We start from the raw sequence: 57,671 nt of genomic DNA, 5'->3' as shown, positions 1-57,671 counted from the left end.
ACTTATACTTGGTCAGGACCTGCCGCATTCAGTTCAAATTCTCAAAACCCTACTATCGCAAGTGCAGCCGTAACCAATGGCGGAACATATAGTGTTTCTGTATCTGATGCAAATGGTTGTATTAACACAACTACCACTAACGTTGTTGTCAATCCAACACCAAATCCCATTGTTGGAAGTAACAGTCCGGTTTGTTTAAGCACGGCTATTAATTTAACAGCGACCGGCGGTACAGGTTATTCTTGGAGCGGACCAAACGGATTTACCTCCGCATTACAAAATCCTACTATTGCAAGCGCTACAGCTTTGAACGCTGGTGTTTACACGGTAACTGTAACATCTCTTGGATGTACTAATACGGGAACTGTTAATGTAACGGTTCTCAGCCCTACTACAAGTGCTACTAATACCGGACCTTATTGTGCAGGAACAACGATTCAATTAAATACACCTGCGGGTGCATCTTATAACTGGACCGGGCAGGGTGGATTTACTTCAACATTACAAAACCCAACCATTCCTGTTTCAACAACAGCTATGGCCGGGGCATACAATGTAACTGTAACAGTTGGTACATGTACTGCATCTGCCACAACCAATGTTGTTGTTAATGCATTACCTGTACCTGCTCCAACTAATACCGGTGCATATTGTGTTGGTGGAACCATTCAACTAAACGTTGGTGCATTTAATACTTATACTTGGAGTGGTCCGGGTGGATTTACTTCTAACTCTCAGAACCCAACAATCGCAAATATTTTAGTAACGAACGCCGGATCTTATTCTGTTGCTGTTACTGATGCAAACGGATGCTCGAATATTGCAGCAACCAATGTTGTTGTTAATCCGCTTCCAACGCCTGTAGTAAATAACCCTACAACTTGTGAGAATACAGTTATTGGATTAACCGCAACCGGTGGTACTGCTTATGCGTGGAGTGGTCCGGGTGGATTTACATCTACCATGCAAAACCCTAACATTCCATCTGCTTTAACTTCAATGAATGGTAATTATACCGTTACTGTTACAGATGCTAACGGTTGTGTGAATACAGCAGTTGCAACTGTTTCTGTGATTGCATTACCAATTCCGAATGCGGTTACCGGCGGTGCTGTTTGCGTTGGCGCCACTTTAAACTTAAATGCTTCGGGAGGTACATCATACAGCTGGACAGGACCAAACGGATTTACATCTACATCTCAAAATCCTAACATTCCATCAGCAACATTAAATGCCGGCGGAACCTATACTGTTGTTGTTACAGCAAACACATGTACCGCTGCTACAACTGTTGTTGGTGTGATAAATCCATTACCTACGCCTAACATTGTTACTAATAGCCCAATCTGTACCGGACAAGCATTAAACTTAACCGGAAGTGGTGGTGTTTCCTATAGCTGGAGTGGCCCGAATGGATTTACTTCAATGAATCAAAACCCTAGCATCCCATCTACCAGTGTTGGAAATAGTGGTAATTATGTTCTGACTGTAACAGATGCTAATGGTTGCGTAAACTCAACCAATAGCAACGTTGTGATTAATCCTACACCAAATGCATCTGCAGCTGGTGGAACAGCTTGTGAAAATCAAAATGTTTCTCTTAGCGCGAATGGTGGTGCAACTTATGCTTGGAGTGGCCCGAATGGATTTACATCTAATTTACAAAACCCAACTATAGTTAGCGCGCCATTTGCTGCATCAGGTCAATATACTGTTGTTGTAACCAGTGCGGCAGGTTGTGTAAGTACAGCATTCACATCTATAGTAGTAAATCCTGCGCCGGTTCCTAATATTGTTATTAATACTCCTATTTGCGTGAACAATATTTTAAACTTAAGCGCAACTGGTGGTGTTTCTTACTCTTGGACCGGCCCGAACGGATTTATTTCAACAACTTCCAATCCTACAGTAATGGCTAATAGCACTGCTTACAGTGGTAACTACATTGTAACAGTTACAGATGCTAATGGATGTTCTGCAAATGCAAATGCAAATGCGGTTATTAATCCTTTACCAAACGCAAACATTACTGCCATCAATAACACCGGATGTTCACCTGTTTGTGCAACTTTCAATATCACTAGTAGTACACCGATAACTACAGCAAATTGGACATTAGGTGATGGTTCGGTAGGAACCGGAAACAGTGTTAATTCATGTTATGTTACTACCGGAATTTATACGGTAAACGCGGTTGTAACAGATGCAAATGGCTGTACAAATACAGCTCAAAATATAGCTGAAGTTTATCCAAAACCTGTAGCTGATTTCAATCACGCGCCGCTTAAACCAATTTTAAATATTGATCCGGAAGTAACCTTTACTGATGCTTCTCACAGTGCTAATATTGTAAGCTGGCAATGGTACTTTATGAATACTGCTCAATATACTTCTACACAACAGAACCCAACATTCATGTATACAGAACCTGGTACTTATGCTGTAGCATTAGTTGTTAAGAGTGATAAAGGCTGTGTTGATACGATTGTTAGACCATTAGTAGTTGGAGAAGATTTTGGAATTTACGTTCCAAATGCATTTACACCAAATGCTGACGGATTAAACGATGTGTTCCAACCAAAAGGCTTTGGAATTGTAGATTATCAATTACAAATTTTTGATCGTTGGGGTGAAAGAGTTTTCTCAACTAAGAAATTTGAAGAAGCTTGGGATGGAAAATACCAAGGTCGTGGTGGAGATATTATTGAGCAAGGAACCTACACTTGGTTAATCAATGTTACCAGCGTATTCGGAAAAGCACATGAGTTAAAGGGACATGTTACCCTTATAAAATAAAGACTAACTATGTTAAAAAAGGCTGCAATTCAAATTGCAGCCTTTTTTATTCCCCAAATAGCGAATTACTTAGGGGGGCTGGCTCTAAAATGAGTGAATTTTACTAGGATTTTAGCATTGTTTTTTTAAATTTACAGAGCTAAAACCATTATCATGAGACCAATATTAAAAATTTTTTTAGTATTAGCACTTATTACATTTTTTAATTCCGAGAAAGTATTTTCGCAATCTAATCGTTTAAGATATTTAAGCTACTCTTTTCCTGCTGATTCTTTACGCGGCTTTAATGAAATTTCAGCTAGCAACGCTGCTTTACGCGGAGGATATTTTGGAGTAGAATACAAAGTTTTCATGTATCGTGCAAAACGGAATTTTATTAATAAAAAATACAACTATAGCCCTGCTCCATCAATGGATGAAGTTGCAAAAGGTGTAACACCTGTAATTAATGCAGCTCCTTGTGTAAATGAAGATTTTGAAGCGTCTCCATCCTCTACTTCTACTACTCCTGGAGTTGGATCTGTAGGTACAACTTTGACAGGATGGACAGTTTCTCAAGGACAAAATAACAGTTCCTGTACTATGGGTGGTTGTTGTCCTACTGCGGGCGGTAATGATGTTTGGGTACGTCAAACTCCTTGGGCAACCGGTACTACTATTGGAACCATTCCTAACTCTCCTTTCGGAGGAACGAAAGTATTACAAATGAACGACCAAAATGTTAATCAAGGTGAAGTGGTGCGTATTCAACAAACTTTTCCGGTTACTGCTACGAATGCTTTATTCCGCCTAGCCTACATGGCACAAATGGATGGTTCCGGTCACAATTGTTGCAGTCAACCTTTCCTTAAAATTACTATGCTAAATTGTACTAATGCACCTTTGGCTTGTCCGAGTTTAAGTGTTAACGCACCCGGACCATCATGTGCATCATCTATGCCTAGCGGTTGGTCTACTAATACATCAGGATACTCATACACAACAGCCTGGCAGCTTTATTCCCTTGATTTAACTCCATACATTGGGTCCTGCGTTACTATTCAAATAACAGTTGCCGATTGTGATGCTTGGGGACATCACGGAATGGCTTTCATTGATGCGGTTTGCGACCCAATGAACGTGACTGTTAATAACGTACCGTTTCCGGCAGGTTCCAGTATTGTCGCTGCAGGTGCTTGTGCCGCAACAGCAACAGTTGTTGCTCCTCCCGGACTTGGGCCATATACATGGAACGGTCCAGGTGGTAGTGGTATAACTAATAACCCAAATCAATCTTTTACAACTAGTGTTGGCGGTAACTATACGCTCACCATGAACCCTCCCGGATCTTGTTCTCCAATTACGCGTACGGTTACATTAACCTTTGCGCCTCCACCATTAGCCGGCTTTACAACTGCTAATGTGTGTACAACTTATACTTTAACCAATACAGGGTCGGCAGCACCTGCTATTCAAACTTATTCATTCGCTGGACCCGGTGCCCCTGCTACGTTTACCAGCAATACTGCAACAAGTACTGTATCCTTCCCATCAGCCGGAACTTACACCATTTATCAAGCAGTAGCTAATACTGCCTCATGTGTTGCTAATCATTCATTGGTGGTTAATGTTCCTAACGGTCCGAACCCTGCCTTCACTACACCAAACTATACGCAATGCTTAACAGGTAATGCATTTACATTTAATGCTACAACCGCTACCGGAACTCATACCTATAATTTTTCACCGGCTGCCGGTGCTCCTGCAACAGGAAACACCAATAATTACGGACCGGTAAACTTTACTGCTGCAGGAACCTATACAGTCACTCATACTATTACAGATGCTGGTTGTACCGCACAAACTACATCTGTAGTTGTTCTTAATCCTGATCCAACCCCAACAGCTAATAATACCGGGCCGGTTTGTGTTGGAGGAAGTGTTACTGTTAACTCTACAGGCGGAGGAACCTACAACTGGTCAGGACCTTCAGGATTTACCTCAGCAGCACAAAACAATACATTAACCGGTGTTGCTGTTGCTAATGGCGGAGTATACACAGTTACTGTAACTTTAAATGGATGTTCGGCAACTGCTACAACAAATCTGATTGTTGCTACAGCCACTGCTGCTGCTAATAATACAGGACCTTATTGCGCAGGACAAACCATTCAATTGAATGGTACTGCTGGTGCTACTTATACTTGGACCGGTCCGGGATTCAACTCCAATTTACAGAACCCTACTATTGCCGGTGCTACTACAGCAATGTCTGGTACTTATAATTACACTGTAGATTTTGGCGGATGTCAGGCTAATGGAAGTACATCTGTTACAGTAAATGCATTACCTACACCAACTGCCGCAAATAACGGACCGTTATGTGAAGGTGCTACATTAATGTTAGCTGGAAATCCGGCGGTAACTTATACATGGACTGGCCCTAACTCATTTGGAAGTAACTTGCAAGGCCCGAACATTAATAACGTTACTTTAGCAGCGAACGGTACTTACACATTTGCTGTTACCGATGCAAATAATTGTTCGAATAGCATCACTACCAATGTTGTAATCAATAGTAATCCTACACCTGTTGTGAATAATCCAACACTTTGCGAAAATCAAACTATTAACTTAACAGCTAATGGTGGATCAACTTATAGCTGGAGTGGTCCGGGTGGATTTACATCTAACTTACAAAATCCAACTATTCCAAATGCAACTACTGCAATGTCTGGAGTGTATACTGTTACCGTAACAACTGCAGGCGGATGTGTAAATACTGCAAATGCTAATGTGGCTGTTACACCTGCACCTACTCCTTCCATTGTGACTAATAGTCCAATTTGTATTAATAATGTTTTAATGTTGTCAGCTACCGGCGGTGTAAGTTACCAATGGACAGGCCCTAATGGTTTCTTCTCAAGTATACAAAGTCCAACAGTTAATGCGAATACAACTAACTATTCTGGAACTTATCAAGTAACTGTAACCGATGCGAATGGTTGTTTTGCTACTACTACTGCTACTGCTCTAATTAATCCAAACCCTGTGCCGGCCATTACTTCAGGTCCGAATACAGGTTGCGCTCCATTATGTGTTCAATTTAATGTAACAAGTACTCCAACGGCTGCTACAATGAACTGGAATTTAGGAGACGGTACTGGAGCTGCAGGTTCAACTGCTTCTACGTGCTATTCTGTTACGGGCATTTATACAATTTCGGTTGTTGTTGCAGATGCTGCCGGATGCACAGGAAGCACTACTTATACAGCAGAAGTTTATCCAAAACCTATTGCTGATTTTAACCACGCACCAATTAAACCAATCATTAACATTGATGGTGATGTAGTATTTACGGATGCTTCACATGGTGCAAATATTGTTAGCTGGCAATGGTATTTTATGAATACAGCGCAATACACTTCAACATTACAAAATCCAACATTTTTATATACTGAAGCCGGAACTTATGCTGTTGCATTAGTGGTTAAAAGTGATAAAGGTTGTATTGATACCATTGTAAGACCAATAGTTGTCGGAGAGGATTTCGGATTATACGTTCCTGATGCATTTACACCTAATGCTGATGGCTTAAATGATATTTTCCAACCAAAAGGATTCGGAATTGTAAAATACGAATTGCAAATATTTGATCGTTGGGGTGAAAAGATTTTTGGAACCAAAACATTTGAAGAAGGCTGGGATGGTAAATACCAAGGCAGAGGAGGCAAAACCGTTGCTGATGGCGTTTACACCTGGTTAATTAATGTAACAGATGTGTTTGGAAAAGCACAAGAGTTAAAAGGACATGTTACATTGATAAAATAACGATTTCACGATTCTTTTAAAAAGCCGGCAAAAGCCGGCTTTTTTTATCACCCATAATACGTGAATAATTTCAATTTTAAGATTATTTTAAGGTTTATGTGCTTTGTTCTTCCAAATATGAATTAAATTCGTTCCAACACATACTATTATGAAATCAACTCTATTATTCAAATCTGTTGCTGTAGCCGGCTTGTTGGCTGTTTCATTAACAGGAACTTCTCAATCAAAACCTACTCCACCTAAATTCATTGAGGAAGTAACAAAAAAGGGTGATGAAATTGTTATCCCTTACAAGAAATATTCTTTAGCAAATGGCTTAACTATATTAGTACACGAAGATCACTCAGATCCCGTTGTTTACGTTGATGTCACTTATCACGTGGGTTCGGCGCGTGAGCAGGAAGGACGTTCGGGTTTCGCGCATTTTTTTGAGCACATGATGTTTCAAGGTTCAAAAAATGTAGCCGACGAACAACATTTCAAAATTATTACAGAAGCCGGCGGTACATTAAACGGAACAACAAATACTGATCGCACAAATTATTTTGAAACTGTACCAAGTAACCAATTAGAAAAAATGCTTTGGTTAGAAGCTGATCGAATGGGCTTCCTATTGGATTCAGTGACTCAAAAGAAATTTGAAGTTCAACGCGCGACTGTAAAAAACGAGCGCGGTCAGAGATATGATAACGCGCCATATGGTTTAGTAAGTGAAAAAATCGGTGAAGCACTTTATCCGCAAGGCCACCCGTATAGTTGGACCACCATTGGATATATAGAAGATTTAAATCGTGTTGATGTAAATGATTTGAAACGTTTCTATATGCGTTGGTATGGCCCTAATAATGCCGTTTTGACTGTAGCTGGCGATGTTAATACAGAAGAGGTTGTAAAGCTGGCTGATAAATATTTCGGCAGTATACAACGTGGACCGGAAGTAAAACCTCAAACCGTTGAGCCAGTAAAATTAAATGAAAACCGATACATTCATTATGAGGATAATGTGAAATTCCCAATGATTCGACTTGCGTTTCCTACTGTTGCTGCCAGAAAAGAAGACGATGCTGCATTAGATGTATTAGCTTCTATTTTATCCGGATCTAAAAGCTCTCCATTATACGAAGCATTTATTAAGTCTAAGAAAGCTGTTTCTGCAAATTGCTTTCAGTATAGCCGCGAGTTAGCAGGACAATTTGAATTTATGATTCGTGCAAACGCTACAAACAACTTGGCAGATATTGAAAAGGAATTAAAAACCACTTTAGATAATTGGGAAAAAACAGGAGCAACTGATGAAGACATCGAAAAATTTAAAGCGCGTTTTCAAAGTGATTTATACAATGGATTGTCAACTGTACAAGGAAAGGGTGCTCAGTTAGCCGCTTATTATACTTTCACAGGGGATGGTAATTATCTTAAAAAAGAAATTGAAAGTTATTTAAAAGTTACCAAAGCTGATGTTATGCGCGTTTACAACACCTACATCAAAGGAAAAAATGCGGTGATATTAAGTTGCGTTCCGAAAGGAAAAGGTGATTTAAAAGCACATGATGATACATGGAAAATGTACACCCGTAAAGTTGAAGAAGAAAGTGCAGAGTATAAAAACTTAAGTTACAAAGAACCTAAAGATAACTTCGACAGAAGCAAAATGCCTCAGGCAAAAGCCGCTTCTTTAGTACCGGTACCTGATTATTGGACTGATAAATTATCTAACGGAATAAAAGTAATAGGAGTTAGCAGCAACGACATACCAAAAGTGAATATTTTAGTTAGTATTCCGTTTGGTCACCGTTTTGAACCAAAAGACAAATCCGGTTTAGCTAACATCACAGCCTCGATGATGGAAGAAAGCACAACACTTCATTCATCCGAAGAAATTGAAAAAATGCTTGATAAGTTAGGAAGTAGCGTGTCTGTTAATGCGGGTAATGAAGAAGTCGGCATCAATATTTCTTGTCTAAAAACTAATCTTGATGCTACATTGAAAATTGCTGAAGAAATTATGTTCATGCCGAAGTTTTCCGCCGAAGATTTTGAATTAGTAAAAAAAGAAAAGTTAGATGCGATTGCGCAAATGCAAACCAGTGCGGCTACAATTGCAGGTTTGATTTACAATAAACTTATTTATGGTAATGATCATATCATGAGTGTACCGGCTATCGGAACTTCAGAAACTGTGAGTAGTTTAACATTAGACGATGTAAAGAAATGCTATGAGAATTTTTCTTCTGAGGGAGCATCCATTGCAATAAGTGGAGATGTAAAAAAAGAAGACGTTCTTGCGAAAATGTCATTTGTAACGAAGTTGAAAGCAAATCCGATTGCAAAAACTGTTGAACCCGCAATACCGACTATAAGCAAAACAAAAATTTATTTTGTGGATAAGAAAAACGCTCCGCAGTCAGAAATCAGAATGGGATATATGTCATTACCATATGATGCTACCGGAGAATATTACAAAAACAACATCATGAATTTTGCATTTGCAGGTGCTTTCAATAGCCGCGTTAATTATTTATTACGCGAAATCCGTGGATTTACTTATGGCGTGCGTGGAGGATTTGCGGGTGGAAAATATCCTGGACCATATACTATAAGCGGTGGATTCAGAGCAAACTCTACTGATAGTACTTTAATTGACATGATTTCTGAATTAAAGAAGTACACCGCTAATGGTGTAATAGAAGATGAATTATCGTTTACAAAAAATGCAATGGCTCAATCAGACGCTTTAAAATACGAGTCAGCCTTCCAGAAATTAGGCTTTATTAAGCGCATCTTAGATTTTAACTTAGATAAGAACTATGTTAAACAACAAGGTGATATTTTAAATAACATCACCAAAGCTGATATAGATGCCAGAGCTAAAAAACACCTTCCTTTAGACAATATGTTGATACTGGTTGTGGGCGATAAGGCCACGAACTTTGATAAAGTAAAAGCATTGGGTTATGAGGTTGTTGAGCTCGACCTTAACGGGAATCCGGTAAAATAGCCCATTAATACCATTATTAAGTTAACCCTTGTCTGTTACGGCAAGGGTTATTTTTTGTACCTTTAAGAAAACTACTCGATATGTTACAATTATTTGATTATCAATCATTTGATTATTTTACCATTAAAATTGGACCGATTCGTGTCATTTTTATTGGTTCTGTTTTGAGTAATTTGGCTTTAGTGGGCTTAAATCCCAAGATTAGGCTAAAATATTGCCTCAAAAGTTTGTTCGGGAAAAAAATACTCCTTAAATTTGCAGCCCTTATTTTAGGAAACAAATAAATAATTTGAAACAGTGGACGCATTAAGTTATAAAACTAAGTTTGTTAATCTAGCCAAATCTGAGAAGGATTGGGTATTGGTTGACGCAGAGAACCAGGTAGCAGGTCGTTTGGCCTCTAAAGTGGCGTATTTATTACGCGGAAAGCATAAAACTAGCTTTACCCCACATACCGATAGCGGTACAAATGTGGTTATCATCAACGCCGATAAAATCCGTTTTACCGGTAAAAAATTAACTGATAAGGAATATATCCGTTATACAGGTTATCCGGGTGGTCAGCGTTTTGCTACTCCTAAGTTTTTATTAGGCACAAAACCTACTGAGGTATTGCGTTTAGCAATCCACGGTATGTTACCTAAAAACCGTTTAGGTCGTCGTTTAAATACCAACGTATTTATTTACGCAGGTACTGAACACAACCAAGAGGCTCAACAGCCAAAGAAAATTGATTTAAGTACTATTAAAGCTTAATAATAAGAATGGAAGTAATTAACACATCAGGACGCAGAAAAACTTCAGTTGCTCGCGCTTACATTACAAAAGGTAAAGGCAATATCGAAGTAAACGGTAAAGATTATAAAGTATATTTCTCTACTCCTACTTTGCAGTATTACGTAACTCAAGCCTTAAACATCGCAAAGGTGAATGGCGAGTACGACATTAAAGCAAACGTAAAGGGTGGTGGAATTACCGGTCAGGCTCAAGCTATCCGTTTAGCTATTGCTAAAGCTTTGGTTGAAATCAATGAAGAGTACAAAAAAGATTTAAGAGCGGAAGGTTTAATGACCCGCGACCCTCGTATGGTTGAACGTAAGAAATTCGGTCAGAAGAAAGCTCGTCGTCGCTTCCAATTCAGCAAACGTTAATATTTTAATAAGAGAAAAGAAATGTCAAGAACATCATTTAACGAATTACTTGAAGCAGGTGCTCACTTTGGTCACCTTAAACGTAAGTGGAACCCTGCAATGGCTCCGTACATTTATGCAGAAAAAAACGGTATCCATATTATCGATTTAAATAAAACCGTTGCTAAGATAGACGAAGCAGCTAACGCACTTAAGCAAATTGCGCGCTCAGGTAAGAAAGTATTATTTGTTGCTACAAAAAAACAAGCTAAAGATATCGTTGCAGAGAGAATCAAACCTCTTAACATGCCATATGTAACTGAGCGTTGGCCAGGCGGTATGTTAACCAACTTCGCAACAATCCGTAAGTCAATTCGCCGTATGGCTCAAATTGATAAGATGACTACTGACGGAACTTTCAGCAGTATTTCTAAAAAAGAACGTTTACAAATTTCTCGTGAGCGCGCTAAATTAGAAATCCAGTTCGGTTCAATCGCAGATTTATCTCGTTTACCTGCTGCATTGTTTATTGTTGATATTACTAAAGAACATATCGCTGTTAAAGAAGCGAAACGTTTAAATATCCCAACTTTTGCTATCGTTGATACTAATTCAAATCCGAATGAAGTAGACTACGCTATTCCTGCTAACGATGATGCTTCAACTTCTATTGCATACATTATTGACTTAATGGGCGCTGCAATTAAGGAAGGTTTAGCTGAACGTAAAATGGATAAAGAAGCTCAAGCTGCAGAAGAAAAAGATTCTAAGGAAGAATCAAAACATGAAGCTGAAGAATTGGCAGCCGGTCTTAAGTTCAAAAACACTGAAGAAGAAGAAGGCGATAAAGGCGGAAAACGTCCTCGTAAAAGAGTGACCGCAAAAAAATAATTTAATTTTAAATTAATTAAACGGTCATTCTGGCAACAGACTGACCGTTTTTTTTGAATAAATCAGAGTGAATTCACTCTAAAGAATAAACTGAATCAAGAAATATTAAATAACAAATAAAGAATAAAATTATGGCTATCACAGCAGCAGATGTAAACAAATTACGCCAACAAACCGGTGCCGGTATGATGGATTGCAAAAAAGCATTAGAAGAAAGCAATGGCGATTTCGAACAAGCAGTTGATTTCTTAAGAAAAAAAGGCGCGAAAGTGGCCGCTAACCGTCAGGATCGTGACGCAAAAGAAGGTGTTGTTCTTGCAAAAGTAAACGGAACAGGTAAACAAGGTGTTTTAGTAAGCGTAAACTGTGAGACAGATTTCGTTGCTAAGAATGCTGACTTTATCGCTTTCGCAGAAACAGTTACTCAAATTGCATTAGATAAAGCGCCTGCTAACGCGGATGCTTTAAAGGCTTTACCATTCGACAACAACATTACCATTGGCGATAAGTTCATGGAGCAAGTTGGTAAAATTGGTGAGAAAATTGATATCGGATATTACAGCACTATCACTGCAGAAAAAGTAGTTGCTTACAATCACCCGGGTAACCGCTTAGCAGTTGTTGTTGGTTTCAACCAAAACATTGATGATGAAGCAGCGAAAAACGTAGCGATGCAAACTGCGGCAATGGCTCCTGTAGCAGTTGATAAAAATGATGTTGATACTGCAACTTTAGAGCGCGAATTAGAAATTGCTCGTGAAACAACTCGTCAAGAAGGTAAGCCTGAAGACATGGTTGAGAAAATTGCTCAAGGTAAATTAAATAAGTTCTACAAAGAATCTACTTTATTGAACCAAGAATACATTAAGGATAACAAAATGACAATTCGTCAATACTTGCAAAGCTTAAACAAAGATTTAACCGTTACAAGCTTCAAGCGTTTCTCATTATCTTAATAAATTTAAATCCCGACATTGAGTCGGGATTTTTTTTAACCCATATTTATGAAATATAAAAGAGTACTTTTAAAACTAAGCGGTGAAGCCTTAATGGGAAATAAAGGCTTCGGAATTGATCAGGAAAGATTATTGACCTACGCTAAGGAAATTAAAACAGCACACGCTAACGGTTGTCAGATTGCTATTGTAATTGGCGGCGGAAATATTTTCAGAGGCATTCAGGCTGAAAAAGGCGGCATGGATCGCGTTCATGGAGATTACATGGGAATGCTTGCTACCGTAATTAACTCAATGGCGATTCAATCGGCGTTGGAAGGATTGGGCGTTGAAACCCGATTACAAAGCGCTATTAAAATGGAACAGATTTGTGAGCCATTCATCAGAAGAAAAGCCGTTCGTCATTTAGAAAAAAACCGAGTTGTGATTTTTGGTGCAGGAACAGGTAATCCATATTTCACTACTGATACTGCAGCCACTTTACGCGCGATTGAAATTGAAGCAAACGTTATTTTAAAAGGTACACGTGTTGATGGTATTTATACCGCCGATCCTGAAAAAGATAAAAACGCAGTTAAATACGATACGATAAAATTCGAAGAAGTTTACGATAAAGGTTTAGAGGTAATGGACATGACCGCATTTACCCTTTGCAAAGAAAACGGATTACCAATTATTGTGTTCGACATGAACAAACCCGGTAATCTTCAGAAATTATTAAGCGGAGATAAAGTTGGAACTTTAGTTGAAGTTTAATACTTCAATAGGCTTAGCTCCTATTCCAACATCATTAGAGAGAAGAACCTCTCCGGAATTATAAGTAACCCCTGCGAAGGGGTTATTTTTTATAAGTAAAGGACCATCTAAATCAATCCAATTTACTTCAGAGGAAATTTGTGCAGCAGCAGAAATGGCGCAGGAACTTTCGGTCATACAACCGAGATTTATTTTTAACCCTTCTTTCTTAGCGGCTTTAATTATTTTAACTGCTTCAAACAAACCTGTACACTTCATCAGTTTAATATTAATTCCGCTGAAGCAATCTTTTACTGTATCTAAATCCGATAAACGTTTAAAACTTTCGTCGGCGATAATTGGCAAAGTAGAATGACTCGTTAACCAAGCCATATCACTTAAGTTCTCTTTTGGCATTGGTTGTTCAACAAATAGAACATTTTTATCTTCCAGCCATTTTACCATTTCAAGTGCTTTATTCTTTTCGGTCCAACCCTGATTCACATCAACTACCATTGGCTTATCTGAAATTTGCCTGATAGTAGAGATTATCCCTTTATCATCATCATGGCCAAGTTTAATTTTTAAAATATTGAAACCAGAGAACTCATCCAGTTTTTGCGAAATCAAATTTAAATCGCCAATACTAATTGTTACAGAAGTATTTTTAGCCGTGGGCTTAGGTAAATTAAAATACTCATAAACCGTTTTGTTTTGTGCTTTAGAAAGTAAATCACATAGAGCTATATCTATTCCTGCTTTTGCAGCATTATTATTATTCTGAATGTGGTCGATTGAATTTAAAATCTCTTCGTGATCTGAATCAAGATTAAAATTCATCAACACATCCTTAGCCTTCTTGTAGAATTTAGTTACTGAGTCATGCGATTCGCCCAAATACGGAGGTAACGATGCTTCCCCATAACCAATGAAACCATCACACTCCAATTTTGTAAATACAACATCCGTTTTTGTACGAGTACCGTACGATAAGCCAAAAGGGTGAATGAAGTTAAGCGAATATGGAGTAAATGTTAGTTTCAAAATAATTCTATTAATTTTTTAGCGTCTTACGGATGTGCCACAGGAAATTTTGAAAGGATTTGAGTAAAACGAAAAATTTTGACTCTGCTGATACTTTCGATAAAAAATAATAGAATCTATGTGTAAGAAAAAATTATTTTTTTTAAGGTGAAGTATAATCTAAACTTTAAACACCCCAAAACAGCTACCGCCATTCATCATAGTTCCATTACTAAGCCTTTTAAGCTCGTAATTATGTAAGACTGAAAAAACACTTGAAACAATTTTTGAAGGCGACAATTGCTTCATTTCTGAATCAAGGATCTCTTTATTCACGCGTTTACCCCTTATTTTATAAGGTAAATGTTTTAAGAAATAAGTAATTGGAGGCACATAAAAAAAGAAGTAAGAAGAAAAAACTAATTCAAGATCAGTTTTAATTGCCAATTCCTTAATCATTTTTAAATTATAACGCCTGAAATGTCCGCCGAAATCATCAGCATCCGACCATAAATAATTATGCGCCGGAACAGTCATATATATTAAACTTCCCTTTGGTAATTTGCTTCTTAACTCGGTTAAAAATTTTACGTCATCATCAATATGCTCAACCACGTCAAAAAGTCCAACTGCATCAATATTTTTTTGCACAAAATCGAAATATTGAAATGGTATATTATAAACATTTTTAAGACCTCGTGCCTTAGCATTTAAACAACCTTCATAGCCTGGTTCGAGAAAAAAAACATCTGATGAGCTAAAGTTTTCCGCCAAAAAACTAGCTTGAAAACCATTTCCTCCACCAATATCAACAAAATTCTTTTTAAAAGGAAAACGCTTGATTACTGTTTTAATTACATTATTGCGGTGTTGAAACCAAAAGCTCTTCTCTTCTACATCCAATAATGATTTGTTTCCCTCATTCGGATATGATACGGCAATGACATCTTCCGATATCCAGATACCATTCGTATCAAGCTTTAGTTGCTTCATCACATTTTGAGTTCTGTATAAAAATCATGAATTGCTTCGCATACAAAATTAATTTCTGCCTCAGTTAACTCATAATAAAATGGTAAACGTACCAAACAATCCGAAAATCGATCACAGTTTGGCAAATCAACCAACTTATTTTCCTTCAGATAAAAAGGACTTTTATGAAGTGAAAGATAATGAAAGACTGCATGTATATTTCTATGCTTCAAAAAATCGATAAGTTGACCTCTAATATGAAGTGATTCGCAGACAATATAAAACATATGCGCATTGTTTGTCGTATAATCTTCAATCAATGGGAATTCTAAACATCCTTTCTCTACTAAAGGTTTCAAATTTTCATAGTACTTATTCCAAATATGTTTTCGTTTAATTTGGATTTCATTCAAGTGTTCTAATTGCGCGTACAAAAAAGCAGCAATTATATCGGAGGGTAAAAAAGATGACCCTATGTCTACCCAGCCATATTTATCAATCTCTCCTCTAAAAAATTGGGAGCGGTTGGTTCCCTTTTCTCTGATAATTTCTGCGCGGGTAATGTACTCCGAATTATTAATAACAAGCATTCCGCCTTCGCCTGAAATTATATTTTTAGTTTCATGAAAAGAGAAAGCGGCTAAATGTCCTATCGAACCCAATGGTTTCCCTTTATAATAGCTATCAATCGCTTGAGCCGCATCCTCAACCACATACAAATTATACTTATTAGCGATAGCCATAATTTTATCCATATCGCATGCAAAACCGGCGTAATGCACCGGCACAATAACTTTTGTATTTTTAGTTATCAGCGCTTCAATCTTATCGGCATCAATATTCGGATTGTTTATATAGCTATCACAAAACACAATTTTAGCGCCGCGTAAAACAAATGCGTTAACAGTGCTTACAAAAGTGTATGATGGCGCGATAACTTCATCACCCGGCTTTATATCCAATAAAATTGCAGCCATTTCCAAAGCATCCGTACAAGATGTGGTAAGTAAAACCTTCTTGAAGTTATATTGCTCTTCAAAAAATTGATGGCACTTCTTTGTATAAACACCATCTCCTGAAATTTTCAGGTTATTTACGGCATCCTTTATGTAATCTGTTTCTCGACCTACTAAGTAGGGTTTATTGAAGGTGATTTTCATTTTGATAACCATTTATGAAATGTAACAAATGAATTAGATATTTTAAACCCTAAACCACTGAATGATCTATTCACCGGATAATTCGTGATTAGAACATTATGCTCAACCCATTCACAATTATTCTCACGCGCCCAATTAATTCCGGCAACTGTAATTTCTTGAAAAACATTTTTGTTTCTATACTCAGGGTCAACAGCCCCAATACCACCGGCCGCGTATTTATTGTCAGATTCATATATCTTATGAGACAAGAATCCTGCAACGCATCCATCTATTTCCGCAACAAGAATATTATCCGCAACTTGCTTATCAAATGATCGAACTATCCAATCACTATAAATTTCATTACATTTTTCTGAGTCCAGTCTCTTATCTGCCGAATAATGTCCATAATCTTTAAAAGACTTTTTAGCGATATCAAATAGCACATTCCTATCTGACAATTCGGCATTTCGTATCTTCGCATTAACTGCCGGAGTAAATGGGGAGTGATTAGGTAACGTAAATTTATAGGTAACTTGGATATCTTTAATTTCAAAACCGTGCTGTTCTAATTCATTAATTAACTTAATATCATTGGCGTTTACTTTTGAGATAATCAAATTATAGTTGTTAGATTTTAATATTTTAAGCATATCGAAGATTGGGTAATTAAACTCATTAATCTTCGCAATATTAAATCCAAATCTCTCTGTATCTAACTTGCTATGATACTTTATAAAATCCATTATAAATTAACTTGCTCTTCAATAATAAATCGTTGTCTGTTCTTAACTTGAACAGACATCTTTCCAACATAAGATCCAACTATTCCAATGAACAACGTTGTAATGCCAATATTAAAGGATATTAGTAATATTAACGAAGTAAATCCCACCACTTTTACATAATCACAAAAATATAGCACTAAATATCCTAAACCTAACGCGAATGATAAAACAGAAACCATAATTCCGAACTTTAAACACAATCTTAATGGTTTATCTGAAAAAGAAATAATCATGTTAAATGCCAAGTTCACAAGTTTAGGTAATGTATAACTTGATTGCCCAACTCTTCTTGCCTCATGCTTTGTATCTAAATAGGTCCTTTTAAATCCAACCCATTGTACCAAAATTGGAAAAACCCGAATAGAATCGCCCATCTTTAACACCTCCTGAATAACCTTACGATGGTAAATTCCAAAATTTGCAGCTCCCGCGTCTTGCTTTGTTTCCGTTAAATACGAAAACATTCTGTAAAATATTTTTGAATTTGCCTTTTTAATTAAACTATCCTGACGATCCTTTCTTCTGGCATGAACCAAATAATAACCCTCTTGTGCCTTTCTATATAGATTTGGAATCTCTTCCGGAACATCTTGCAAATCACAATCCATAACAACTACCCATTTCCCTTTGCTGTTTTCAAGTCCCGCAGTAATCGCATTATGTTGTCCGAAATTTCTACTAAGTTTAATCCCCTTTACAAATTTATGTTTTTTACAATTTTCCAAAATCTTTTCCCAGCTGCCATCCTGTCCATTATCTTCAACTAAAATAATTTCGAAATTCGAAGTAATTTCATTAACAGACTTTGCGATTCTATCCACCAGCTCATCAATAATTAATTCCGCATTATATACCGGACTAACAATAGATATTTCAATTTCGCTATTCATAGTATTTACAATATATTAATAATGTTCTAAAAAAACAAAGCTAAGACGGATAGTTTTAAGAATAACTGCTCCTTTGTTCTATTCTGATTACGCAACCAACCTTATTCGCCGCAGATAGCATACACGCTAAACGGTTTTACACTTAGACCCACAAGTAAATAAAAATAACAACTAATTAATTTTCGCTTCAAGGCTATTAAAAAACTTATAATCACGGTAGGTATAATTTGTCATACCGACCATTTTATAATAATCTAATACTTCAGTTCTTAATGCAAGATTAAGTTTATCCTTTAATTGATTTTTAGTTGTAGCGCATATATTATTAAAAACACTTCCTTGTATAGGAAAATTTGCCTGACCTAATGGAAATACAATTGTTTTAAACCCCCAAAATATTCTTTCAAAAACGAGCGTGGAATAAAGAGAGACAACAACATCTGCATTTCTGAATAACTGCACATTTGGCTTATTCAAATCGGCATACTCAAACGAAACTGAAAAAGAATCGTAATATTTACGCGTGCGCACTAGATTAGCTTTTTCGATTGGATGTAAAAACAGAATCAATTTATACATCGGATTTTCTTTGACAAAATCAATTAAATTCAACAATAACTCGCGTTCATATTCATCAGCATTGGGCAAATCCATTGTGTCAATTTCCTTGCGATACCACATGCCGCTTGAATAAAACCCCACAGTATTTTTTGTTGTATCCCTATTATCTGAAACATATAAATGCTCGATCGAAAATGAATTCTCAGGTATCCAATGCTGAATGTTTTTTACATGCATTGTTGATTGATACGATTGATACTCTTCCTCCTGATAACGAAAACAAAAACTTAAGCTATCAGCTACAATAGTTGTATTTAAAAATTGTAAAGGCACTTCAGAAGGAATTTTGTTTACTTCAATTCCGTTATTCATGAGTGCGTAAGCCATAAGATTTGAATCTGTCTCGTAAATACAAAAAAAATGAAGCTTGGTAATCGAATGTCTCTTTATCAACAAAAACATTCCCACAGCCTCCATGGTACACAGCAAGTGATAAGGAACCTTCATTTTATTCTTCTTTAATAAAGACAGAAGAACCACAAAGGGCGTCGCGAAAACCAGATGCACCATGAAAAGCAACTTAACAAAAACAGGCATGCTACTAATCAAATCCTCTCTACTTACATACAGCCTCACCTTGTCGCCGGACAAACGGCTTATATACTCCAATCGTTTTTCTTTTATCTGCTTGCTCACATCAAAAATCGCAACACTAGCGCTCTTATCGTATATACAAGGGCTCGATTTCTTAAATAGATTGAATAGAATAATTTTTATGACACGAAAACTTATAAGCCAATCCGCTGGAGCACTTATGGCAAAACGATACGTAATTCTATTGTAAAGGGATTCTGAAGCGTGTTTTAATATCACGTTGCTAAGGGGAAACCCGAACACTTCATAGAGAAACGAATGTAAATAGTAAATATGAACCCTAAACAAACCCAACACTAAATGATGTTATCCTTTAATAACGGCTGACCCTTTTTTAAATCGCACTTTGCCTTTTTCCCAATCACAAATTCATAATACTTTGGCTCCATACCCAAAGCCGGACGAATTACCCTAATGTTCTCTTGTGTAATCAATTCGCCTTCCTTAATGTCTTCGGAAACATAAATTGAACGCTTAAACTGTAATGATTTCCTTTCTGCCTCCTGCACCCCGATAAAATCGGAACCTAAAGCAAGAAACGCACGTTCAGATTCAATGACTAAAGATTTTAATTCTTCCGGCTCTAATGAAAATGCACTATCCACTCCTCCATCCGCTCTTCTTAAAGTAAAATGCTTTTCAATAACACGTGCACCTAAAGCAACAGCCGCAACAGAAGCACCAACTCCCATGGTGTGATCAGATAATCCAATTGTAACATTGAAAATTTTCTTAAGACGAGGTATCGCATTTAAATTAGTGTTTTCAGGAGTTGCAGGATAAGTACTGGTGCATTTCAATATTATTAAATTTTTACACCCTGCTTCTTTCAAAACATTAACACTCTCTGTAATATCTTCCAGTGTAGAAACTCCGGTAGACATAATAATAGGTTTACCGGTTTTGGCTACTTTCTTTAATAATGGATGATGTGTATTTTCAAATGACGCGATTTTATAAGCCGGTACATTTAATGTTTCTAAAAAATCAACAGAGGTCTCATCGAAAGGAGAACTAAATGCCAGCATTCCTTTTTCTTTAGCGCGATCAAATATTGGCTTATGCCATTCCCATGGGGTGTACGCCATTTTATATAAATCGTGAAGCTCTTTCCCCTTCCACAAAGAATTTTCATCCGTAATAGTATAAGCACCCTTCATTGTAATAGTATCTGCTGTGTAGGTTTGCAGTTTAAGCGCGTGGGCTCCTGCTTCTGCAGCCGCGTCAACTAAAGCCAATGCTCTATCAAGTGATTGATTATGATTGCCACTCATTTCCGCAATGATAAATGGTTTACAATTTTCACCAATTTCAAAGTGACCGATCTTAAAATTATTCATGCTTTAATATAAGTTTATATGCTAGTGAATCATGAATCATCTCTGAATTTAAAATCCGAAATCCTGCATTCTGAAATGATTTTAATGAAGCTTTATTTGTTTCTTTAATGTAAGCGATAATTTGCTTTTGATGAGTTAATTTGAAATACTCCTGTGTTGCCAAAACCAGCATTTTAGTTGCGAAGCCATATCCACGATAGTTTTGATCAATTGAAATTCCAATCACACACTCTTCACGCTTTTGTATTCTAACCTGACCGCATGGAGAATTATTGAAAAGAAACATCAGCAAATAGGAGTTATCATCTCTTATTACTTGATTAAACCACTTTACGTGTTCATCATATGAAATTAAATCCTTCTTAAAAGAATTCTCACGAACAAGAGTATCGTTTGCCCAATTAAAATACAAGTCCACCTCCTTTTCAGTAGCCCTTTTAAATTCTAAAAATGGTAGTGATAAATTATGAATTAATACATCAACAAAAATATTATTTATGAGTATTGACTTTGGAATTCGTTGTTTCAGTACAAAACCTGCTCGATCTAATGCGACATATAACTTTGGACGAAGATCATAAGCATAGGTGTAAATCTCTCTTAAATTTAAATATACATTAGCGAACTGTTTAATTAACTGCAAGTACGATGTCCAATCATTTATGAATAAATCGGAGTCCTTACTTCTTGCAGTTTCCGTAAGAAAAGAAATTTCAGCTGTTCTTAATTCCCAATCAATATGAACTAATCCACCATATCCAATTAGCTTGTCTTCATACAAAACGCTGAATAAATATTGCTTAGGGTAATCTTCTGTAAATAGTTTTGCAACTACATCCCTAAAGTATTCTTGCTGATTCTCCTTGGTTAGTGGTTTTGACTGGCGCAATACATCAATTTGTTGATTCCGCCAATTCATAATATCATACTTATCTCGATCTCTGATTACAATTAATTTATAATTATTGAAACTAATTGACTTAAACAAAATGTTTTTATACGTACTCATTTAGAGTTTTGTTATAAGATTTTGTGTATAAATAGTCGCACCTGCACCATTTAAATGATCAATATTAGCGAAACATGTATCCGGCAATTTTGTTTGATATCGAATAACCGTAGTGCCAAACTTATCTTGCATTTCTTTTATAACCTCTTCATAATCTTCCTTAAATTCCAAATCATAGAATTCTCCTAACTTAAAAGTTGGTATTTCTATAATTTTAAACTTAATATTTCTGTTTCGAAGAGAATTTAATAAATTAAATAATGTGTGTTTCTTCTTCATGCTAAAATCAGATTCGAGGTAATGCGTGTAAAGGCTTTTTGTTTTCATATAAATTGAGTCGTTAAACTGTCCCTTATTTAAAATGAATCCTTTATTCTTGCGCACACTGGTTTTTATTTCCTTTTCTACTAAGTCAGGAACCGGCTTAGACTTAAATGAGTAGCTAAAAGCTTGCTCTCGTTTAACTTTAATGTAAGTTATTAAATTCATTCTTCCAGCCAAATATCTTTCAGGAATTGCACGAATGGTTAAAAATTCATTTAATGGATAAAATTCCCAGGCATCCGATGAAATATCCGAAAAACTATTCAGACATACATTCAATACAACCAAATCAGGAGCTTTTGTGCAATGCTCCAAATAATCTTGAATTAAAAATTCCTGAAAATAAGGACCGGAGGTGGCAATACTTAACAATGCTACTCTTTTTTGAATAGAATCAAAAATACGAGTATTAATTCCCGAATAAACATAAGAAGATCCAACAAATAAATAATCCAAACTATCCAATTTCATTATTTCCTGTAGTTGCATTCTTTGTTTATTTATTTCAACTGTTGGTTGCTTAACAAAAGACAGTGATATGATAAATGCCGAGCAAATGCTACCTACGATTATCATATTAATTACAATTTTCTTCAATTAAAACTGGAAATAAATAAATTGTACCTTGTTTAGATAGCCAAAGAAAAAAATAATTAATATGGCAAACGTATAAGATAATCTTCGAAGAACCGAAGAATTATAAAATACTTGTAATATAGTTTTATGATTACGTAATACTTCAAATAAGAAAAATAAGAGAACAGCAAACAAAAGCAGTTTAACTTGATTAATATTAAAATCTCTTAAACCCGACAAATCTAAAGAAATGCCATAATCCCATTGGAACAGATGCACAATACCATTAAAGATTATTTTATATGCCGCAATAAGATCTGATATATCCGTTATCCTAAATGCCATCCAAGTCAATATGATTACACTGAAATTAGCGCCCCATTTGCTGATTACGACAACTAAATTCTTACCGTTTACTTTTGAACTTATATTAAACATATTTTCAAAAGTAACCAATGCGCCGTGCATGGCACCCCAAACAATAAAATTCCAACTTGCTCCGTGCCAAAAACCACTAAGCACAAATACAATAAATACATTTAAATAATTTCTTAATTTACTTACCCTATTCCCACCCAATGGAACATATACGTAGTCACGAAACCATGTTGATAACGAAATGTGCCATCGGGTCCAAAAATCTTTAATACTTACAGAAAAATATGGGTTATTGAAGTTCTTCATTAAATCAAATCCCATAACCTTAGCCGAGCCTAAAGCAATATCGGAATAGCCTGAAAAATCTGCATAAATTTGAACTGTAAAAAAAAGTCCTCCCACTATTAAGGTTAACATACTTTGATTGCTTACGTTATTAAAAACATAATCGCTAGCTATAGAAACATTATCGGCAATCACAACCTTTTTTAAAAAACCCAGTAACATCCATCTGGCTCCAAGAATAAAATTATCGCTTTTAAAATATTTCCTTTCATGAAACTGATGCAACACGTTTTGCGGTCTTTCAATTGGCCCGGCTACAAGTTGGGGATAGAACATCACATAAAGTGCATATATGCCAAAATGCTTCTCCGACTTTTGATTACCTCTATAAACCTCTATTGTATAGCTAATAGCCTGAAAAGTATGAAAGGATAAACCAATTGGTAATAAAATATCAAGAATTGGTAACCTTTGATCTATAGATAAGGAATTAAAAATCTGCTGTAAGTTGAAACTTAAAAAATTAAAATACTTAAAGAAAACCAGAATACCAATGTTAGATATAATACTCAGAACAAGTAGTAATTTTCTTTGTTTTTGGCTTTTTGCTCTTTCAATATAAATTCCCGCAAAGTAATCTATAATAATAGTGAATAATAAAATAAGTATATAAACCGGCTTAAAGTACATGTAAAAATAACAGCTTGCCAACAACAAGAGCATCCACCTATACTTATGCGGGATAACATAAAACAAAAATGTTACAAGAGGGAAAAACAATAAAAATTCAAGAGAATTAAAAAGCATTTTAACTTCTACGTATTACGGTGTGTTTTTTTAGAGTTTCTATTAATTTAGGATCGGTAAAATACTTCACCTCCATACCGGAATTCTTTAAGGCCAAATCAGGATTCTTATCTAAATAATCGATTACATTGATAAGGTTAGGCTCTAACCCCTTTTCTTTTAGTTGCCTTACTACTTCGTTAAACAATTCTAAATCCTCAGGATAATCTAATGTTAATCGATAATCACGAACAAGGTTTTCAGGCAAATCAATTTCATTTATTCTAAATTCATCCGGATTATTTGTAAAATAATACGTCATGTATTCAGAATAATCAGCAGACGGAAAATAAGACTTAACACGTCGCAACGCTTCCGAATTAATAATCTCTAAATTTGTGCCAATTGCCGCTTTCTTAGCTCGTGAATAATCGGCTCCACTTTCAAAATGAGCTTTCAATATTGGTTGAAGAATCTCATTCCCGATAAATGGCATATCCGCGGTAACCCTTACTATGACATCAATTTTAAGTTTTTCGATGATATCAATGTATCTCTGAATTACATCTATAGGATCGCCTTTATGAAAAATAACACTTGGTTTATAAGTGTAATCTTTTAACTCAGCGTCTTCTTCGTGAGTTGAAGTGGCAAGTATTACATGATTAACATTATCAAAAGTCATCGCATTCTTAATGCATAACTCTACTGATGTATAATCTCCAATTCTCAATAGTGCCTTCTTAGGTAATCTTGATGATTTTAATCGACATGCTATGATAACAGCTATGTTGGCTTTCTTCACATCCTCTTGTTTTATACAACTTCCTGCTTCTAACCTATTTGAAATAACATAGAACTCGCTTGTTAACTTAAGCAATTGCTTTGAGGTTAAACCTGTGTCGGATGTTCTTTTAAAATCGAAGTCACAATTCAAATTATACGTTTGTCCGCTATTCTTCTTATCCTTTAAAGATGGGGTTTGAATTGTTGTATTTAAATAATTTCTTTCCTTAAGATTTATAAAATCAATATTTGATAAAGATTGATAGACCTTTAACGTTTCCAGATACTTTTGGTATCCCTCCTTATTTAAACTAGAATAATGATCGTACTCCGGTTTAGGCCCGCTTAAACAAACATGTTTTTCAATATATTTTGCCCCCAATAAAGACGCAATTACCGGCAGATAGATAGACTCCTCCAAATCTGCCTGAATATGATCAGCAAAACTTATATCACAGCCATACTTGTCAATTAAAATTTTTATTTTGTTTAAACCATTATCATGTATACTAGTTGGATATCCCTGAAATCCTACTTGCAAAATTATTTGCTTTGGCTTTAGGTAACTTTTAAATCTATCCACCACTTGCGCTATCTCTTCCAGCTCAATACCCGAAATATTTAATATTACTAAGCAATTTGTTAAGTCGATTTCTTTAAGTGAATTTAGAACATTGTAATTATATAATATAGAAGACTGGAACTTTAGTCCTTTTATTTTTTTTAAATTTTCACGAATTACTTCTACAGAGTAAGTATCAAAAGTATCAATCCAAACGTCTAAATTATCAGATGCCAAATCAATAATTTGCTTCCATTGTTTCTTATCAAAGTAAAGCTTTTTATACACCTCATACCAGCTAAAATTTTCTTTAGCGATTTGATCATACTTGAAAGGCTGAAATTTAATACCTTCTGCTTCTGTATCTTTAAATTCTTTGATTAAAGATTTAAGATACTCCTGATCACCTGCGTGCACATTGGCAACTTCAATAATATTATACACCATAATTAAATTCTTACATTTACGTCGTTTTGTTTTAATGTGTTTTTTATATCAAGGGGAGTGTACTGTGTAAAATGAAAAATACTTGCAGAACCCACAGCCTCAGTTTTTGTCTTAGTAAATAATTCAGAATAATGCTCCATTTCACCACCGCCCCCAACCGCAATTACCGGAATGTTTGTTTTAGACAAAACATGATTAATTAAATCGCAATCAAAACCATTCATCATTCCATCATTATCAACACTTGTAACAACAAACTCACCAACTTCACATTCGGTCATGCTTTTCAAAAATTCATCTAGCGAAATATCCAAATTAGTTTTATTATGTATTTTATATCCAGCTTCCGCTTTATAAGCATCAACAGCTATTGTGATGCACTGACTTCCAAAAACATGAACTGCTTGCTTAATAAAATCAATATCGGTAAGTGCCTTTGTTTTTATTACCACTTTATCTGCACCAATTTTTAGAAGATTCGTAATATCATCAATGCATGTTATGCCTCCACCAATAGCAACAGGCATATAACATTCTTTAATAACATCCGCAACCAGCTTTAAATTAATTTTTCTTTTTTGATCGGATGCAAAAATATCAAGGAAGACTAATTCATCTACCCCGCGCTGATTATATACTCGCGCTGCCTGTACCGGATTCCCAACCATGCGCGGATTAGCAAACTGCTTTGTTTTTACCAGTCCAAAACCATTAAAAGTAAGAATAGGAATAATCCTTGCTTTTAGCATTTCTCGAAATAATTTTTTAATAATGTTAAACCTGCGCCTTGACTTTTCTCAGGATGAAACTGCGCTGCAAAAATATTATCGTGCTGTATCACCGCCACTAATTTTGTTCCATAATCAACATATGCAGCCACTACTTTTTCATCTTCCGGAACAAAATGATAACTATGAATAAAATAAAAATCCTTATGATTCAAATCTGCCAGATAATCCTCTTGTCTCACTTCAATACTATTCCATCCCATGTGAGGAATTCTTAAGTTACTTGATTCTATTTTTATAATCTTTCCCTTAATCCATCCTAATCCCGGATTCTCGTAAGGTTCAGTTCCTGTTTCCGCAATTAGTTGCATACCTAAGCAAATTCCCAAAAACCTTTTCTTTTTACCTAAAACCTCATCGCTTAGTAAATGATCGAGCCCTTTTTCTCTTAAGTTTTGCATGCCATGTGCAAATGAACCAACGCCGGGCAACAATATGAAATCTGAAGATTTTATTTCATCATGGTCGGAAGTGATTTTATTTTCAAGTTTCAAAAAATTTAAAGCTTTTTGAACCGAGGCCAAATTACCTAAACCATAGTCAATAATTGCAATCATTATGAAACTTCGAAATTGCGCACTAAATTTCCGTCCTTGTCCTTTTTGAAATTTCCGTTTTCGTCTTGTGCGAATAATACAGGATTAGTGAATGAATCAATTACTGCATCAATTTCTGACTTACTCATGCCCGAATATTTGATAAATTCTGAAACGGCATAATGCGGATATTTTCCATCATACTTTTTCACCAAATCAAGTCCCTCATGTCGGGTTAATCGATTATTTCTAATATCTATACACGCGTGATCGGTTGCACGACCAAATCCGTATTTTACAAATTTCAAATAATCATGAAGGCCAACCAATTTTTCATCTAAATTCTCATAGTTGGTATACGTACCTTCAATTGGACCATCCTCTTTCACAGAGAAACCATGTTCCTTAACTATTTCCAATTGTTTTCGTGCGTCCCAAAAGAAATAATGTCCAAGAAAAATTCCCGTAACACCAACGCGCTCGATATCTTCATCTGATGGATAAAAATAAGGTGTTAATTCTTTTTCTGTGATTCCATCTACACCAATCATATCTTGAATTCGGTTTCCTAACAAACCACCAAATTCCTCTAACCAACGACGGTTAAGTATTCTGTTTTTCACTGACTCTAAAGAAGGTCCTCCATATTCTTGTTGCGGATTTTCTCCCCAAATAATAAGAGGAATATTAAACTTTACTGCAATCATTACAGGAATGGTAAAAATTCCAATATGATTCGGCCACATCTCATCACCAACACGTTTAAAACTCTCGATTACCATTTTTTTATATACAGGATGATTCTTTTTGAAATGAATAACATCCATTCCCATTTCGGAAAGATTATCAAGATTCTTTTGACCTAATTCAGTAACTGCGGTAGTTTCGAAGCAAACCAACAGTGGATTAAGTCCGCATTTGTACTTCATGAAGTAAGCCTGATAGGTACTATCCTTTCCTCCGCTTACCGGCACAATACAATCATACCCTCGGTTAGGGCTCTTTGATTTAAAATGCTCGATGATTTGGTAAAAATCCTTTTCGCGTTGTTTCCAATCGATGCCAACGTTTTTTTGTTCAGCAGCAACACAAGCACTGCAGACTCCATTTTCACTAAAGTGAAGATCGGGTTTAGTTTCAGGAAATAAACATTTCTTGCAATATTTAATATTCATAACTTTTATTATTGTTTTTGTAATAAATAAGCGTAATCAACATTATCATCATTCACATACTTATAATAATCCCTCTTTATTTCTTTCATTTGCGGGAAATTAGTTGTGAATATTTTAGCAAAATCAGCTTTCCATAAAAAACCCGTATTACCTCTGTATTTAACATCTGTAGTTTCAGGTGCATAATATTCAAAACCCATAACGTAAGATTTCGTACAGCGCACCATTTCACCCATGATTCGTTTATGATCGTTTGGATGAATATGTATAAGTACACCATTGGTACATACCAAATCAAAAAAGTTATCTTTAAAAGGTAAATCAAAACCGGAACCTTGAATAATATTTATACCCTTTGTATACTCCTTTGATTTCTCTACAGCATAACTTTGTAACTCGATTCCATATAAATTAGTAAATCCCATTTGTTGGAAGCAATTCAATTGCATTCCGGTATTACTTCCTACTTCAAGAATCTTTATATCCTTGGGAAGATGTCCAATTAGTTTTTCATTAATAGATTGTTTGGTAACGCCCCACGTATCTATGTAAAATTTTTCCCACTCTTTAATATCACGTGTGTTCCTATCGGTGTATTCTTTACCAAATTCACCTTGCCAAAATTTTTCTTGCGTTGTATTCATTGTTTTATTTGTTTATAAAGTTAATAATATTATCAATTACGTAATTCTGCTCTTCCTGTGTTAAAGTCGGATACATTGGTAAACTTAAACACTTGCTATAATAATCTTCCGAAATAGGAAAATCTCCCTGCTTATTTCCTAATTTCTTATAATAAGGCATTGTGTGTACCGGAATATAATGGACCTGACAAAAAATATTTTTAGTTCTTAAATAATCATACAGTTCTTTTCGTTTCTCAATTTCGATAATGTATAAGTGATATGCATGCCCTTCTACGATACCTGATTGCCTTAGTATTGCCTTTTCATTCTTAAAGGCCTCATAGTAATTTTTTGCAATTTCTGTTCTGCGCGTTAAGCCCTCATTGGCTCTTTCTAATTGAGTAATGCCGAGCGCGGCCTGAAAATCGGTTAAGCGATAATTATACCCTAATTCCTGCATCTCATAATACCAGCCGCCATGATTTTCTAGTAAGAGATCAGGGTTTTTTGTTATTCCATGTGTTCTGAATAGTAATATTTTTTTATAAAGCTCTTCATTATTTGTGGTAATCATTCCTCCTTCTCCACAAGCAATGTGCTTTACAGGATGAAATGAGAAAATGGCCATATCAGCAAAATTACTATTCCCGCAAAGTTGTTTATTCCCTTTACTATCTAGGAAAAAACCACCCGGGGCATGACAAGCATCTTCAATGATCCATAAATTATATTTGTCTGCCAGTTTTTTAAACTCCTCCAGATTCACCGCGTAGCCTGCAAAATCAACAGGTATAATTCCTTTAAAAAAACCCTTCGGCTTTGAATTTATTAATGCCTCCACCTTCGCTAAATCTAAAGTAAAAGTATCCGGATTAATATCCGCGAAATAAACGTTACCTCCGCAATAGCGAACACAGTTTGCAGATGCAGCAAAAGTAATCGGCGTTGTAATTACGTTTGTATTTGCATCAACATTTAAAGCCATTGCGCACAAATGTAACGCAGCAGTACCGTTACTAATAGCAACCGCATATTTACATCCAATATATTTAGCAAACGCTTTTTCAAATTCTTCAATCTTTGGCCCCTGTGTTAAGAAGTCAGATTGAAGCGTCTCTATTACCGCTTGAATATCTTTTTCTGTAATATTCTGACGACCGTAAGGAATTGGTTTCATATCTTAAACAGTAAAGTTTGGATCAACATGCTTCTTAATTAATTCTCGAATTCCTTCTGCATCCACCCACTCCGAATTTTTACCGGAACTATAACGGAATCCCTCTGTCACTTTTTTTGCTTTAAATGTACTAATGTATTCATTGAGATTAAAAGCAGGAACTTGCGGCAAAATAGCATAGTATTTTCCAAGGTCATAGGTTGTAAATGAATCCGACTCAGTTATCATTTCCTCATGTATTTTTTCGCCGGGACGAATACCCACAATCTCTATCTTACATTCAGGACCAATTGCTTTTGCCACTTCCGTAATTTTATAGGATGGAATTTTAGGAACAAAGATCTCACCGCCCCAAGCATTTTCCATAGCATGCAAAACTAAATCAGCGCCCTCTTGTAAGGAGATGTTAAATCGAGTCATGGTAGGATCAGTAATAGGTAAAGTACCTGTTTTCTTTTTCTGCATAAAAAAAGGAATTACTGAACCATTAGAACCCATTACATTACCATAACGAACAACTGAAAATTTAATGTTTGCGAATCCTTTGATATTGTTGGCCGCCACAAATAATTTATCGGAGCATAATTTTGTTGCTCCATATAAATTAATAGGTGCTGCAGCTTTATCAGTTGATAAGGCCACTACGTTTTGAACGCCACACTCAATTGCTGCATTAATGACATTTTCAGCGCCCATCACATTCGTCATAACACATTCCATTGGATTATACTCCGCAATATGAACATGCTTCATGGCCGCTGCATGAATAACATAATCTACTCCTTTAAAAGCTTTCTTTAATCTTTCATAATCGCGTACATCGCCAATAAAATAACGCATGCAACTTCCGTCAATCGAAGGAAATTCCATATTCATTTGAAACTGCTTCTGCTCGTCGCGTGAAAAAACAATCAAACGCTTAACCTGAGGCCAACGTTCTAATATTGTTTTTACTAATTGCTTACCAAGTGATCCGGTGCCACCTGTTATAAGTACTGATTTGTTGTTAAGTGTAAACATGGGTTTGAATTATTAAGTTATGCCGAAATTTCTTCAGCGAATTTTCTATAATTTATTTGTGCGTTGAAATTATTTTCCCAAAACTTCCTGCAATTCTGTCTAAAACTAATAGTATTCTTTTTTGAATTTTTAAAATCCATTATTAATTGGGCTACTTCGGCCGAAACAAAATCGCGTTCAAGCAGAATACCGGTCGATTCATTACAAATTTCACGACATCCACCTACATCAGTACTCATGATTGGGATGCCAAAACTTTGTGCTTCCATCATACTTACTGGCAAGCCTTCCGAGTAACTTAAACTTACAAATAAATTGATGGGATTAGTTCGATAAAATTCAAATATTTTTTCGTTTCCAAGAAAACCATGATAAATTACTTTAATGTGGTTAGGTAATTGCTTATTCAATTCTTTAATTTTATTAAGATCCGGACCATCTCCTAACACGTGCCAAACTAAATCAAATTTAATATTCTTTAAAATATCAATCATTAAATCTAATCGTTTAACATCTCTAATAATTGAGCATGTCGCTATATAAAAATTCGAACTATGAGAGTCTGGGATTGGATAAGGATTACTTACTCCTAAGTAGGCTACTTTGATTTTTTCACTAAATTGCGGGAATGATAAAGTTAAATGCTCGGCTCCTTTATTTGATACCGAATAAACGGTATCTACAAGCGATAATTTAAACTTTTTAAAAGGTATGAAATTATGCTCGCTTTGCTCCTCGAACACATCGTAACCATGAGCTCTGCTAACAAATTTAAGTTTAGAATAGTCCTTCTTTATAAAAGCTGAAATCAAAGCCGGTTCCGATAACCAGTAAGAATAAACCGTTGTATTGTTGTTTATGTAATCTCTAAATATATTGTTCGACTTTAACCACGAATACAATTTCAATTTATCCTTAAGATATGCTCTGTACTGCCTTAATTTTCGAAAAGGTCTTTTAAGCCTCATAATTGGCAGTAACTCCTGGAATAAAATAAAAATGAGCCAAAGTTTTAATTTACCGATTTTCTCTCTTCTTTGTACACGCAATACCGATGCGTTAAAGGGTAATTGAGAGTAATTGTTACTGTTAGACAATGTTAATGGTATTATTAAAACCTTATCAAAACACTCACATAAATACTTAATTTCTTCAAGGATATAAGTCTCTGAAACACCTAAAACAGGAAAACCCGATGTTATAAATATCAGTGACCGTTTCTTTTTATTATCCATCTATAACTTCGGACCAAAATTTATCAATTTGGGCAATAAAATTATCAGGGTTATGAACCTCTTTTATCAACCTTAAACTCTCATTCATATATAAATTATGTAGAGAAGGGTGTGAGATATATTCCAAAATCGATTCCGCCAGCCCCTCCGGTGAATCCTTTTTAACTATCAACCCATTTACATTATTTTTAACAAATAACTCAGTTTGTCCTACTCCTCGCGTAATAATTGCATTACCCGACGCCATTGCTTCTGCCATAGCAAGCGATGGAAAGTTTTCATAATCTTGGCATGAAACATAGACCTTAGAATAATTTAATAATCGCCACAACTCACCCTCTGTTTTAAACTCTAATATATTCTCTAAACCGACCAGTTTACTATCATTAAGTAATTGTTCTTTTAATGGGCCTTCACCCGAAATAATAAATTTCCAATTATTAATAGCTTCAACATGATTTTGTTTTAAAATACCAATAGCCTTAATAAACCAATCCGGACGCTTTTGTACATCTAAACGGGAAGCAAAAACAATAGTATTAGATTTTTGTTCGGGTTTAAATTTTCCAGTATCTGAAAATCTTGATTTTATAGCAAATAACTTCTTGGTTTTGTGTCTTATGTTTAGCTTACTGTAATAGTCAACAAAATTCTGATTCCAACAAAAATATCCGTCAATTTTAACTTTCGAAAATAATGGTTCGTAAGTAGCAGTCATACCTTTATGCTGAGGGTGCTCCGAATCAGCTAAAGCAATTGGCGCATAACAATTCACTATATTAATCACTATTTTAGGTCGAATAATTCCCGGTAAACCGTTTAATTTCTTAATAAGTGGTACGTAACTAATGGAATACAAGGGTATGTGAATTAGTTTAATTCTATTAATTAAAATAAACTTTACTATCTGAAGAAACTCAAGTATGCTCTTAAATCTGTTTGAAATGATTTTAAACTGTAAAAGATTATTTGTGCATTTTAATTTGTTAACCCTTTTAAGATTATTAATCGATAATTCATCTATAATATAAAAAAGCCTGTGTTTTTGCTGCTCCTTATTATAAATATCAAAAAAGTCGGCAAAAAATCGTTCGGCACCACCACCACCTTTCAGGTCGTTAATTCCAAAAATAAACAGAGCAACATTAGCCATTATCTAACAAAAGGGCTTAGTAAATCAAGCAATGGGCCAATTGTTCTTTTAAAAATATAATGCTTTCTAAAGTGTTTCTTATCCCATTGCGTTCCGTAATTGGTATGCGGAACCGGTGCTTGGCTCATATATTTCTCAAACTCCTCTCTGCTGATGTCAAATTTTTTAAGCGCATATTCATAATCCTGCTTTTGTAATTCGAGATCATAAGTAGGCTGATTTAATTCTTCTAAAGCTGCATTCCTCTCCATTAAATGGGCGGCTACCATTGTAGCAAGATGCGCGCGTCTTTTATCCACTTTAAACTTATGCGGCAAAATATAACCTTGATAAAAACGAGTGAATACAGACTCGTAATGTTTTCCGCCATAATCACGCCAGCCAAATTCCCTTATTAATAGTTCCTTCGCTTTATTTTTATCATAGTCTAATAAATTAAGAGGCGATACTGAAAACATTTTAAATAATGTAGAATATACGTATTGTCTTGTTAAACCAAGTTTAGGGAAGTTTTTAAGCTTCCGAGTTCCAAATTTTTTATGAATAGCTGTCAGATTAACTATATCTAGTTTATCGGCATAAATCCACGACCTAGGTAAAATAGCTTCGGAAGAAATATTATTGCCATTGATAATGCTTTTTATTTTATACTTTCTGGCTATTCTATATAAACTTGCAAAAATTAACTGATCAGTTGGAACTTCAATATCTATAACAGAAGCTTTAATGTAAGATAGTTGAAGGTCCTTGAAATCTTCCCAATTAATAACATATGTATATAAATCAAATCCGGTCTTCTGGATTATACTTTCAATATTCATTGTTGCCAATTCACTATTCCAGCCATTATCAAAATGCACTACCAGAGGCCTCAAACCTTCTTGTTTCGCCCAATAACATAAATATGAACTATCAACGCCTCCGCTTAATCCAATCAGACAATCATACTTGTCCGATTTACCTAATTCTTTGATTTTTTTTACTGAATCGCTTAACTCCTTGAGTCTTACATCAAGCGGTCGCCAAATTGTTTTTCGCGCAAGCACTTCGAAGTCATTACAAAAATTACATTTTCCATTCTCATCAAAAGTAATTTCGCTCGCACTTGTATCCATAACACAATTTGTGCAAATTTGATATGCTGCTTTAGTTGGCATCTAAAATTATTTGAGCATTTAAAATATTCCAGGTTTTGTTACAAAATGATTTATTGAGTTTATTCATTTTGTATGACATACTTATTTCTTCGCTAATTACATCCGCATTCCAAAAAGGAGACTGCTTAAAGCTTACTGAATTGATCGTATCAAAAACAAATTCTTTAAGCACTCCTTCAAACCACTCTTGCATAGGGGCGCCTATTCCAACCTTATATGTTCTTGTCCTTATCTCTTCAGGTAAAATGCCTTTCATGGAATCACGTAAAATTAATTTTGTGAAACCGTTACCAATCTTTGAAGAAATAGGTAATGAAAAGACGTAGGTAACTAATCTATAATCCATAAATGGCATTCTTATTTCAATACCGTTTTGCATCGATGCTCTATCAAAATCTCTCAGATTAATTGGCAATGAAAAATTATGAAAATCGTTGTACACCATTTTTTCAGATTTGGACCATTTTTCAGGCGCATCCTGTTGGATATTTATCTCGTGAATTAATTCGGAATTTAATTTTTGGTACCACGATACGCTTTTCTCATTATTTTGCTTAATATAATTCCTAAACAACTTATTCCTCAGCAAACTGATTCCCTTCCGAAATTTTGATTTATTAAAAGAATTAATAACATTCCTCAAATCATTGATATTATAATTAGGTGACAAGCCACAAAGTATAAGCGCATATTCTTCGGCTCTCTTAAAATTACTTTCTTCTATTGCATCATAAAACGCTTGATAAACATAAGAGTTATACCCATACATCATTTCATCTACGCCATGTCCATCCATGGAAACAGTTACCCCATTATTTCGCATACTTTTATATATGTCGGATATTGAAATTATTGGAGTAGAAACAACACCATCAAATAAGCGGGTGGTTTTAATTATTTCATTTACAAGATTACTATAATCAGGAGTAATATAAATAGCTTTTCCATTAATGGCATTAACTACTTTCTCGGCATAACTCCTTTCATCAATGGAGGTTCCCGGAAAAGTTGCCACAAAAGCCTGTTGCCAGTTGGAGGGAACACGTTCTAAAACTGATCCTGATTTGCTAATTTCATGAAGTGTTGAATAAACTGAGCTAGAATCCAAACCACCACTCAAGGCGGAAGCAAGAGTCACATCGCTTCGCATTCTTATTTTACATGCATCCTCAAATAATTCTGTGAATTTTTCTACTTGGTGCTCGTATTTTGTGGGGATCTCAACAAAATGATCTTTTGTATTCCACCAACGTTTTACTTGCGGTGTAGAAAAATTATTTAATTCGAGAAAATGCCCGGGTCTTAATTGATATATTTTTTTATAAATAGTTTTGTCAGATCCTTCTATTAATTCTGGTTGCTGCAAGGCCAGTTGAAATACATCATTATTAATCTCACGTTTAAAGTTAGCGAGGTGTTTAAACGCAATTGTTTCAGAAGCAAAAGCGAAGATGCTATCAGGAACAAATAAAAAATAAAGTGGTTTAACCCCAAAACGATCCCTGACCAATTTCAAAGATTTTTTTTGAAAGTCCCATATAGCAATAGCAAACATTCCGTTAAACCGGTTCAAACAATCCATCCCCCATTGCTGATACGCCTTTAATATAACTTCCGTGTCTGTTTTTGTATTAAAATTATTACCAAGCCCCTCTAACTCCTTCTTAATTTCCAAAAAATTATACACCTCTCCATTATACGTAATCAACAGTTTTTTATCACTACTATACATTGGTTGCTTGCCCGCTTCTGTTAAGTCAAGAATCGATAAGCGACGGTGACCAAATCCTACCAAACCATTCTCAACCAACTCATACCCTGAACCGTCAGGTCCGCGATGAAAGATTGAATCGGTAAAACTGCGGAGTTTATCCGGCCTCACCTGTTCGGAATTTAAATGTACTATTCCGGCTATTCCGCACATTTCAATTTAAATAATTTGTTTTAAGCATTTCGCAATTCCTTTCTAAATCGAATTTATTTCTCCAGTACTCTTTAGCAGAACGTCGCAATTTCAATTTGTTTTCAGGTGAACTCTTCGCATATTCTATAATAATTTCAGAAACTTCAGCGGGAATAAAATCCTTTGGAATTAAAAAACCTGTTTCTGTTGTTACAATTTCCGGAACGCCGCAGACATTTGTGCCAATTACCGGAATACCAAAACTAATAGCCTCCATCAAAGAAACGGGCACGCCTTCACTTTCACTAACATTTATAACCAAATCAACGTGATTTTTTCTGTAAAAATCAATTACATATTCGTTCGGAACATGTCCTTTTAATTCAAAAGTTACATTACATGGAAGTTTTTTAATCTCATTCAATAATTCATTGGTTCCGGTACCATCACCAAAGTGTATCCAATTCAATTTAAACTTCACTCCACTTAAAATTTGCGAAATTAAAGCGACTCGCTTCAATGGAATAATGCTTGAACATGACACCATTGTAAAAACATCACCAACGTTCTCAGGATTATTTCCCATATTCTTAACGCCCAAATAAACATTCTTGATGCGTGCAGTAGTAAAAGGATACTTTTGCTTTAAATAATTCTCACCATATTTCGAAACGGGTAATATAACATCTATATGTTTCATTTGAAAAGACCGAAAAGGGAAAAAAGACTTAGTTTGAGACTCATCATAATCACCACCATGTGCCCTGGTGATTATTTTAATATTAGATTTATCTTTAACCAAGGATAAATAAAAGACCCAAATATTAAACCAATATGAATAATACTTAACATTCACGCCGTATTTTAAAATTACTTCATTTTGAATTCTTTCCGCTACATTGCATGCATGAAGTAAATAGTTAAAATAGGTGCTGAATTTTGAAAAATATTTTAACTTGTTCTCAGAATAATAAATCTGATGCCCGACAACTTTAAACAATAATCCTGAATTCTTGAATATTTGTCTGATTCGGTTATATGGCTTATATATTTCAAAATCTTGGATTTGTACGTTTTCAGGCAATATATACTTACAATCTTGAATGTTATTTCGGATTGGTATAACAACTATTTTCTCAAAATGATTCGATAAAAAAATCAATTCATGTTCAATAAACTGTTCAGCTTTTGAAGTTGAGAACTCTTCTGCAAAAAAAATAAGAACTGAAGTTTGGCTCATTATTAAAAAAAGTTTAGCGCTAATTAAACTGAAACATGTCTGCCAATAGAACTCTTAAACAGTACTTTAATCGCAATAAAACTCTACCAATACTGTTTCTCCCAACTCCTTCTATTGAAAGGAACTGAACCAGGCTACAATATTTTATAAAACGAGTTGACTCGGATTTAACTGATTCTATTATTTTACGATCCATGTCATTGCGTTCTAAAATGACACTGTATAGTTCAGAAAAATATTTATAGTATAGTTCAGGCTTAATCCTTCGTTGGTGTTTTTTCATAAATCGAATTTGCGAGTCAATACTCTCTAATCTTTTCTCATTTTTTTTCCAATGTACTATACAAGTTGGATCAGATGTTGATATAAATTTATATTGTTCCGCAAATCTTATACTAAAATCAAAGTCCTGATGTCTTAACAAACTCTCATCCCATTTAATTGATTTAGCGCAATTCGATTTATATACATGCGTTGGTGTTGGGGCTTTTCCGTCCGTTAATAAATATGTAGACATTGATTCATTCTCGCCAATAGGCCTGCTCTCCATGAGCTTTTTACTTTCACCATCATCAATGTAACAACTGCCAAAAACACCATCAGCCTTTTGGGTTTCGATGTCTGCAATTTTCGATTGCAAATGATTGCTTAGCCACTCATCGTCAGAATCCAACATCGCTATATAAATTCCGTTTGCAGAATTAATCGCCACATTACGACAAACATTTGCATTAGATTTTTTGTCAAGTCTGATGTATTCTATACGTGAATCATTAAAATCATCAATTATAGGTTTCAAATCAACATCAGAACAATCATCCACAACCTTTATTTCAAAATCCTGAATTGTTTGCTTTAATACACTTTTAATGCATCGCTTTAATTCTTCGCTTCTGTTATAAACCGGAATTATAACACTAACCAATACCATGAGTAATTCGTTTATAAAAAATTAAATTACTTAATACCAAATTGCTCAAATAAATAAAGAATTTCCGAATGTGGCTTGTTCCACCATTTTGATTCCAAAAGCGAATCTATCACGTCTTGATTAAACCTGTACTTAATTACTTTTGCTGGAGAACCCGAAGCTATTGCGTAAGGAGGAATATCTCCAACAACGACGCTGTTGGCAGCGATAACTGCTCCGATACCTATTTTCGCACCTGATAATATTACTGAATGAGTTCCTATCCATACATCATGACCTATTTCGATATCTCCCTTTGATACAATATCGAGCATAACATTCCTCTCTTCAAGGTTCCTGTGTATAAAATATGTTGTTAATCTCCTGTGATCGTGGTTAAATTCCTGAAACGTGACATTTCTTGCAATTGAACAAAAATTTCCAATTACAATCTTATTAATTGAGGCTCTTAAATCAGTATTATGACCATTTATTGTTGTATTCCTTCCAATTTCAATATTACCATAAAGCTCAACGCCACCAACAATCTTTGAATAACTCCCAATCTTTACTTCACCTTCAATTACTGTATTTGAAATCAAAACGTTCTTATCAATTGTAATACTTCCTGATAATTTAGTTTTTTCTATAACTGAATATTCATTTACTAGCACTAAACCCGAAAAACTTACTGTGGTAAATTTTGAAGTAGGATGCAGCTCGCATTTCGCATCTGGAGCAAAATAATTCTCCCTTTCAATTAAATTAAGCCAAGACTTTAAGGTAGAATATAAGCGATTTTTTATTATTTTCAATATATTCAATTATGATACGGTTAAAATATTACTATTAAGTAAAATATTTAATATAAAAAGGTTTTTCAATCGACCTATAAGCAGCAGTAGACGCCATGCTTAATTGCTTTTTCAATTGTGCCTCAAAATTTTCATTTACAGGAATGTATTCAGCCTTCCCCTCGGCTACAATATCAGAATAATACAGCTTGCCGGTCTCATGGATCAAAACGGTCTTTTTATTAAACAAAGCAGCCTCAATAGTCGTTGAAGAATGATTCGTTATATGAATACAACAACTCCTTAATAACATTGGTAATGGATCCTTTGTGGCTTCTTCAATATTAATCTTGCTTAAGATATTTAATGTCTCCAAATATGCCTTTATGGCTTTTAATTCTTTTAATTGCCGCGGATGCAGTCTTATAAACCATTTTTTGCTTTCATTTTTTATAAACGAAATAATTGCCTGAGGGAAAAGTTGCTCGATTGAAAAACAGTCAGGCTGCAATGTATATAATATAAAATCGTCTTCTAAGTACTTCTCATTTTTTTGTAACCAGTAATCTACCCAAACATGGCCTCCTACAAAAGCATTATAAAGTTTATTCTGACTGGTTAAACAATCAAGTACTTTAGAGCTGTGTATGTCCCAACACCAATACTTTCGTGGAATATAATCGTATCCTTCTTCCGGAACGACTGACCAGTTTCCATATGCCAGATGTTCATCGACTTGGGCACCATGTTGCATCTCTATCGTCTCAATATTAAGTTTATTAGCGGCTGCAATGAGTGACAAGTCATTATAGTAACACAATACAAAAAGTTTCTTCGGATTAATTTTTTTAAGAAGTTCAGTATAAAAGTCGAATTCCACTGCCAAAGTATAGTTGACTAAGCTTCTAACTTTAGCTTCTGAATAGTTTTCAGCAAACACACTAGTTACATTATTACTTAATAGAAAACTAATAAACTTATCGTAGTCATCAAGTTTAACCACGTTGGCTTTTAACTTTATATACTGTTGTTTCAAAAAATAGAATTCTGTATACTTCTTTAAAAATTCTTTAGGATTGATAATAATTCTAGAGTTTGCGAGACTCTCAGTTTTTCTTTCACCAAATTCAATTACATAAGATTTATCATGAAGATTATTTTCATCAATAATTGTATCGAAAAATCGGTTATACAATGAGGATTTATAATTTATTCGATGCTCATTATGGCCTACAAATAAATAACTTTTTGATTTTATCCTTTTTTTAAGCCTGTAATAATTAAGAGTTGATTTAAGTTTACTTATTAGATCCTTTAATCGAGCGAACTTCTTGATATCAACTCGGTTTTGAACCGGTTTATGGTTTAGATGAGAAGAATGGTGATCATCTGTTTGATTTTGATTACAATCGACTATTAACTTCTTGTTTAACTCATGTGTATAATCAACCAAATAAAAAAACAATCTAATCCTTATTAATGGCCAAAGATGTATACTGTTAAATGTCCAAGAGTTTACTGGAAAATTTTGTTCTATTGACAAAATAAATTCTTTAAATAGTAAATATTCATTCGTTGTATTTGAAGAATTATTCGCGGCTATTTTTTCAGATACACTTTTTATAAGCGTAGCGCTATTTAATTTGACTGTCAAAATCTAAATATTAATCTATTCCTCTTTTATAGTATCCCAATTTAAACATGTAAATAGCTGTCCGGGACGATTTGAACTGAAAGAATAATAAGTGGGGTCGAATGAATTTTCCTCGACAGAAAAACTAAACACATCACTTTGTGAATCAATTCCACCAACATTAGCAATACCAATTCCAATATTTGAAATGCTATAAATTCCCGCTTTTAATGGTTGCGGTAATTTAACCTTAACTCTGTATACACCTTGTTTTCTTTCTTTTAATCTATTTTGATCTTCGTCAGAATCAAAAGAACAGGCATATAGTTCTCCATTTCTATCGATATTTAATCCAACCACAACACCTGACATGTTCTTTTTTAAACAATACTTAATTTCAATAACGATTTGTTCAAATACATCAAAATTATTTTTACACTGCCCCTTTACGTTCATGATACGTGCTTCTAAAATTGACGCGTCTGTTCCTTCCTTCTCACTAAAGAATGAAAAACTCCGCCCACTACCTTTTTGATCCAGACTATTAATATAAAAAGCAACTACCTCAGGAGCTTTTCCCTTGTAAGATATTTCTCCGTTCTGCAATAAAATTGCATTATGACAAAGAGAATTAATCATACCCAATTGATGACTAACAAATAATACAGTCCTCCCTTCACCACTAACATCTTTCATTTTTCCCAAACATTTTTTTTGAAATTCTGCATCACCAACAGCTAATACTTCATCTACAATTAAAATCTCCGGTTCAAGATGAGCTGCAACAGCAAATGCTAACCTAACGTACATTCCACTACTATATCGCTTAACAGGCGTGTCTATGTATCTCTCTACTCCACTAAAATCAACAATTTCGTCAAATTTTCTTTTTATTTCTTGCTTAGTCATTCCTAAGATTGCGCCATTCAAAAAAACATTTTCTCTTCCGGTTAACTCTGGATGAAATCCTGTTCCTACTTCTAACAAACTTGCAACCCTTCCACGTACTTTAATTTCACCAACAGTTGGAGTTGTTACTCTTGATAAAACTTTAAGAAGGGTTGATTTACCTGCACCATTGCGGCCTATAATTCCTAATACTTCACCTTGTTGCACTTCGAAATTAATATTCTTAAGAGCCCAAACAATTTCACTCACTCCCTTTTTTGTTCTATCATTAGTTTCTCCAATTTGCAGATAAGGGTCTTCCTTTCTACGAATTTTATACCACCAGCGATTTAAATCATGCGTTAAAGTACCTGTACCGACTTGCCCTAAGCGGTACTGTTTACCAATGTTATCAACCTTAATTACTATATTACTCATATTAAACTGTATCCATAAAATTCTTCTCAGTTTTATTAAAAAGAAGTATTGATCCATATAAGAGCAAACACATAAATGTAAAACTGTATATTAAACTTCCCCAACTAAAATATCCTGCTCCTAAAAAAATATATTTAAAAGTCTCAACAATTGAAGTTAACGGATTAAGCAGTACATAAAATCTTAATTTGTCCGATACCAAAGACATAGGATAAACGATAGGCGTTGCATACATTAAAAGCTGAACTCCAAAAGCGACTAAAAAGCTAAAATCGCGGTATTTTGTTGTTATAGAAGAAATAAAAATTCCAAAACCTAATCCAAGACCAGCCATGACGAATACCAAAAGCGGCAGCAACCAAATCAAGTTCCAGTTAGGATGGACAGAATGATTTGTAATTAAAAAATAGATCCATACCACAACGAATAAAAAAAACTGAATACCAAACTTAAATAAGTTAGAAAACAACACGGACAATGGTACTATTAATCTTGGGAAATACACCTTACCAAAAACTGAAGCGTTCGCAATAAATGTATTCGACGTTTTGTTTAGGCAATCCGAAAAATAAGTCCATAGTGTAATACCTGATAAATAGAATAGCAATGAAGGTATTCCATCTGTACTTATTTTCGCTAAATAACCAAAAACAACAGTAAATGTTATTGTGGTAATAATCGGTTGAATAAAGAACCAAATTGGTCCTAATATTGTTTGCTTATAAACTGAAACAAAATCACGGCGTACCAGAAGTAACAATAAATCCCGATACTTCCAGATAGCTCCTAAGTCTAGTTGATACCATTTTGATTTTGGCTTAATAATTAAATCCCAATCTTCGTTTTGCGTCATTTTTTTAATGGTGAAATTATTTCTTCCGGTAATCTTACGCGGATGGTTTGACCTATACTTTCCAATACAATTTCAAGCTGATTGCCATCAGATGTATTGAGCACATACCCCTCAATGTTTTTAAGCGCGCCTGAATTAATTTTAATTTTATCGCCTTGTTTATATGTTCTTTTAATTCCGGAAGCTTCCATTTGATAACCGAGCTCGATCAATTGTTTCAACTGTTCAATTTCATAATCCCTTACGGTTGCAATTTTTCCTTCGGAACGCACAAAGTTAACTACACCCTTTGTTTGTAGGGTGCGTTCTTGCTCCTGCGGTGTTATTTGTGCAAATACATAACCATTTAACAACGGAAACTCTACCATTTTCTTACGGTCGCTCCATTGCCGCATTGTTTTTTGCAACGGCACATAAGCCTCAATGCCCTTTTTAGTGAGCAGTTCAGCCACTTTTTTTTCCTGACGCGAGGCCACGTACAAAGCCCGCCAAATTTTTATAGCTTCCGTTTCTTTGTTTTTTGTTCCGCTTTTCATGGCTCCGCCTCTTCAGTCACATTACGCAACTAAAAAGAATTTATGATTTACTAAATACACTTACTTCTCTTTTTTCCAAAGAAGAAGCGGATGCATTCCGGGTTCTTTTATTTTATTCAAGTCAAATTCATTCACCTTAAAGTGAACGTATCTGATTTTCTTATTAATTTTCTTTTCGGCCTTCTCTATTTGCTCTATCAAAAATGCTTTATTTAAGTCATTCCCAACAAGTACTAAGTCTATAATATTTCCATCCTGTCCTTTTGATAACTTTCCAACCAAATAAACTTTCTCCAAATCACCAATGCGTTGCACGATATAATCCACCACGTATTCAAGACCGGTCATTTTGCGGATGATGCTATTGATTTCGCTAAATAAGGGATGTTCGGTGTTGGCCTTAAAGATTTTTTTATTGCCCTCTGTGTGAGACTCTAAAAATCCGGCCTTTTCGAATTTATTCAGTTCTAGTCTGATGCCATTTGTAGACTCTCCAAACTCTTCTTCTAAATTTCTTAAATAGGCTGTGTTCTTGCTGTTGAGGAAAAACTTCATCAACAACTTAATTCGAGTTTTGGATGATATTAGAGTTTCAATCATTATTGAGCAATAAATTTACTCAATATCATTTTAAAATGCAAATTAGATGGCTTTTAATCAGACACTTAAGATTAAATATGATACTTTGGAGTGTTTGTATAAAACCCTGATTAACAGACCTATTCCCGAATTACCTCGCTTCGCTTTGGAAAATTAATGAGAACACCCATGCCCTTTTTAGAATAAACTGCCATACTACCGATGGCAGCTGCATTAGCATCTGCCTCGTATAGTACCTTTCTTAGGTGATCGACGTGACCTGCACCACCGCTTGCTATGACAGGCAGACTTGTAAAATCTACGATTTGCTTGATGAAGTCGTAATCAAAACCATCCCACGTTCCTTCAGCATCTACATTTTGTAAGAATAATTCCCCTATTCCCAAATCTTGCTCTAAGTATTTCACAAAATCTGTTGGTGAATACTTGATTGAATGTCCGTTATAGGAGAAAACTTGCTTTTTACCGAATAGATTCTTTTTGAAATCGAGACACACAACAACAGCCTGAGAACCATATTTAGACACAGCTTCCTTTATAACTGAAGGATTCTCAAAAACCAGTGAATTAACAATAACCTTTTCTACACCATTCTTATACAACTCATAAAATTCACTAACGGTTTTAACCCCTCCTCCATAAGCGAATGGCATGAAACACTCCCCGGCAAAATCAGCAATTTTTGAGATGTTAATTTTCCTTTTTTCCTTCGACGCATTGATGTCAATAAGAATCAATTCGTCTACTTCTTTCTCATTAAATATTTTAATGGCATTGATTGGATCACCAACGTATGAAGGGTTTTTGAATTTGATGGTTTTAACAAGGCCTTTCCCATCATATAATAAACAAGGCATGATACGTTTTAGAGCCATGGTTAAAGTTTAGAAAAGTTACTTAATACTTCCATACCAAATTTCAAACTCTTTTCGGGGTGAAACTGAGCTCCGTAGATATTCTCATGATTAAACATACAGGTAAATTCATCACCGTAGTTACAAGTTGCGATTACATCATTTTGATTGTTGCATTTCACATAATAAGAATGTACGAAATAAAATCGTTGTCCGGGTTTTTTATCGATTAATCTATTCTCCTTCTTTACATCCACGTAATCCCATCCCATATGAGGGATTTTTAGTTTATTATCAGAAAAAGTAAATTTAATTGTTTGAGCATCTATCCATCCTAAGCCGCTTTCATTTCCCTCTTCACTACTTTTAGTTAATAATTGCATACCCAAACAAATTCCAAGAACAGGAATTTTATCAATTAATGCTCGCTTATTTAAAACATCTAATAATCCCTTTTGCTTAATCAGATTGATACCATTATCAAAAGCACCTACACCCGGTAAAATTAATTTAGTTGCGCTATCTATTTTTGCAAGGTCATCAGAAATAATTGCTTCAACACCGAGTTTTTTGAACATGTTTTTTACCGATACCAAATTTCCTAAACCGTAATCAACTATCAGTAACATGATGTATTAGATTTTTTTATAAGAACCTTGTCCATAACCCTTTCCGTAGCCGTAACCATAGCCGTAACCATACGTGTATCCATAACCTTTATAGTAATATTTACCAGAAAGACTTCGTACTCCGTTTAGAATTAAGAACATGTTTTTAATTTTATTAGCATCCACTAAATGTTGTACAAAATTCACCACCTTTTTATTGGCGGATTTTGTATTTAAAACAAAAAGCGAAGCATCCACAAATTGCATAAGGTAAATGGCATCAGAAAGTAATCCTGCCGGTGGCGTATCAATGATAACATAATCGTAATTCTCTTTGCACCTTATGATTAACTCCTTAAGCTTTTCCGACAACACGAGCTCTGAGGGGTTTGGCGGAATCGGCCCTGCAAAAACACAATCTAAGTTGTCTATTGCCGTTTTTCCAATAATTTCTTCAAATGAGTTAAGCCCTGCAAGGTGGGTGGTTATTCCTATTTGTGGTTGCGCGCCAAGCATTCTGAAAACTCTAGGTTTATGAAGATCTAATTCTAAGATAACAACCTTTTTCCCAGTTTTTGCTAGAATTGTCGCAATATTTACTGAAGTGAAAGTTTTTCCTTCACCCGGAGCAAATGATGTAACCAAAATTGAACGCGCCTGAGCATCGATATTTGCATATTGCAGGTTCGTCCTTAAATTTCTAAACGCTTCGCTGATTTTTGAATTAGGTTGTTCATCAACCACTATGCCTTTATCAACAGGAACTTTCAATAAAGGTAAAACACCAATCACAGGTAAATCCGTTAATTCTTTTAAGTGATTAACAGATTTTATTCTTGTAAAGAAAAAAACACGAAGAGCAATGAGAACAAAAACAATCATTAAGCCGAATGACATAAAACTGTTTATTATTTTTGACTTATTGGGTTCAACAACTCCCATACTACGAGGTTGTTCAATTATTTTTACATTAGGTATAATACTTGCTCGTGCAATTCTTGTATTCGCACGTCGTTCCAAAAGAAAGTTATAGAGCTGCTCACTCACATTTACCTTACGTTGAATATTAAGAATATCCCGCTGTTTGGAAGGTATTTGCTGTACATCACCAACATAAGATCGCATTTGAGAATTTACATTCTCAATCATCTTTGTAGTAGCTTTTCGAGCATTATTAATATAAATTAAGAGGTCTTGTTTTAACTTATTGATTGTTTGCTTTAAATCATTAATTCCGGGATAGCTTTCTTTCGCTGTATTATAGATTTTATTAAGCTCGATTTGTTTTGAGTATAATTCCTGTACAGCCTCCTTCATGAATCCCTCTTTCTCGATTACAAAAACGTTTGGCGGTAAAAACTGTGGATCTTTATCTTCAATAATGTATTTCTCCAAATCATTGAGTGCTTCTATTTGAAAATTATATGTTGATCGTTGATTATCCAAACTGGATAATTTTTCTAAAAAATCCTCCCTTTCCCATTCAAGATCCAAAATATTACGCCTAGCCTTATAGCTTTGCATTGTATCTTCGATGTTCTTTAGATTAAAACTAATTTCGTCCAATTGTTTATCAATATATACAATGGTTTTTTCGTTCAATTCTATTTTCGACTTGAGTGTATTTTCAGTATAAACCTGATTAAGCGTATCCAATACTAATAAAGCTCTTTCCGGAATAATATCCTTCATTTTAATTTCCAGAATATTAGTGTACTCTGGATTTTCTACACTCATTCCTCTTTGAAAATTTGCAATTAACCATTCTACTGAATGAATTATAATTTGATAGTTTGTGGATTGCATACTGCCTACCAAACCCTTATCAAAAATGGATGTTCTTCGTATTGTTAGATTAAAGTCAACATTAATTAGTTCCTTGTTAAATTCTCCTTTTATTGGTTGTATAGTTTTATCCGGAAGAGTAATTTCAAAATGATCGTAATCAATTATTTTTACATCCAAGGGTACCTCATACCATCCGGGATTCACATTGCTAACAATCACTTCAAATGGCAATCCGTTAAAATACTCAGTTACTCGAACTCGCCCGACAATATAATAGGAAACTTGCAACCTGTCTTTTAAGCGCTTCATGGTTTCCTTCATAATGTCGTAGGAACCAATTACCTTCATTTCATTGGAATTATCAATGTAAAGTGCGCCTGCGTCCGTTACAACATTTCCGCTAGAATACTCATCGTTTTTATTAAGTAATAACTGTGTTTGAGCCTGATAAACATCGATTTGTTTATACGCATAGAAATAACCTGCCAGATAAAAAAAAGGAACAATTAAAATAGGAATGTACCAGTTAGTTCTAACGATACGCCATAACAGATTGAGATCCTTTTCTGTAATTATGGATTGTTTTTTGGTTTCCACAAATGATGTTACAAGCAAAGATAGTTGAATTTAAACGATAAATTCTTTTGCTTTTGCCCTATTTTTACTTTATCTTTATGCCCATTGCATTAAAAATGAAACGTTTAGCCTACATCTGCCTGATTATTTTTGTCGTAACTGGCAGTCAATCACTGTTTTCGGCTCCTCCCCCTCCCCCCACTACCAAGCCCCCATGCTGGCCTCCTCCTTGTATTCCAATTGATGGTGGAATTAGCGCGCTAATTATTGCCGGTGCAGCATACGGAGCTAAAAAGCTACACGATAAAAAGAAAAAAGCTTCTGAAATAGCTTAATGAACGCCTTCGGGCATCTATAAAATAATGATTACTGCCCTTAAACAAAATCGTTTTTTAAAGTTTCTCTTAATATCATCAGTTGTTTATCTGATTCTTTATCTCACTTATGAGTTTGTTGTAAAAAAATACAGCAATTTAGATCAAGCTTTTATAAGAATTATTATTAATTGGACAGACGCCTTACTTCACATATTTGGATACAAAACATTTAAAGTTCTTGGCGATACAGAATTCCAAAGCGTTGGTATTGATGGGTCTCAGGGCGTTTGGGTGGGCGCAGCCTGCAATGCGGTAACTCTGTTTTTTTTATTTGCTGTATTTGTTCTTGCGTATCCCGGACATCAAAAAAGCAAAATTTGGTTCGTTCCTCTAGGAATCTTTACCATCCATCTTATCAATATAATGAGAGTAACAGCACTAGCTTTAATTTCTTTCTATAAACCAGAATGGCTTGATTTTAATCACACTTATACTTTTACTTTTCTTGTTTACGGATACATTTTTTCTCTTTGGATTTTATGGGTAAACAAGTATTCAGTCTTGCCACAAAATGAAAATAAATAAGTACATGATGTTTGTTTTTTTTGGCCTATTGTTTGGCGTGCTTGGCTTTTATCGCGACTACTTTTTTCACAATCTAAACAACGTATTATACTTACAATACAATGGAGAAACAACCGTTCCTGTAAGACCCGATTTTCAATTTTTTCTTCAACTTCCCTACAAAACCGTTTACTACTCAAAATACATTTTTACCCTGCTTTTTGTATTTGCGTTCTTTATACTTTCTTACCGTTGCATTAAATATTATACCGGGGATAAAAAATTATTGAAATGGTTCACTTATTCTTATTTAGTATTATTACTTTTGAGCTCAATTTTAATGTTGTGGTCGTACTTTGTAGTTGTTAAATTAGATAGTGACGAATACTCCGTTAGCAGATGGCTCATGGGTATAGCACAATCTCCATTACCTGCATTGTTTTTTATTGCCACTGCAAAACTTAATGTCAACCAAAAATAATTTTATGCAAAAAGACAACGTTATTTTTAAACTTATAAAAGAGGAACATGATCGCCAAACACGCGGAATTGAATTAATTGCGAGCGAAAACTACGTTAGCAATCAAGTCATGAAGGCTATGGGAAGTGTGTTAACAAACAAATATGCAGAGGGTCTCCCAAATAAACGCTACTATGGCGGTTGTGAAGTTGTAGATAAAGTTGAACAATTAGCTATTGATCGCGCGAAAAAACTTTTTGGTGCCGAGTGGGCAAATGTACAACCACACTCCGGTGCACAAGCCAATGCAGCAGTAATGCTAGCCTGCTTAAAACCCGGTGATACTATTTTAGGATTTGATCTTTCTCACGGTGGTCACCTTACCCACGGCTCACCTGTTAACTTTTCAGGTAAACTATATCGCCCAACTTTTTATGGTGTTGAAGAAAAAACCGGACAAATCAACTACGATGTAGTTGAAGCTACTGCTAAAAAAGAAAAACCAAAACTAATTATTTGTGGAGCATCGGCTTATTCACGTGATTGGGATTACGAACGCTTACGTAAAATTGCCGACAGCGTTGGTGCTTTATTATTGGCCGATATTTCTCATCCATCAGGACTCATTGCTAAAGGAATTCTTAACGATCCTTTACCACATTGCCATATAGTAACTACTACCACACATAAAACTTTACGTGGTCCGCGTGGAGGAACGATTATGATGGGGAAAGATTTTGAAAATCCGTGGGGAGAAAAAACACCAAAAGGAGAAACTAAAATGATGAGCGCTATATTAGATGCTGCTGTTTTTCCGGGAACGCAAGGCGGACCACTAGAACATGTCATTGCCGCAAAAGCAATTGCCTATGGAGAAGCGCTAAGTGACGAATATATGCATTACTGTATTCAAGTTGTTAAGAATGCACAAACCATGGCGAAAGCTTTAGTTGCTAAAGGCTACAAAATCATTTCAGGCGGAACCGATAATCATTGCATGTTGATTGATTTACGCAATAAAAATATTACCGGCAAAGAAGCCGAGAAAGCTTTAGGTGAAGCAGATATTACAGTTAATAAAAACATGGTACCTTTTGACGATAAATCTCCTTTTGTAACATCCGGAATTCGTATTGGTACAGCCGCCATCACAAGTCGCGGATTAAAAGAAAAGGATTGCTTAAAAGTGGTTGAATTATTAGATGCAACCCTCATGAATAAAAACAACGAGAAAGAACTAGCGAAAATCAGAAAGAAAGTCAATACAATGATGAGTAAATATCCTCTGTTTAAAGACTAATAAAAAAGCCTGTTCAAATGAACAGGCTTTTTTATTTGATTTTTATCGACTTCAACCAATTAATAGCTTCTTCTTCGGAAGAAAATATCTGTGTAGGTGAAAGCGGCTTGTTGATATTAATATAGAAAGATGCCATTAACCGAGTCGATAAACTATTAATGACAAAAGCAGTAGCTTTTCTTAGTTTACAGTATTCCTCACTTGCGAATAATTTTTTTGCTTCCGGACTGTATGTATAATAACTGTTAACGCCATTCATTAACAAACAAAATGGTTCACCATTTGTTAAAGTTAAATTCGCCTCACGCATTTTAATGGCATCTTCCAATTCAATGTATTCCCCCTCTTTACCATCAATTCTAATAATATTTGATGCAATTAGCGTATGTGTTGTTTTGGAAAGTTGTATAGACTCGGAAATAAGCAACTTGAACTGTTTTTAGCTTTAGTAATTTATGTGCCACAAAGTTAGTAAATTTGATTCTATTCCATTTATTGTAAGTGAAAAACCTGAGTATAATATTAAGTGTTCTAACATCTGTAACATGTTTTTCACAACGACTTCAAGACACAAGCAGAAACGTAAATTTTTTAGCGCTTCCAGTTATCTTCAGAACCCCCGAAACCGGATGGGCATATGGCGCAACAGGCTCTATTGCTTTTAAAACCACACACCGAAACGATACGCTTACGCGCACTTCAGTTATCCAGGCGACAGGTATTTGGACAGAGCGCGGACAAAATTTACAAGGCTTAGACGCTACTATTTATTTTCCGAAGGAGAATTATATATTCTACTTCCAATCATCACACACTTACTTTCCGGAAAACTTTTGGGGAATTGGCACAAAAACTCAAGACGAATGGGCCGAACGTTACGTCTATGAACAATTCCAAATTTCTCCGCACATCAAAAAGAAAATCTATAAAAGATTATTCATAGGGGTTATTGCCGATTATCAAAATGTATTTAAAGTGGCGTATTTACCTGGTGGCGTATTCGACAGCGCAAAAGTATCAGGAAAATCACCCTATCAAATTGCGGGAGCAGGATTAAGCCTAAGCTATGACACCCGTAACAAGGCTTTTTGGCCCACCAAAGGTTTTTTTGTACAAAGTACTTTTACAGGCTACAATAAAAACATTGGTTCGAATTATGACTTTACAAAATGGATTGTTGATGTCCGTTTGTATCAACATTTATTTTTAAAACATGTTTTAGCGGTTCAGTTTTACAATTACTCAACGTTTGGTAATACACCTGTAAGAAATTATGCAGCCATTGGTGGTCAAGATAATTTACGGGGTTTTTACAGAGGGAGATTCAGAGATAAAAATGCCGCAACATTAATCGCTGAATTCAGAGCACCGATTATCTGGAAATTAGGCGTGTGTTTATTTGGTGGTTTCGGAAATGTGTACAGTACACAAAATCCGTTTGTGAAAAACGATTTACTCTATAGTTTTGGAGGCGGACTTCGCTTAACTATTCTGGAAAGAGATAAACTTAATTTACGAATTGATTACGGTTATCACAACAAATACAATAGCGGACTTTACGTTACGATTGGGGAGAGCTTTTAATGCTAAATACCCTTCGTTTTTTACATACAAACAATTGCATTTCGTAACAAATTAACATGGATTAATTACAGAATAATTACTTTAGTCCCAGTGAAGATTAACAAAACATACATACTTTTTATTGTATTATTTATACATTTTGGTTTAAAATGCCAAACAGAATGTATCGCCTTAGTAAAGAACAAAATCAATCACGATTCCTCTATTGTTTTACTGGAGAAATGCGCAGAAAACACAAAGCAGGATACTATTTCTTACGTAAAAACAATTTGCCACTTATCCAATCTTTTAACTAAAAAATCGCGTTATGTAAGAGCGGAAAAAAAACTGTTTAGCCTACTATCCTTAATTTATACACCAAGACATAAACTACTAAGAGGCGTTGTTTATAATCATCTTGCCAATAACTATAAGGCATCACGGGAACTTTCGAAAGCACTCAGATTTTATTTACAGGCTGAAATACTGTTTGAAAAAGAAAAAAGCTATAATAACTTGATTAAGCTTTATACCGATATGGCCGAGTATTACAGAAGTCAAGGTCAATATGGAGACGCGAGGAAATACATCAAGAAATCGCATGATTTGTTTTTTAAAAAAGCCTCTCGAGATACTTTACAACTAATCCATATTTATAATCGTTATGCGGCAATCGCCAATGAAAACAGTCCGAGCGATTCGAGTTTGATGTTCTCACTATTAGCCTTGGATCTTTGCAGAAAAACAGGTAATCTGCATGGTGAAGCAATTTCTTACAATGAAATTGGCTTCGCTATGAAGAACCGGAAAAATGTAGACTCCTCTATGAATTGTTACAAACGAGCATTTGATCTATGGATGAAAGTGGGTGCAGATGCCGACGCGATTCATGCCAAATACAATTTAGCTTTGCTGCTTGGTCACAATAATTATCCGAAAAAAATTGTTTTACCCATTTACCAAGAAATAATTGAGATGGTTATCAATAAAAAAATTGATTATCCGTTAGATCAAGTATTTCTTGGACTTAGTAATTGCTACTTTTTTGCCGGAGACAGTCTTGATTATTATAGAGCAAGAAAATATGCTTATGAAGCTTTAATGGAAAAAAACCGAAAAATTTACGACCTCGATGTGAGCAACATTAAGGAGAGGTATGAAAATGAAAAAAATCTCGAACGGATCACTAAATACACAAATGAATTGGAAGAATCCGAGAAAAAACTGACGCTCAAAAGAAAAGAAAATCGTGTCATGTACATTTCACTTATTGTTTTAATACCATTACTGATAATTATCGGATTTCTCTTGAAAAGAATCTATACCGACAATAAACGCTTGAATACTAAAAACAAAGAAAAGGATGTATTGATTCAGGAAATCCATCACCGCGTAAAAAATAATCTTCAGTTTGTAAGCTCACTCATTAATATGCAAATCAATTCCAGCAAATCAAATTTAGAAATAGATTCATTAAATGATGCCTCAAGACGCATACGTTCGATGGCTCTTGTGCATGAAATGCTTTACAATCAGGATAATTTAGAAGGTGTTGAAATCAAAAAATACCTTGAAGAATTAATGAGTTCAATTAATGAAATAGTTAATTCGAAAAACATTCCAATTCAGTTTAACATCCAGTGCGAAAAAACCATATTTGAAACCACCAAGGCAATTGCGCTTGGTATGATTACCTCCGAACTTGTTTCCAATTCAATTAAATATGCCTTTAAAAAAACGCCAACCCCTTGTATAGACATCGAACTAAAAAAATTAAATACCGGTAAAATTTCTTTTACTGTACGAGATAATGGATTAGGCATGAATAATAAAGTAGATACCAATTCCGAAAAACTTGGCATGCGTTTAATTAGCATTTTTTCGAGGCAAATTAAAGGTGATTACTCGTTTCAGAATGATGGAGGATTGGTTTACACCATAACATTTGAATTATAAATGAAAAACTTAAAAGTATTGATAGTCGATGATGAAGTTCTAATTGCTGAAGACTTAAAAGATATTTTAAAAAGCTTCGGCATACAGAATATTCACTTAGCGCACTCCAAAACAGAGGCACTAACGGCATTAAATGAAATTCGTCCCCATCTTGCTTTACTGGATATCAGAATGGAAAATGAACTGGATGGATTAGAATTGGGTCAATATATTATTGACACCCTAAAGATTCCTTTCATTTATATTACAGCCCATTCTGACATGGTGATGATTGAAAAAATTGTCAAGACAAAACCATCAGCCTATATTACAAAACCATTTAAGAAATCAGACTTATTTGCAAGTATTAATCTGATACGGGAATCGCTTTCAGAAAATCAAGCTGCCGTATTAAACATTAAAGACGGCTATAATACGGTGATTTTACCATTTGATACAATTCTTTATATTGAAGGAGAAGGCAATTATATTAACATATATAGCGAATCAAAAAAAATCGTAAGTCGCCAAAGCCTGGATAGTGTTTATGATTTATTGGATACAAGAAAATTTTTCAGAATTCACCGTTCCTATATTGTTAACACCCAAAAAATTACAAAGTATTCAAAAAAAGAAGTGGAGCTTAACTCTATCAAGCTTCCGGTTTCGCGTAATATTGCCGAAGAATTTGAAAACTTCATGAAACAACTATCTTAAATTCAGGTAAAAGCACTCCGATTTTACATTCAAATACAAAATCCCGCATTTCAAATCATTTTTTTAATTGTACACGCTCTAGAAAATAACTTTAGGGACCTAAAAAAATATTTATGAAAATTAAAGAACTACAAATCAAACAGAGATTAAAAAAACTAACGGCCTTTGCCTCTGCGGCTTTTATCCTAATGGGAACAAAAAGCCATGCACAATGTATTGCCACAACAAATTCGCCAACCGGTACCATAACGGTATCGCCTTACGTGCAAACTTGTCTCTCAAGTAACATGTTTCCGGGAAGCTATACATCCTTCAGTGTAACCTCTACAGGACAATACGCTATTCTTACTTCATTTGGTACTCAAGTTACAGTAACTGATAACGCCAATAATCCGCTTGCTTTTGGTTTTGGCTCCGCATTATACACCGGTATTTTAACTCCCGGAGTATATCGTGTACATATACATAACACAGCCGGCTGCTCTATAAGTGGAGGCTCGCGTATTGTATGTGTTGCACCAAGAAACAATGCGTTTAGTTTTGATGGAGTTAACGATTATGTGGATTTAGGAACCGCTATCACATCATCCCTAACCGGTAAAGATAGATTAACAGTTGAGGCGTGGGTGTACCCGAACTCAAACACAGGAGTGCATAGTATTGTTGGTAATCACCAAGGACCAACCCAATTCGAATTAAGAACTAATGGCACTAATTTCAATTTCTTCATTGGCTTCGGTGCTTTTGGTGTCACATCTGTTGCAACCGTAACATTAAATACATGGACACATGTAGCGGGTGTTTTCGATCAAAATAAACTATCGATTTACGTTAATGGAATGCCTTCAGGGACTGTTGCCGTTTCATCTTTTTCATTTCCTGTTTCATCTGTATCCACTAAAATTGGATTGGATGGTTTTTCTTCAGAGTTTGATGGTGCTATTGACGAGGTTCGAATTTGGAATCGCGCTCTTTGTCAGGGAGAAATACTAAATAATAAAAACGGACCAATTCCAACAACTAATTCTGGTTTAATTGCCAATTACCATTTCAATCAAGGTGTAGCAGGGGGCAGTAACCCGACCGTTACCAGTTTAGTTGATGATAGTGGAAATGGTATTAATGGTACAATTATGAACGCTGCATTAACCGGCGCGGTTTCTAATTGGATAGGCTCAGGGTCATACCCTGATAATGGCTCTATCATTCCGTTCGTTAGTCCAAATATTTCTATCACAGGAACAACCAGCGTTTGCTCCGGATCATCGGCTACATTAACCGCGAACGGAGCAAGCACTTACACATGGGTAAGTGGCCCAACTACTGCCGCTAATGTAATTAGTCCAACTGTAACTACAACATATTCTGTAACGGGAACCAATTCTTTAGGTTGTGTTTCTAATATGGCTCAACAAACTGTATCAGTAAATGCGCTTCCTTCCGTGACCGTAAACAGCGGTTCAATTTGCAGTGGATTTAGTTTCACTATGGTTCCGACAGGAGCAAGCACTTATAGCTACAGTAGCGGAAGCGCTGTTGTATCACCAACTGCAACTACAGCATATACTGTTACAGGTACTAATGCACAAGGCTGTTCTGCTGACGCAGTATCCAATGTGACTGTGAATATTTGTGCTGCGGCTGAAGCTTTAAATTTTGTTTCAACTGCTCCCGGAGATAAAGTTGTTCTACCAACTGCCATCAGTACCTCACTTTCAACGAATAATAATATTACTGTAGAAGCTTGGGTTAAGCCAACTTCATTGAGCGGACTTGGTTGTATTGTTGGAAATTACAGTACTCCAAATAATCAAATGCAGTTTTTATTAAGAAGAGAACTTGGTACAAACTACAGATTTTGGATTGGAAATTCAGCTACCGCCACATATACCTCAGTTGCAAGTAGCGCAACACCAACTTTAAATGTATGGCAGCACGTGGCAGGGGTATGGAACGGTACAGTTGCCTCTATCTATATTAATGGTGTTCTTTCAGGAACTGCATCAATTACTTATCCAAGTTTTGTTGCTACTTCAAATTCGGTTACTATTGGCGGTAACGGAATAAATGAAAATTTCAATGGTGATATTGATGAAATTCGTTTATGGAACCGCGCTTTATGTCAAGGTGAAATCGTTAATAACATGAATGGAGAAATTGCAACCAATGCAAACGGTTTAATGGCTAATTACCATTTCAACCAAGGATTAGCTTCTCAATCAAATTCTTCAATTACTTCCTTAACTGATGCCACTTCTAACTCATTCAATGGTACTTTAACAGGATTTGCATTAACAGGGTCAACTTCAAACTGGATTGCTCCGGGTGCTGTATCCGTAACTGCTACTCCGTTTACAAGCCCAACTGTTACAATAAACGGTAACAATAGTATTTGTGTTGGCTCTTCAGATACCTTAACCGCAAATGGAAACGTTACAAGTTATAGTTGGGTATCAGGACCAACAACATCTGTGAATATAGTTACACC

At 35.1% G+C, this 57,671-nt stretch carries 49 protein-coding genes (2 of these 49 running past the window's edge); 16 read left to right on the top strand and 33 right to left on the bottom strand.

Annotated features, from left to right (window positions below; genetic code table 11):
- The 8 genes from J0L69_04905 to J0L69_04870 form a co-directional block, all read left to right on the top strand.
- Nucleotides 1–2,796 carry the final stretch of a gliding motility-associated C-terminal domain-containing protein gene (locus J0L69_04905; GenBank protein MBN8692512.1) on the top strand. Its footprint begins 2,994 nt before the window's first position, so 2,796 of the gene's 5,790 nt are visible here — the last part of the coding sequence; the start codon falls outside the window, past its left edge; the stop codon is at nucleotides 2,794–2,796.
- Between the two features lie 153 nt (nucleotides 2,797–2,949).
- Nucleotides 2,950–6,606 carry a gliding motility-associated C-terminal domain-containing protein gene (locus J0L69_04900; GenBank protein MBN8692511.1) on the top strand — a complete coding sequence of 1,219 codons (3,657 nt, stop codon included), beginning with the start codon at nucleotides 2,950–2,952 and terminating at the stop codon, nucleotides 6,604–6,606.
- Between the two features lie 148 nt (nucleotides 6,607–6,754).
- The gene (locus J0L69_04895) at nucleotides 6,755–9,604 is read left to right on the top strand and encodes an insulinase family protein (GenBank protein MBN8692510.1); all 2,850 of its coding nucleotides are present in this window, start codon (nucleotides 6,755–6,757) and stop codon (nucleotides 9,602–9,604) included.
- A gap of 297 nt (nucleotides 9,605–9,901) precedes the next feature.
- Nucleotides 9,902–10,360: a 50S ribosomal protein L13 gene (gene rplM, locus J0L69_04890; protein MBN8692509.1), complete on the top strand. Its 459-nt coding sequence runs from the start codon at nucleotides 9,902–9,904 to the stop codon at nucleotides 10,358–10,360.
- Nucleotides 10,361–10,368: 8 nt separating this feature from the next.
- A complete protein-coding gene (rpsI, locus tag J0L69_04885) occupies nucleotides 10,369–10,755 on the top strand; it encodes a 30S ribosomal protein S9 (GenBank protein ID MBN8692508.1) in 387 nt (128 codons plus the stop codon).
- Nucleotides 10,756–10,776: 21 nt separating this feature from the next.
- Nucleotides 10,777–11,625 (top strand): 30S ribosomal protein S2, encoded by an 849-nt coding sequence (rpsB, locus tag J0L69_04880; protein ID MBN8692507.1) that lies wholly within the window; start codon nucleotides 10,777–10,779, stop codon nucleotides 11,623–11,625.
- 131 nt (nucleotides 11,626–11,756) lie between these two features.
- On the top strand, nucleotides 11,757–12,581 hold the full coding sequence (locus J0L69_04875) for an elongation factor Ts (protein MBN8692506.1): 825 nt from the start codon (nucleotides 11,757–11,759) through the stop codon (nucleotides 12,579–12,581).
- Nucleotides 12,582–12,629: 48 nt separating this feature from the next.
- A complete protein-coding gene (locus J0L69_04870) occupies nucleotides 12,630–13,337 on the top strand; it encodes a UMP kinase (GenBank protein MBN8692505.1) in 708 nt (235 codons plus the stop codon).
- On the opposite strand, the gene J0L69_04865 is transcribed toward J0L69_04870, so the two are convergent.
- From J0L69_04865 to J0L69_04710, 32 genes are all read right to left on the bottom strand, one after another.
- On the bottom strand, nucleotides 13,323–14,360 hold the full coding sequence (locus J0L69_04865) for a dipeptide epimerase (protein ID MBN8692504.1): 1,038 nt from the start codon (nucleotides 14,358–14,360) through the stop codon (nucleotides 13,323–13,325). The genes J0L69_04870 and J0L69_04865 overlap by 15 nt on opposite strands.
- A 159-nt stretch (nucleotides 14,361–14,519) precedes the next feature.
- Nucleotides 14,520–15,332 carry a methyltransferase domain-containing protein gene (locus tag J0L69_04860; GenBank protein MBN8692503.1) on the bottom strand — a complete coding sequence of 271 codons (813 nt, stop codon included), beginning with the start codon at nucleotides 15,330–15,332 and terminating at the stop codon, nucleotides 14,520–14,522.
- On the bottom strand, nucleotides 15,332–16,471 hold the full coding sequence (gene rffA, locus J0L69_04855; GenBank protein MBN8692502.1) for a dTDP-4-amino-4,6-dideoxygalactose transaminase: 1,140 nt from the start codon (nucleotides 16,469–16,471) through the stop codon (nucleotides 15,332–15,334). Before rffA ends, J0L69_04860 begins: the two co-directional genes overlap by 1 nt.
- Nucleotides 16,468–17,199 (bottom strand): GNAT family N-acetyltransferase, encoded by a 732-nt coding sequence (locus tag J0L69_04850; protein ID MBN8692501.1) that lies wholly within the window; start codon nucleotides 17,197–17,199, stop codon nucleotides 16,468–16,470. Before J0L69_04850 ends, rffA begins: the two co-directional genes overlap by 4 nt.
- Nucleotides 17,199–18,131, bottom strand: coding sequence for a glycosyltransferase family 2 protein (locus J0L69_04845; GenBank protein MBN8692500.1), 933 nt, complete (start codon nucleotides 18,129–18,131; stop codon nucleotides 17,199–17,201). The genes J0L69_04850 and J0L69_04845 overlap by 1 nt, the downstream gene beginning before the upstream one ends.
- Nucleotides 18,132–18,302: 171 nt before the next feature.
- Nucleotides 18,303–19,388, bottom strand: coding sequence for a hypothetical protein (locus J0L69_04840; protein MBN8692499.1), 1,086 nt, complete (start codon nucleotides 19,386–19,388; stop codon nucleotides 18,303–18,305).
- A 254-nt stretch (nucleotides 19,389–19,642) separates the two neighbouring features.
- Entirely contained in the window at nucleotides 19,643–20,686 is a 1,044-nt protein-coding gene (gene pseI, locus J0L69_04835) for a pseudaminic acid synthase (protein ID MBN8692498.1), read from the bottom strand.
- A complete protein-coding gene (locus tag J0L69_04830) occupies nucleotides 20,679–21,695 on the bottom strand; it encodes a GNAT family N-acetyltransferase (protein ID MBN8692497.1) in 1,017 nt (338 codons plus the stop codon). Before J0L69_04830 ends, pseI begins: the two co-directional genes overlap by 8 nt.
- Entirely contained in the window at nucleotides 21,696–22,616 is a 921-nt protein-coding gene (locus J0L69_04825) for a hypothetical protein (protein ID MBN8692496.1), read from the bottom strand.
- Nucleotides 22,617–24,065, bottom strand: a complete 1,449-nt coding sequence (locus tag J0L69_04820) for an MBOAT family protein (GenBank protein MBN8692495.1) — start codon at nucleotides 24,063–24,065, stop codon at nucleotides 22,617–22,619.
- 1 nt (nucleotide 24,066) lies between these two features.
- Entirely contained in the window at nucleotides 24,067–25,839 is a 1,773-nt protein-coding gene (locus tag J0L69_04815) for an N-acetylneuraminate synthase family protein (GenBank protein ID MBN8692494.1), read from the bottom strand.
- Between the two features lie 2 nt (nucleotides 25,840–25,841).
- Complete coding sequence (gene hisF / locus J0L69_04810; protein MBN8692493.1) at nucleotides 25,842–26,588, bottom strand: imidazole glycerol phosphate synthase subunit HisF; 747 nt, start codon at nucleotides 26,586–26,588, stop codon at nucleotides 25,842–25,844.
- On the bottom strand, nucleotides 26,582–27,184 hold the full coding sequence (gene hisH, locus J0L69_04805) for an imidazole glycerol phosphate synthase subunit HisH (GenBank protein ID MBN8692492.1): 603 nt from the start codon (nucleotides 27,182–27,184) through the stop codon (nucleotides 26,582–26,584). The genes hisF (J0L69_04810) and hisH (J0L69_04805) overlap by 7 nt, the downstream gene beginning before the upstream one ends.
- The gene (locus tag J0L69_04800; GenBank protein MBN8692491.1) at nucleotides 27,184–28,332 is read right to left on the bottom strand and encodes an N-acetyl sugar amidotransferase; all 1,149 of its coding nucleotides are present in this window, start codon (nucleotides 28,330–28,332) and stop codon (nucleotides 27,184–27,186) included. Before J0L69_04800 ends, hisH (J0L69_04805) begins: the two co-directional genes overlap by 1 nt.
- 14 nt (nucleotides 28,333–28,346) lie before the next feature.
- A complete protein-coding gene (locus J0L69_04795) occupies nucleotides 28,347–28,982 on the bottom strand; it encodes a methyltransferase domain-containing protein (protein MBN8692490.1) in 636 nt (211 codons plus the stop codon).
- Nucleotides 28,983–28,986: 4 nt separating this feature from the next.
- Nucleotides 28,987–30,141, bottom strand: coding sequence for a UDP-4-amino-4,6-dideoxy-N-acetyl-beta-L-altrosamine transaminase (gene pseC / locus J0L69_04790; protein ID MBN8692489.1), 1,155 nt, complete (start codon nucleotides 30,139–30,141; stop codon nucleotides 28,987–28,989).
- A gap of 3 nt (nucleotides 30,142–30,144) precedes the next feature.
- A complete protein-coding gene (pseB, locus tag J0L69_04785) occupies nucleotides 30,145–31,161 on the bottom strand; it encodes a UDP-N-acetylglucosamine 4,6-dehydratase (inverting) (GenBank protein MBN8692488.1) in 1,017 nt (338 codons plus the stop codon).
- Nucleotides 31,162–31,178: 17 nt separating this feature from the next.
- Complete coding sequence (locus J0L69_04780) at nucleotides 31,179–32,258, bottom strand: glycosyltransferase (GenBank protein ID MBN8692487.1); 1,080 nt, start codon at nucleotides 32,256–32,258, stop codon at nucleotides 31,179–31,181.
- A 130-nt stretch (nucleotides 32,259–32,388) separates the two neighbouring features.
- Nucleotides 32,389–33,549, bottom strand: coding sequence for a glycosyltransferase (locus tag J0L69_04775; GenBank protein ID MBN8692486.1), 1,161 nt, complete (start codon nucleotides 33,547–33,549; stop codon nucleotides 32,389–32,391).
- Entirely contained in the window at nucleotides 33,549–34,664 is a 1,116-nt protein-coding gene (locus tag J0L69_04770) for an N-acetyl sugar amidotransferase (protein ID MBN8692485.1), read from the bottom strand. Before J0L69_04770 ends, J0L69_04775 begins: the two co-directional genes overlap by 1 nt.
- A gap of 31 nt (nucleotides 34,665–34,695) precedes the next feature.
- Complete coding sequence (asnB, locus tag J0L69_04765) at nucleotides 34,696–36,630, bottom strand: asparagine synthase (glutamine-hydrolyzing) (protein MBN8692484.1); 1,935 nt, start codon at nucleotides 36,628–36,630, stop codon at nucleotides 34,696–34,698.
- Nucleotide 36,631: 1 nt separating this feature from the next.
- The gene (locus tag J0L69_04760; GenBank protein MBN8692483.1) at nucleotides 36,632–37,849 is read right to left on the bottom strand and encodes a glycosyltransferase; all 1,218 of its coding nucleotides are present in this window, start codon (nucleotides 37,847–37,849) and stop codon (nucleotides 36,632–36,634) included.
- Between the two features lie 19 nt (nucleotides 37,850–37,868).
- Nucleotides 37,869–38,780 (bottom strand): glycosyltransferase family 2 protein, encoded by a 912-nt coding sequence (locus J0L69_04755; GenBank protein MBN8692482.1) that lies wholly within the window; start codon nucleotides 38,778–38,780, stop codon nucleotides 37,869–37,871.
- Nucleotides 38,781–38,806: 26 nt separating this feature from the next.
- Nucleotides 38,807–39,574, bottom strand: a complete 768-nt coding sequence (locus tag J0L69_04750; protein MBN8692481.1) for an antibiotic acetyltransferase — start codon at nucleotides 39,572–39,574, stop codon at nucleotides 38,807–38,809.
- A gap of 34 nt (nucleotides 39,575–39,608) precedes the next feature.
- Entirely contained in the window at nucleotides 39,609–41,207 is a 1,599-nt protein-coding gene (locus J0L69_04745; GenBank protein MBN8692480.1) for a hypothetical protein, read from the bottom strand.
- Between the two features lie 15 nt (nucleotides 41,208–41,222).
- The gene (locus J0L69_04740) at nucleotides 41,223–42,512 is read right to left on the bottom strand and encodes an ABC transporter ATP-binding protein (GenBank protein ID MBN8692479.1); all 1,290 of its coding nucleotides are present in this window, start codon (nucleotides 42,510–42,512) and stop codon (nucleotides 41,223–41,225) included.
- Between the two features lies 1 nt (nucleotide 42,513).
- Nucleotides 42,514–43,365 (bottom strand): ABC transporter permease, encoded by an 852-nt coding sequence (locus J0L69_04735; protein MBN8692478.1) that lies wholly within the window; start codon nucleotides 43,363–43,365, stop codon nucleotides 42,514–42,516.
- Nucleotides 43,362–43,901 (bottom strand): UpxY family transcription antiterminator, encoded by a 540-nt coding sequence (locus J0L69_04730; GenBank protein ID MBN8692477.1) that lies wholly within the window; start codon nucleotides 43,899–43,901, stop codon nucleotides 43,362–43,364. The genes J0L69_04735 and J0L69_04730 overlap by 4 nt, the downstream gene beginning before the upstream one ends.
- A gap of 60 nt (nucleotides 43,902–43,961) precedes the next feature.
- Entirely contained in the window at nucleotides 43,962–44,501 is a 540-nt protein-coding gene (locus J0L69_04725) for an ArsR family transcriptional regulator (GenBank protein MBN8692476.1), read from the bottom strand.
- Between the two features lie 119 nt (nucleotides 44,502–44,620).
- The gene (hisF, locus tag J0L69_04720) at nucleotides 44,621–45,376 is read right to left on the bottom strand and encodes an imidazole glycerol phosphate synthase subunit HisF (protein MBN8692475.1); all 756 of its coding nucleotides are present in this window, start codon (nucleotides 45,374–45,376) and stop codon (nucleotides 44,621–44,623) included.
- 2 nt (nucleotides 45,377–45,378) lie between these two features.
- Nucleotides 45,379–45,984, bottom strand: a complete 606-nt coding sequence (gene hisH, locus J0L69_04715; GenBank protein MBN8692474.1) for an imidazole glycerol phosphate synthase subunit HisH — start codon at nucleotides 45,982–45,984, stop codon at nucleotides 45,379–45,381.
- Between the two features lie 6 nt (nucleotides 45,985–45,990).
- Nucleotides 45,991–48,348, bottom strand: a complete 2,358-nt coding sequence (locus J0L69_04710) for a polysaccharide biosynthesis tyrosine autokinase (GenBank protein MBN8692473.1) — start codon at nucleotides 48,346–48,348, stop codon at nucleotides 45,991–45,993.
- A 77-nt stretch (nucleotides 48,349–48,425) separates the two neighbouring features.
- Here J0L69_04710 and J0L69_04705 point away from each other — a divergent pair, with 77 nt between their 5' ends.
- The 4 genes from J0L69_04705 to J0L69_04690 are packed head-to-tail and all read left to right on the top strand — an operon-like array spanning nucleotide 48,426 to nucleotide 50,968.
- Nucleotides 48,426–48,662, top strand: coding sequence for a hypothetical protein (locus J0L69_04705; GenBank protein ID MBN8692472.1), 237 nt, complete (start codon nucleotides 48,426–48,428; stop codon nucleotides 48,660–48,662).
- 27 nt (nucleotides 48,663–48,689) lie between these two features.
- A complete protein-coding gene (locus J0L69_04700; protein MBN8692471.1) occupies nucleotides 48,690–49,229 on the top strand; it encodes an archaeosortase/exosortase family protein in 540 nt (179 codons plus the stop codon).
- Nucleotides 49,216–49,689 (top strand): hypothetical protein, encoded by a 474-nt coding sequence (locus tag J0L69_04695; protein ID MBN8692470.1) that lies wholly within the window; start codon nucleotides 49,216–49,218, stop codon nucleotides 49,687–49,689. Before J0L69_04700 ends, J0L69_04695 begins: the two co-directional genes overlap by 14 nt.
- Nucleotides 49,690–49,693: 4 nt before the next feature.
- Nucleotides 49,694–50,968, top strand: a complete 1,275-nt coding sequence (locus J0L69_04690) for a serine hydroxymethyltransferase (protein MBN8692469.1) — start codon at nucleotides 49,694–49,696, stop codon at nucleotides 50,966–50,968.
- A 31-nt stretch (nucleotides 50,969–50,999) separates the two neighbouring features.
- On the opposite strand, the gene J0L69_04685 is transcribed toward J0L69_04690, so the two are convergent.
- On the bottom strand, nucleotides 51,000–51,395 hold the full coding sequence (locus J0L69_04685; GenBank protein MBN8692468.1) for a hypothetical protein: 396 nt from the start codon (nucleotides 51,393–51,395) through the stop codon (nucleotides 51,000–51,002).
- 74 nt (nucleotides 51,396–51,469) lie between these two features.
- Here J0L69_04685 and J0L69_04680 point away from each other — a divergent pair, with 74 nt between their 5' ends.
- The 4 genes from J0L69_04680 to J0L69_04665 form a co-directional block, all read left to right on the top strand.
- Complete coding sequence (locus tag J0L69_04680; protein ID MBN8692467.1) at nucleotides 51,470–52,552, top strand: BamA/TamA family outer membrane protein; 1,083 nt, start codon at nucleotides 51,470–51,472, stop codon at nucleotides 52,550–52,552.
- A 90-nt stretch (nucleotides 52,553–52,642) separates the two neighbouring features.
- Nucleotides 52,643–54,487 carry a hypothetical protein gene (locus tag J0L69_04675; protein MBN8692466.1) on the top strand — a complete coding sequence of 615 codons (1,845 nt, stop codon included), beginning with the start codon at nucleotides 52,643–52,645 and terminating at the stop codon, nucleotides 54,485–54,487.
- Entirely contained in the window at nucleotides 54,488–55,183 is a 696-nt protein-coding gene (locus tag J0L69_04670) for a response regulator transcription factor (GenBank protein MBN8692465.1), read from the top strand.
- Between the two features lie 113 nt (nucleotides 55,184–55,296).
- On the top strand, nucleotides 55,297–57,671 hold the 5' portion of the coding sequence (locus tag J0L69_04665; GenBank protein ID MBN8692464.1) for a T9SS type A sorting domain-containing protein. The gene runs 568 nt beyond the window's last position; the window shows 2,375 of its 2,943 coding nt (coding positions 1–2,375); its start codon is at nucleotides 55,297–55,299; its stop codon lies off the right edge, out of view.

The organism is Bacteroidota bacterium, from assembly GCA_017303905.1.
Classification (GTDB): Bacteria; Bacteroidota; Bacteroidia; order B-17B0; family Aurantibacillaceae; genus JAHEYG01.
The sequence above is the reverse complement of the archived record's forward strand: the minus strand, read 5'-3'. Positions and strand labels throughout refer to the sequence as shown.

What these genes read in the sequence shown, in the direction of transcription:
- J0L69_04900 (MBN8692511.1), top strand. Translation starts at nt 2,950, where the DNA reads ATGAGACCAATATTAAAAATTTTTTTAGTATTAGCACTTATTACATTT.
- J0L69_04895 (MBN8692510.1), top strand. Translation starts at nt 6,755, where the DNA reads ATGAAATCAACTCTATTATTCAAATCTGTTGCTGTAGCCGGCTTGTTG.
- rpsI (MBN8692508.1), top strand. Translation starts at nt 10,369, where the DNA reads ATGGAAGTAATTAACACATCAGGACGCAGAAAAACTTCAGTTGCTCGC.
- rpsB (MBN8692507.1), top strand. Translation starts at nt 10,777, where the DNA reads ATGTCAAGAACATCATTTAACGAATTACTTGAAGCAGGTGCTCACTTT.
- J0L69_04875 (MBN8692506.1), top strand. Translation starts at nt 11,757, where the DNA reads ATGGCTATCACAGCAGCAGATGTAAACAAATTACGCCAACAAACCGGT.
- J0L69_04870 (MBN8692505.1), top strand. Translation starts at nt 12,630, where the DNA reads ATGAAATATAAAAGAGTACTTTTAAAACTAAGCGGTGAAGCCTTAATG.
- J0L69_04860 (MBN8692503.1), bottom strand. Translation starts at nt 15,332, where the DNA reads ATGAAGCAACTAAAGCTTGATACGAATGGTATCTGGATATCGGAAGAT.
- rffA (MBN8692502.1), bottom strand. Translation starts at nt 16,471, where the DNA reads ATGAAAATCACCTTCAATAAACCCTACTTAGTAGGTCGAGAAACAGAT.
- J0L69_04850 (MBN8692501.1), bottom strand. Translation starts at nt 17,199, where the DNA reads ATGGATTTTATAAAGTATCATAGCAAGTTAGATACAGAGAGATTTGGA.
- J0L69_04845 (MBN8692500.1), bottom strand. Translation starts at nt 18,131, where the DNA reads ATGAATAGCGAAATTGAAATATCTATTGTTAGTCCGGTATATAATGCG.
- pseI (MBN8692498.1), bottom strand. Translation starts at nt 20,686, where the DNA reads ATGAATAATTTTAAGATCGGTCACTTTGAAATTGGTGAAAATTGTAAA.
- J0L69_04830 (MBN8692497.1), bottom strand. Translation starts at nt 21,695, where the DNA reads ATGAGTACGTATAAAAACATTTTGTTTAAGTCAATTAGTTTCAATAAT.
- J0L69_04820 (MBN8692495.1), bottom strand. Translation starts at nt 24,065, where the DNA reads ATGCTTTTTAATTCTCTTGAATTTTTATTGTTTTTCCCTCTTGTAACA.
- J0L69_04815 (MBN8692494.1), bottom strand. Translation starts at nt 25,839, where the DNA reads ATGGTGTATAATATTATTGAAGTTGCCAATGTGCACGCAGGTGATCAG.
- hisF (MBN8692493.1), bottom strand. Translation starts at nt 26,588, where the DNA reads ATGCTAAAAGCAAGGATTATTCCTATTCTTACTTTTAATGGTTTTGGA.
- hisH (MBN8692492.1), bottom strand. Translation starts at nt 27,184, where the DNA reads ATGATTGCAATTATTGACTATGGTTTAGGTAATTTGGCCTCGGTTCAA.
- J0L69_04795 (MBN8692490.1), bottom strand. Translation starts at nt 28,982, where the DNA reads ATGAATACAACGCAAGAAAAATTTTGGCAAGGTGAATTTGGTAAAGAA.
- pseC (MBN8692489.1), bottom strand. Translation starts at nt 30,141, where the DNA reads ATGAAACCAATTCCTTACGGTCGTCAGAATATTACAGAAAAAGATATT.
- pseB (MBN8692488.1), bottom strand. Translation starts at nt 31,161, where the DNA reads ATGTTTACACTTAACAACAAATCAGTACTTATAACAGGTGGCACCGGA.
- J0L69_04775 (MBN8692486.1), bottom strand. Translation starts at nt 33,549, where the DNA reads ATGGCTAATGTTGCTCTGTTTATTTTTGGAATTAACGACCTGAAAGGT.
- J0L69_04770 (MBN8692485.1), bottom strand. Translation starts at nt 34,664, where the DNA reads ATGGATACAAGTGCGAGCGAAATTACTTTTGATGAGAATGGAAAATGT.
- asnB (MBN8692484.1), bottom strand. Translation starts at nt 36,630, where the DNA reads ATGTGCGGAATAGCCGGAATAGTACATTTAAATTCCGAACAGGTGAGG.
- J0L69_04760 (MBN8692483.1), bottom strand. Translation starts at nt 37,849, where the DNA reads ATGAGCCAAACTTCAGTTCTTATTTTTTTTGCAGAAGAGTTCTCAACT.
- J0L69_04755 (MBN8692482.1), bottom strand. Translation starts at nt 38,780, where the DNA reads ATGGTATTGGTTAGTGTTATAATTCCGGTTTATAACAGAAGCGAAGAA.
- J0L69_04740 (MBN8692479.1), bottom strand. Translation starts at nt 42,512, where the DNA reads ATGAGTAATATAGTAATTAAGGTTGATAACATTGGTAAACAGTACCGC.
- J0L69_04735 (MBN8692478.1), bottom strand. Translation starts at nt 43,365, where the DNA reads ATGACGCAAAACGAAGATTGGGATTTAATTATTAAGCCAAAATCAAAA.
- J0L69_04730 (MBN8692477.1), bottom strand. Translation starts at nt 43,901, where the DNA reads ATGAAAAGCGGAACAAAAAACAAAGAAACGGAAGCTATAAAAATTTGG.
- J0L69_04725 (MBN8692476.1), bottom strand. Translation starts at nt 44,501, where the DNA reads ATGATTGAAACTCTAATATCATCCAAAACTCGAATTAAGTTGTTGATG.
- hisF (MBN8692475.1), bottom strand. Translation starts at nt 45,376, where the DNA reads ATGGCTCTAAAACGTATCATGCCTTGTTTATTATATGATGGGAAAGGC.
- hisH (MBN8692474.1), bottom strand. Translation starts at nt 45,984, where the DNA reads ATGTTACTGATAGTTGATTACGGTTTAGGAAATTTGGTATCGGTAAAA.
- J0L69_04705 (MBN8692472.1), top strand. Translation starts at nt 48,426, where the DNA reads ATGCCCATTGCATTAAAAATGAAACGTTTAGCCTACATCTGCCTGATT.
- J0L69_04700 (MBN8692471.1), top strand. Translation starts at nt 48,690, where the DNA reads ATGATTACTGCCCTTAAACAAAATCGTTTTTTAAAGTTTCTCTTAATA.
- J0L69_04695 (MBN8692470.1), top strand. Translation starts at nt 49,216, where the DNA reads ATGAAAATAAATAAGTACATGATGTTTGTTTTTTTTGGCCTATTGTTT.
- J0L69_04690 (MBN8692469.1), top strand. Translation starts at nt 49,694, where the DNA reads ATGCAAAAAGACAACGTTATTTTTAAACTTATAAAAGAGGAACATGAT.
- J0L69_04670 (MBN8692465.1), top strand. Translation starts at nt 54,488, where the DNA reads ATGAAAAACTTAAAAGTATTGATAGTCGATGATGAAGTTCTAATTGCT.